53 protein-coding genes and 3 pseudogenes (2 of these 56 running past the window's edge) are annotated in these 57,671 nt (G+C 48.8%); 50 read left to right on the forward strand and 6 right to left on the reverse strand.

Translation table 11 applies throughout. The features are described 5' to 3' along the window. Positions 1–178: the 5' end (the start) of a nucleotidyltransferase domain-containing protein gene (locus SynMVIR181_RS00830; protein ID WP_186589652.1), read on the reverse strand. 194 nt of this gene lie to the left of the window's left edge; the window shows 178 of its 372 coding nt (coding positions 1–178); its start codon is at positions 176–178; the stop codon falls past the left edge of the window. A gap of 143 nt (positions 179–321) precedes the next feature. Here SynMVIR181_RS00830 and SynMVIR181_RS00835 point away from each other — a divergent pair, with 143 nt between their 5' ends. From SynMVIR181_RS00835 to SynMVIR181_RS00855, 5 genes are all read left to right on the forward strand, one after another. Continuing rightward, positions 322–447, forward strand: coding sequence for a hypothetical protein (locus tag SynMVIR181_RS00835; RefSeq protein WP_255444345.1), 126 nt, complete (start codon positions 322–324; stop codon positions 445–447). Between the two features lie 180 nt (positions 448–627). Further along, complete coding sequence (locus SynMVIR181_RS00840) at positions 628–1,041, forward strand: nucleotidyltransferase substrate binding protein (protein ID WP_186589653.1); 414 nt, start codon at positions 628–630, stop codon at positions 1,039–1,041. Continuing rightward, a complete protein-coding gene (locus SynMVIR181_RS00845) occupies positions 1,041–1,382 on the forward strand; it encodes a nucleotidyltransferase domain-containing protein (RefSeq protein ID WP_186589654.1) in 342 nt (113 codons plus the stop codon). The genes SynMVIR181_RS00840 and SynMVIR181_RS00845 overlap by 1 nt, the downstream gene beginning before the upstream one ends. Positions 1,383–1,598: 216 nt before the next feature. Beyond that, positions 1,599–1,838, forward strand: a complete 240-nt coding sequence (locus SynMVIR181_RS00850) for an AbrB/MazE/SpoVT family DNA-binding domain-containing protein (RefSeq protein WP_255444347.1) — start codon at positions 1,599–1,601, stop codon at positions 1,836–1,838. Next, positions 1,838–2,224 carry a PIN domain-containing protein gene (locus SynMVIR181_RS00855; RefSeq protein ID WP_186589655.1) on the forward strand — a complete coding sequence of 129 codons (387 nt, stop codon included), beginning with the start codon at positions 1,838–1,840 and terminating at the stop codon, positions 2,222–2,224. The genes SynMVIR181_RS00850 and SynMVIR181_RS00855 overlap by 1 nt, the downstream gene beginning before the upstream one ends. On the opposite strand, the gene SynMVIR181_RS00860 is transcribed toward SynMVIR181_RS00855, so the two are convergent. The 3 genes from SynMVIR181_RS00860 to SynMVIR181_RS00870 all read right to left on the reverse strand — a co-directional run bounded on the left by SynMVIR181_RS00860 (position 2,225) and on the right by SynMVIR181_RS00870 (position 3,519). After that, positions 2,225–2,668 (reverse strand): TA system VapC family ribonuclease toxin, encoded by a 444-nt coding sequence (locus SynMVIR181_RS00860; RefSeq protein WP_186589656.1) that lies wholly within the window; start codon positions 2,666–2,668, stop codon positions 2,225–2,227. After that, positions 2,665–2,907 (reverse strand): hypothetical protein, encoded by a 243-nt coding sequence (locus SynMVIR181_RS00865; RefSeq protein WP_186589657.1) that lies wholly within the window; start codon positions 2,905–2,907, stop codon positions 2,665–2,667. Before SynMVIR181_RS00865 ends, SynMVIR181_RS00860 begins: the two co-directional genes overlap by 4 nt. A gap of 174 nt (positions 2,908–3,081) precedes the next feature. Next, the gene (locus SynMVIR181_RS00870; protein WP_186589658.1) at positions 3,082–3,519 is read right to left on the reverse strand and encodes a hypothetical protein; all 438 of its coding nucleotides are present in this window, start codon (positions 3,517–3,519) and stop codon (positions 3,082–3,084) included. A 5-nt stretch (positions 3,520–3,524) separates the two neighbouring features. Here SynMVIR181_RS00870 and SynMVIR181_RS00875 point away from each other — a divergent pair, with 5 nt between their 5' ends. The 42 genes and pseudogenes from SynMVIR181_RS00875 to SynMVIR181_RS01070 form a co-directional block, all read left to right on the forward strand. Further along, complete coding sequence (locus SynMVIR181_RS00875; protein ID WP_186589659.1) at positions 3,525–3,923, forward strand: PIN domain-containing protein; 399 nt, start codon at positions 3,525–3,527, stop codon at positions 3,921–3,923. Positions 3,924–4,558: 635 nt separating this feature from the next. Then, positions 4,559–5,371: pseudogene (locus SynMVIR181_RS00880) on the forward strand (GDP-mannose 4,6-dehydratase); the annotation flags it as partial. Between the two features lie 264 nt (positions 5,372–5,635). Continuing rightward, entirely contained in the window at positions 5,636–6,658 is a 1,023-nt protein-coding gene (locus SynMVIR181_RS00885) for an NAD-dependent epimerase (RefSeq protein ID WP_186589660.1), read from the forward strand. 84 nt (positions 6,659–6,742) lie between these two features. Then, positions 6,743–8,140: a nucleotide sugar dehydrogenase gene (locus SynMVIR181_RS00890; RefSeq protein ID WP_186589661.1), complete on the forward strand. Its 1,398-nt coding sequence runs from the start codon at positions 6,743–6,745 to the stop codon at positions 8,138–8,140. Between the two features lie 42 nt (positions 8,141–8,182). Next, positions 8,183–8,791, forward strand: a complete 609-nt coding sequence (locus SynMVIR181_RS00895; RefSeq protein WP_186589662.1) for an acyltransferase — start codon at positions 8,183–8,185, stop codon at positions 8,789–8,791. Between the two features lie 3 nt (positions 8,792–8,794). Further along, positions 8,795–9,949 (forward strand): DegT/DnrJ/EryC1/StrS aminotransferase family protein, encoded by a 1,155-nt coding sequence (locus SynMVIR181_RS00900; protein ID WP_186589663.1) that lies wholly within the window; start codon positions 8,795–8,797, stop codon positions 9,947–9,949. Positions 9,950–10,117: 168 nt separating this feature from the next. Next, entirely contained in the window at positions 10,118–11,233 is a 1,116-nt protein-coding gene (locus SynMVIR181_RS00905; protein WP_186589664.1) for a Gfo/Idh/MocA family protein, read from the forward strand. A 5-nt stretch (positions 11,234–11,238) separates the two neighbouring features. Beyond that, on the forward strand, positions 11,239–12,468 hold the full coding sequence (gene lhgO / locus SynMVIR181_RS00910) for an L-2-hydroxyglutarate oxidase (protein ID WP_186589665.1): 1,230 nt from the start codon (positions 11,239–11,241) through the stop codon (positions 12,466–12,468). Beyond that, positions 12,469–13,470 carry an NAD-dependent epimerase/dehydratase family protein gene (locus SynMVIR181_RS00915; RefSeq protein WP_186589666.1) on the forward strand — a complete coding sequence of 334 codons (1,002 nt, stop codon included), beginning with the start codon at positions 12,469–12,471 and terminating at the stop codon, positions 13,468–13,470. Continuing rightward, the gene (locus tag SynMVIR181_RS00920; protein ID WP_222929417.1) at positions 13,467–14,672 is read left to right on the forward strand and encodes a DegT/DnrJ/EryC1/StrS aminotransferase family protein; all 1,206 of its coding nucleotides are present in this window, start codon (positions 13,467–13,469) and stop codon (positions 14,670–14,672) included. Before SynMVIR181_RS00915 ends, SynMVIR181_RS00920 begins: the two co-directional genes overlap by 4 nt. Next, on the forward strand, positions 14,672–16,549 hold the full coding sequence (gene asnB / locus SynMVIR181_RS00925; protein ID WP_186589667.1) for an asparagine synthase (glutamine-hydrolyzing): 1,878 nt from the start codon (positions 14,672–14,674) through the stop codon (positions 16,547–16,549). Before SynMVIR181_RS00920 ends, asnB (SynMVIR181_RS00925) begins: the two co-directional genes overlap by 1 nt. Before the next feature lie 8 nt (positions 16,550–16,557). Next, positions 16,558–17,241: a metallophosphoesterase gene (locus tag SynMVIR181_RS00930; RefSeq protein ID WP_222929418.1), complete on the forward strand. Its 684-nt coding sequence runs from the start codon at positions 16,558–16,560 to the stop codon at positions 17,239–17,241. After that, the gene (locus tag SynMVIR181_RS00935; protein ID WP_186589669.1) at positions 17,238–18,287 is read left to right on the forward strand and encodes an ATP-grasp domain-containing protein; all 1,050 of its coding nucleotides are present in this window, start codon (positions 17,238–17,240) and stop codon (positions 18,285–18,287) included. The genes SynMVIR181_RS00930 and SynMVIR181_RS00935 overlap by 4 nt, the downstream gene beginning before the upstream one ends. A 9-nt stretch (positions 18,288–18,296) precedes the next feature. Continuing rightward, positions 18,297–19,178: an NAD(P)-dependent oxidoreductase gene (locus SynMVIR181_RS00940; protein ID WP_186589670.1), complete on the forward strand. Its 882-nt coding sequence runs from the start codon at positions 18,297–18,299 to the stop codon at positions 19,176–19,178. Continuing rightward, a complete protein-coding gene (locus tag SynMVIR181_RS00945) occupies positions 19,178–20,296 on the forward strand; it encodes a bifunctional 2-polyprenyl-6-hydroxyphenol methylase/3-demethylubiquinol 3-O-methyltransferase UbiG (RefSeq protein WP_186589671.1) in 1,119 nt (372 codons plus the stop codon). The genes SynMVIR181_RS00940 and SynMVIR181_RS00945 overlap by 1 nt, the downstream gene beginning before the upstream one ends. An 80-nt stretch (positions 20,297–20,376) precedes the next feature. Then, a complete protein-coding gene (locus SynMVIR181_RS00950) occupies positions 20,377–21,042 on the forward strand; it encodes a hypothetical protein (protein WP_186589672.1) in 666 nt (221 codons plus the stop codon). Beyond that, positions 21,026–22,102, forward strand: a complete 1,077-nt coding sequence (locus SynMVIR181_RS00955) for a hypothetical protein (RefSeq protein ID WP_186589673.1) — start codon at positions 21,026–21,028, stop codon at positions 22,100–22,102. The genes SynMVIR181_RS00950 and SynMVIR181_RS00955 overlap by 17 nt, the downstream gene beginning before the upstream one ends. Next, positions 22,087–23,085, forward strand: coding sequence for a methionyl-tRNA formyltransferase (locus SynMVIR181_RS00960; RefSeq protein WP_186589674.1), 999 nt, complete (start codon positions 22,087–22,089; stop codon positions 23,083–23,085). Before SynMVIR181_RS00955 ends, SynMVIR181_RS00960 begins: the two co-directional genes overlap by 16 nt. Before the next feature lie 120 nt (positions 23,086–23,205). Further along, positions 23,206–24,414 carry an N-acetyl sugar amidotransferase gene (locus tag SynMVIR181_RS00965; protein ID WP_255444348.1) on the forward strand — a complete coding sequence of 403 codons (1,209 nt, stop codon included), beginning with the start codon at positions 23,206–23,208 and terminating at the stop codon, positions 24,412–24,414. Beyond that, the gene (hisH, locus tag SynMVIR181_RS00970; RefSeq protein ID WP_186589675.1) at positions 24,414–25,028 is read left to right on the forward strand and encodes an imidazole glycerol phosphate synthase subunit HisH; all 615 of its coding nucleotides are present in this window, start codon (positions 24,414–24,416) and stop codon (positions 25,026–25,028) included. The genes SynMVIR181_RS00965 and hisH overlap by 1 nt, the downstream gene beginning before the upstream one ends. Next, the gene (locus SynMVIR181_RS00975) at positions 25,022–25,783 is read left to right on the forward strand and encodes an AglZ/HisF2 family acetamidino modification protein (RefSeq protein ID WP_186589676.1); all 762 of its coding nucleotides are present in this window, start codon (positions 25,022–25,024) and stop codon (positions 25,781–25,783) included. Before hisH ends, SynMVIR181_RS00975 begins: the two co-directional genes overlap by 7 nt. A gap of 615 nt (positions 25,784–26,398) precedes the next feature. Next, a complete protein-coding gene (locus SynMVIR181_RS00980) occupies positions 26,399–27,712 on the forward strand; it encodes a glycosyltransferase (RefSeq protein WP_186589677.1) in 1,314 nt (437 codons plus the stop codon). A gap of 27 nt (positions 27,713–27,739) precedes the next feature. Further along, positions 27,740–29,239, forward strand: a complete 1,500-nt coding sequence (locus SynMVIR181_RS00985; protein ID WP_186589678.1) for a lipopolysaccharide biosynthesis protein — start codon at positions 27,740–27,742, stop codon at positions 29,237–29,239. Positions 29,240–29,771: 532 nt separating this feature from the next. Beyond that, positions 29,772–31,025: an O-antigen polymerase gene (locus SynMVIR181_RS00990; protein ID WP_186589679.1), complete on the forward strand. Its 1,254-nt coding sequence runs from the start codon at positions 29,772–29,774 to the stop codon at positions 31,023–31,025. A 268-nt stretch (positions 31,026–31,293) separates the two neighbouring features. Next, entirely contained in the window at positions 31,294–32,028 is a 735-nt protein-coding gene (locus tag SynMVIR181_RS00995; protein WP_186589680.1) for a hypothetical protein, read from the forward strand. A 160-nt stretch (positions 32,029–32,188) separates the two neighbouring features. Then, a complete protein-coding gene (locus tag SynMVIR181_RS01000; RefSeq protein ID WP_186589681.1) occupies positions 32,189–32,671 on the forward strand; it encodes a hypothetical protein in 483 nt (160 codons plus the stop codon). Between the two features lie 33 nt (positions 32,672–32,704). Further along, positions 32,705–33,817 (forward strand): glycosyltransferase, encoded by a 1,113-nt coding sequence (locus tag SynMVIR181_RS01005; protein WP_186589682.1) that lies wholly within the window; start codon positions 32,705–32,707, stop codon positions 33,815–33,817. 715 nt (positions 33,818–34,532) lie between these two features. Continuing rightward, positions 34,533–34,892 carry a hypothetical protein gene (locus tag SynMVIR181_RS01010; RefSeq protein ID WP_186589683.1) on the forward strand — a complete coding sequence of 120 codons (360 nt, stop codon included), beginning with the start codon at positions 34,533–34,535 and terminating at the stop codon, positions 34,890–34,892. Between the two features lie 57 nt (positions 34,893–34,949). Further along, the gene (locus SynMVIR181_RS01015) at positions 34,950–37,049 is read left to right on the forward strand and encodes a bi-domain-containing oxidoreductase (protein WP_186589684.1); all 2,100 of its coding nucleotides are present in this window, start codon (positions 34,950–34,952) and stop codon (positions 37,047–37,049) included. Beyond that, positions 37,046–37,318 (forward strand): annotated as a pseudogene (locus SynMVIR181_RS13410) (2-dehydropantoate 2-reductase N-terminal domain-containing protein); the annotation flags it as partial. The gene SynMVIR181_RS01015 and the pseudogene SynMVIR181_RS13410, both read left to right, overlap by 4 nt. Then, positions 37,314–38,018 carry a nucleotide sugar dehydrogenase gene (locus SynMVIR181_RS01020; protein WP_304623033.1) on the forward strand — a complete coding sequence of 235 codons (705 nt, stop codon included), beginning with the start codon at positions 37,314–37,316 and terminating at the stop codon, positions 38,016–38,018. The pseudogene SynMVIR181_RS13410 and the gene SynMVIR181_RS01020, both read left to right, overlap by 5 nt. 92 nt (positions 38,019–38,110) lie before the next feature. Then, positions 38,111–39,742, forward strand: a complete 1,632-nt coding sequence (gene asnB / locus SynMVIR181_RS01025; protein WP_186589685.1) for an asparagine synthase (glutamine-hydrolyzing) — start codon at positions 38,111–38,113, stop codon at positions 39,740–39,742. Positions 39,743–39,784: 42 nt separating this feature from the next. Next, on the forward strand, positions 39,785–40,888 hold the full coding sequence (locus SynMVIR181_RS01030) for a glycosyltransferase family 4 protein (RefSeq protein ID WP_186589686.1): 1,104 nt from the start codon (positions 39,785–39,787) through the stop codon (positions 40,886–40,888). 378 nt (positions 40,889–41,266) lie between these two features. Then, positions 41,267–41,452, forward strand: a complete 186-nt coding sequence (locus SynMVIR181_RS13145) for a hypothetical protein (RefSeq protein ID WP_222929420.1) — start codon at positions 41,267–41,269, stop codon at positions 41,450–41,452. Between the two features lie 198 nt (positions 41,453–41,650). Then, positions 41,651–43,237, forward strand: coding sequence for a bi-domain-containing oxidoreductase (locus tag SynMVIR181_RS01035; protein ID WP_222929421.1), 1,587 nt, complete (start codon positions 41,651–41,653; stop codon positions 43,235–43,237). Then, complete coding sequence (wecC, locus tag SynMVIR181_RS01040; protein ID WP_186589687.1) at positions 43,234–44,448, forward strand: UDP-N-acetyl-D-mannosamine dehydrogenase; 1,215 nt, start codon at positions 43,234–43,236, stop codon at positions 44,446–44,448. The genes SynMVIR181_RS01035 and wecC overlap by 4 nt, the downstream gene beginning before the upstream one ends. Beyond that, positions 44,445–46,406: an alginate lyase family protein gene (locus SynMVIR181_RS01045; protein ID WP_186589688.1), complete on the forward strand. Its 1,962-nt coding sequence runs from the start codon at positions 44,445–44,447 to the stop codon at positions 46,404–46,406. Before wecC ends, SynMVIR181_RS01045 begins: the two co-directional genes overlap by 4 nt. A 2-nt stretch (positions 46,407–46,408) precedes the next feature. Further along, positions 46,409–48,301 (forward strand): sugar transferase, encoded by a 1,893-nt coding sequence (locus SynMVIR181_RS13415; protein ID WP_222929422.1) that lies wholly within the window; start codon positions 46,409–46,411, stop codon positions 48,299–48,301. Then, positions 48,301–48,945: an acetyltransferase gene (locus tag SynMVIR181_RS01055; protein ID WP_186589689.1), complete on the forward strand. Its 645-nt coding sequence runs from the start codon at positions 48,301–48,303 to the stop codon at positions 48,943–48,945. The genes SynMVIR181_RS13415 and SynMVIR181_RS01055 overlap by 1 nt, the downstream gene beginning before the upstream one ends. 26 nt (positions 48,946–48,971) lie before the next feature. Then, positions 48,972–50,138, forward strand: coding sequence for a DegT/DnrJ/EryC1/StrS aminotransferase family protein (locus SynMVIR181_RS01060; protein ID WP_186589690.1), 1,167 nt, complete (start codon positions 48,972–48,974; stop codon positions 50,136–50,138). Continuing rightward, positions 50,135–52,054: a nucleoside-diphosphate sugar epimerase/dehydratase gene (locus tag SynMVIR181_RS01065; protein WP_186589691.1), complete on the forward strand. Its 1,920-nt coding sequence runs from the start codon at positions 50,135–50,137 to the stop codon at positions 52,052–52,054. The genes SynMVIR181_RS01060 and SynMVIR181_RS01065 overlap by 4 nt, the downstream gene beginning before the upstream one ends. Positions 52,055–52,142: 88 nt before the next feature. Next, positions 52,143–52,784 (forward strand): annotated as a pseudogene (locus tag SynMVIR181_RS01070) (SLC13 family permease); the annotation flags it as partial. A 151-nt stretch (positions 52,785–52,935) separates the two neighbouring features. Here the strand turns inward: SynMVIR181_RS01070 and SynMVIR181_RS01075 are convergent. Continuing rightward, positions 52,936–54,006 carry an acyltransferase gene (locus SynMVIR181_RS01075; RefSeq protein WP_186589692.1) on the reverse strand — a complete coding sequence of 357 codons (1,071 nt, stop codon included), beginning with the start codon at positions 54,004–54,006 and terminating at the stop codon, positions 52,936–52,938. Between the two features lie 151 nt (positions 54,007–54,157). On the opposite strand from SynMVIR181_RS01075, the gene SynMVIR181_RS13185 reads away from it, so the two are divergent. Together SynMVIR181_RS13185 and SynMVIR181_RS01085 are read left to right on the forward strand one after the other, a co-directional pair. Next, on the forward strand, positions 54,158–54,286 hold the full coding sequence (locus SynMVIR181_RS13185; RefSeq protein ID WP_255444350.1) for a hypothetical protein: 129 nt from the start codon (positions 54,158–54,160) through the stop codon (positions 54,284–54,286). Between the two features lie 1,025 nt (positions 54,287–55,311). Beyond that, positions 55,312–57,066 (forward strand): SLC13 family permease, encoded by a 1,755-nt coding sequence (locus SynMVIR181_RS01085; RefSeq protein WP_186589693.1) that lies wholly within the window; start codon positions 55,312–55,314, stop codon positions 57,064–57,066. On the opposite strand, the gene rimM is transcribed toward SynMVIR181_RS01085, so the two are convergent. Further along, on the reverse strand, positions 57,063–57,626 hold the full coding sequence (gene rimM / locus SynMVIR181_RS01090) for a ribosome maturation factor RimM (RefSeq protein ID WP_186589694.1): 564 nt from the start codon (positions 57,624–57,626) through the stop codon (positions 57,063–57,065). The two genes, SynMVIR181_RS01085 and rimM, sit on opposite strands and share 4 nt — an antisense overlap. A 36-nt stretch (positions 57,627–57,662) precedes the next feature. Between rimM and SynMVIR181_RS01095 the strand changes: the two genes are divergently transcribed. After that, positions 57,663–57,671, forward strand: the 5' portion of a protein-coding gene (locus tag SynMVIR181_RS01095; protein WP_186589695.1) for an NAD(P)H dehydrogenase subunit NdhS. The gene runs 174 nt beyond the window's last position; only the first 9 of its 183 coding nucleotides appear in the window; the start codon lies at positions 57,663–57,665; the stop codon falls past the right edge of the window.

Below are 57,671 nucleotides of genomic sequence, written 5' to 3' on the forward strand. Positions count from 1 at the left end.
CTGAAAGACCGTCCCAATCGCCACGAGCACGGGAGCCAAACAGATAGATCTGGTCTGGTCGTTCCAGATTGGACTCCACCAAGTCTTGTAGCGAAAGGCGTAGTGCGAGCAACCATTGGGCGTGACGTTGGGTGCGTAGGTCCGCCAGGCTGGTAGTGGTTGGTGATGGCCTGTTCACGTACTTTGGCGGGTCAACAAGGCTGGCTTGAACTCTCCTTCTCTTAAATCTAGCTAAGGAGTTTTGGCTCGATTCTTAAGCCATTGCTCATGAGCCGGGCCGTTTTGACCGATTGAAAGTGATGAGCAGATGCGTAATGCTTGATGCACACCACTCTCCAGCTCGATGGTGGCGCGCTGCGCTCCGGATTGCCGCAATTGCCCGTGAAGGCCTCTGGTGGCGTTGTTGATCTGGAGCTTGTGAATCAGCTGCGCGACGAAGAGGCTTGATGGAGAAATGGATGCCTTCATGCTAGCTGAGCCAGGCGGCCTCCGGATTTGCGTTCTCTCTGCTCTCCAGTTTTGAGCCCTGATACAGAGGATGCCTGCCGCCATCGCTTGCATGGCTTCCCATGCGTTGATGGTTTTCCGAAATGATCCCGATACTCTTAAGTCAGGCGCTCCAATGATTTGGCAGCTGATATCCGCTGGCAGCAGCGCTTTGCGAATTACACGCGAGCCTTGGAGCAGCTCGAGCGTTTTTTTGAGCCGCCTGCGCTGAATGAGCGGGAGCAGCAAGGTTTGATCAAGGCCTTTGAATACACCTTTGAATTGGCCTGGAACACGCTCCGTGATCTGTTGCGCAGTCAAGGCAACGAAAGCTTGCTCGGATCCCGCGACACCTTGCGAGAAGCCTTCCGCCTTGAATTACTTCAAGACGGTGAGTCTTGGATGCTGATGATTCAAGACCGCAATCTCACCAGCCACACCTACAACCGCGCAACCGCAGATGCGATTGCCGCCAATATTCAGCAGCACTACCTCAGTTGTTTTCAGAGCTTGCGCACTCGCCTGCAGATCCGCTTAGAGAAAGAGGCACGCTGATGGATTCCACGAGCAGTGAGATGGCCCAAACCGTCGTCATCCCAGGAATTTCCGGGCCTCAGCAACAGAGGTTGTTGGATGTATTGATCCAACAAGCCGATGTGGATGCCATCTGGTTGTTTGGTTCGCGGGCGATGGGCAGAGAAGGCCCTGGATCAGATATTGATTTGTGCGTCGATGCTGCTCGTCTAAGTCATCAGGAACGGCTGCGGCTCATGGCTGCTATTGATGATTTGTTGCTGCCCTGGACGGTGGATTTGGCGTTACGCCATGAGCTGCCCCCTGATCTTCTTTCCCACGTGCAGCGGGTGGGGCGCTGTCTCTGGACGAGGACGAAGTGATCACTCGTAGGGGGAGGCCAGTGGCACGTTTGGTCGGTAAAGGCGCAACGTCTCAGGCCGTTGGCAAAGCCCATTGGATGCAGCGCTTCCGATCTGGAGCGGCTTGGATTGCTTGAACGCTGCTCCCCAGACTTTGAGCAGGCCTGTGAGTGGGTGAAGGACAGCCGTTCGTCTTAGTCGTGAATTACATATAAGCTGATTTGGTAATTCACTGGTTTGTCTTTGAGAAGCACGATCACCTCGCGAGGCCAGACCGTGATCCCGGCTGCGATTCGCGAGCGGTTTGGCTTAGGCCCGTCGCAACGCTTGGAGTGGCTTGTGGAAGAAGACGGTTCGATTCGAGTGGTGCCTGTGGCGGCATCTCCTGTGCAGGCCTTTCGCGGACAGAGCCGCAAGGGTGGAGCAACAGCGAGGCTGTTGGCGGATCGGGAGCTCGATCGAAACGCTGAACGGTGATGCCCGCTTTTTGCCTCGACACCTCAGCAATCCTGACCTTGCGAGACGACGAACCCGGTGCCGAGCGCGTCGCCATGCTGCTGGATGGACCTGATCCCTGTTTCGCCTGTTTCATCACGGGAATGGAGGTTTTCTACCGGGTTTGGAAAGACGAAGGAGAGGGGAGTGGGCGTCTTGCCTATGAACAGTTGCAATCGCTGCCAATCGCATGGGTTGATCAGACAGAACCCTTATTGCTGGAAGCCTCCCGGATCAAGGCGTTGCATCGGCTTTCCGTTGCTGATGCCTGGATCGCCGCAGCGGCTCGTCTCAGCCGAGCAACATTGCTGCATAAGGATCCGGAATTTGAGGCCATCACTGAGTTGGATCAGAGTTGGTTGGCCTGATTACCCACCTGAGCGGAGTGAGAGTCGCTGCAGATCGCCGAAACGTTCGAAGTCGCGATCAAAGCTCACCAGGCGCCAACCGTTGCTGATGGCCAGCGCTGCAAGGTAGGCGTCGGTGCAAAGGCGGGCTGAGAGATCTCCCTCGCGCATCAGCTGGTGGAACACATCCCAGCCATCGCTGGCTGGGATCGCGAGGCTTACCCCTGGTTGTTGGCACAAGGATTGAAGGATTGCAGAAGCCTCATGCGTGGTTTTAACGTCTGGGCCCATCAGCTTGGGTTGGCTCAACAGGCGCACCAGGCCCAAGGCCGTGACCGTGCAGAAGTGCACTTGCTCAGCAGCCTGTTGCTCCCAGTAGTTCAGGGCTGGCTGATGATGAAAGTGATCCGGGGTTGCCAGTGCCAGCCACACATTGAGATCCGGAAGATCTGCGTTGCTGCTCATGGTTCGAGCAGGTCAAAGAGGTCTGCGTTGCTGGTGGTGCTGGAATCAAAAGCAAGGTGGCCTTCAACCTTTGGGAGCTGGCTAGCAGAGCGCGTTGTTGGTCTCGCGCTGTGCGTTGGTGCCATGAGCCCTTGTTCCACGTAGCTCTGCAAGAGCTGTTTGAGCGTGATCTGTTCACTGGCGGCCCTGGCTTTGAGCCGCGCAAAAAGAGGGTCCGGTAGCTCCAGGGTGGTCCGCATTGCCCTTTGAAGTCTTGATGCGCATATTAATGCGCATCAAGACGATTCGCGGCAGTCCTCATCCTGCGTGCCGGAAGCGTTAAAAGTCTTTTGGTGGCAAAGAAGTCATTAGTGTCTCTCCGCGAAGATCAGCATGCTTTTACCAAGGCGTTGGTGGCCGCTGGTCGCTTCCCATTAGGGAGTGCTGCCCTGCAGGTCTTGCTGCAGCAGCGCGCCAACGGGTCCTTTATCTCTGGCGATCAACTGCGAGCCAGATTGGCTGCGTAGCCCCGATGAGCGAGGCGTCGGTGGCGCTGGGGGAACGCCGCCCGACGAATCACTCTTGGTCGATATTGACTGGTCGCGAACAGGAGGTGAGGTCTGATGCGCGCCAAGTTGTTTCGCAATGGCCGCAGTCAGGCGGTGCGCTTGCCTGCTACCTGTCGTTTTGAAGGGACGGAAGTGGAGGTCAAGCGTGACCCTGAGACCGGCATTGTCAGCCTGCACCCCTTGCGGTCGAGTCCTCTTGAGTGGTTGCGCCAGCGTGCAGAATTGCTCGACAGTGACTCTGATGCCTCGGCCGGTTTTGGTGAGCTTTTCGAGGGGGGCGAGCAGGATGCTCCGGCTCAGCAAAGGGATTGGCCGAGAAGCAGCGCTTCATGCTCGACACCAATGCCGTTCGGGTGTTGTTGGAGCGTCGTTCGCCCCAGCTCGACCAATGGTTTGCCGAGGATCGCTGCAGTGTTTCGGCGATCGTGTCCGCTGAGATCCGCTTTGGTTTGGAGCGTCGTCGACTCCCTGAACAGCGAGCTGCGTTGGTACAAAACCTTCTCGAGGTTTTGCCGGTTGAAGCTTTTGATGCACCTGTCTCCAATGTCTATGGCACTTTGCGCTTTCGGTTGCAACAGATTGGGATCACCGTGGCAGCCATGGATCTATTGATTGCCTCCCACGCTTTGGCTTTGGAGCGCTCATTGATCAGTGATGACCAGGTGTTTGCTCAGCTGCCCGGCTTGCATCTCGTGCAGGCGAGTTGATCGCTGATCGCCGCCCGACGCTGATAAGACGCTCATCGTGCCGATTGCCTCGCCAGTGTTGCTGTTCTGTTGGTCATGTCATTAGCGCCCTAGCCCGGCAGGCCCTATCCAGGTCAGCAGACGGAGGGGCTCAGAACGTTTTGGAGCAACGCTCTGGATTGCCGCAATTGCCTGTGAAAGCTTCTGGTGGCGTTGTGTCATGAGCTGCCGCCTGATCTTCTTTCCCGCGTGCAGCGGGTAGGGAGCCGTCTCTGGACTAAGCTTAAGTGACCTTCTAGTCATCTAGGCATGCGCTCTGTCGGCCACTCGAGCGCTTACGCCTAAGGGTCGCGAACGCAGTCCTTGAATTGCTGGGCGAGGAAGTAGTTCAGCTAGTGGGAGATAACGATACGCAAACGTGTCTTTGCCGTAACGCAGGAGTTCCAATGCTGATGATACGCCCCCCTTTTTTTTGAGTATTTAGGTGGCTGCGGAGATGATTCGAATCGTGCATTGCCACCAAAAATGTCCAGCTTTGCAGCAACGCCGTGGCAAACTCCTATCCATCACCTCACAGACGAGATGGTTGAGCTCTGCTCCTGTCCGTTGTGATCGCAGGCAGAAATGTTATGCCTGCACGACGTTCTTAAGACTCAATGTCCTCCTCTATTACCTACACCAAAACCGCCCTGATTACGGGTATCACCGGCCAAGACGGCAGTTATTTGGCTGAGTTGTAACTGGAAAAGGGATATGAAGTGCATGGGATCAAAAGAAGAGCGAGCAGTTTCAATACGACACGAATTGATCATCTGTATCAGGATCACCATGAAGATGATAAGCGGCTGGTGCTGCACTACGGGGATTTAACGGATAGCAGCAATTTGATCCGGATTATTCAGCAGGTGCAGCCGGATGAGATTTATAACCTCGGAGCTCGGAGCAATCTGGCTGTTAGCTGCTGTTTTGCAGAAGCCTGTCGGCTACGCATCGCCTGAATACACCAGATATTCCGAAGCGTTTGGAACTCTGAAAATTATGGAGTCGGTACATATGCTGGGTCTCAAAATAAATACGTCACTGACGAAGCATTAATGATGGTTTATAGGGTTTGGTGGTGTTAAAATTGTTTTAAAAGCACTTTATCCCCCTTTTTATCCGCGCAGTCCCTAAGGCATAGCGGATCCCTACGCCTGCTGGATAATGATGAATTACTGCGAGGCCTATGGGATGTATGTCTGCAAGGGCATTCAGTTCAACTACGAGAGCCCGCGCTGCGGTGAAACCTTTGTAATCCTCAGTTTCCTAGCGCTCTTTCTCGGATCAACGTGTGCATTAAACAATGTATGTTCATAGAAATCTCGATTCGCTGTTGACTGGGGCGACGTCCGTTACTAGGTAGAAATGCAGTGGCGCACACAGCACCAGCAGTTTCTCTAGACGACTTTGTGATTTCCACGGGCTATCAATGCACGATCCATTGGGACCCCAGCAAACCCGACGGCATCTCGCAGAAGTAAGCTGGAATTGAAATGTCTGACCACCCTCGGCTGGCGTCCACATTCCCCTGACTGAATCCCTGGAGAGCCCGGTAAAACTTTTTCGGCACAATCTGGTGCAAGAGTTGCTTCAGTTGCCGTGAAAAAATCGATGTTTTACAAGCTGTCTTTGCGCTTCTAATAGTCCATTCAGAATGTTGTACCTTCCCTTCCTATAAAAGATTTTTTTATAAAGTGACTGTTCTCGTGACCGGCGCTGCCGGCTTTATCGGATTTCACCTGAGTCGCCGTTTGCTGGAGCAAGGAACCCCAGTAGTGGGGTTTGACAACGTCAACCCCTACTACGACCCCTCCTTGAAGCGAGCACGTATCGCTCAGCTGGAGGCCGTAGCTGCAGCAACGAGCAGCCCTTTCCAGCTGATCGAGGCTGACCTGGAAGATCGGGAAGCTGTGGAGGCCGCCTTCCAGCAGCACAACCCCCAGAAGGTGGTGAACTTGGCAGCCCAGGCGGGGGTGCGCTATTCGATCGAAAACCCAGCGGCCTACATCCAGAGCAACCTGGTGGGTTTTGGCCACATCCTTGAAGGTTGTCGCCACCACGGCGTAGAGCATCTGGTGTATGCGAGCAGCAGCTCTGTATATGGCGGTAACACGCGTATGCCCTTTTCGGAGCTCCACAGCGTGGATCACCCGGTGAGCCTCTATGCCGCTAGCAAGAAGGCAAATGAGCTAATGGCCCATACCTACAGCCATCTTTATGGCCTCGCGGCCACTGGCTTGCGCTTTTTCACTGTGTATGGCCCCTGGGGCCGGCCAGATATGGCGCTCTTTCTATTCACCAAGGCGATGCTGAGAGGTGAGCCGATTAATGTATTTAACAACGGCGAGATGGTGCGCGATTTCACTTATATCGACGACATTATCGAAAGCTTGGTTCGGTTACTCGAGAAGCCGGCGGCCCCAGATCTGGCCTTCGATCCTGCCAACCCCAACCCAGCCACCAGCTGGGCACCGAGCCGAGTATTCAACATCGGCAACAGCAACCCAACGCCGCTGATGGATTACATCGAAGCTGTGGAGAGTTCCCTAGGCATCAAAGCCGAGAAGCAATTCCTGCCAATGCAGCCGGGCGATGTGCCGGCAACTGCAGCTGACACCTCAGCGCTGGAGGCCTGGGTTGATTTCAAGCCCAATACTCAAGTAAAAGATGGCGTTTCCCGGTTTGTCTCTTGGTATCGGGAGTTCTATGGCGATTAAGTCAGTAGTCCCACCTCGCCCTTCACATTAAAAAGTGAAGTTTTCCAGCACACTTCCTAGCCCCCGTACCTCCGGTGGTTTTTTATGAGCAGCACCACCCAGTTCGTTCCAGACCCAATTGTTGCTCCTCTTCCATCCCTCGCTACCTGCACAGTGGCGATTATCGGCCTTGGCTATGTGGGGCTGCCACTTTCTGTTGCCTTCGCAACACCTGGTGCTTGCGTCCGTACCGGGACACCTCTAAGGCGCCGTGTAATCGGTTTCGACATCAATCAGCAGCGTCTGAGCGAGTTAAGCGCTGGTCATGACAGCACCCATGAGGTCAGCTCTGAGGAGCTGAAGGCAGCGACGATGCTCGAGTTCACATCTGATCCGGCCGAATTGGCCGTGGCAGATGTGTTTATCGTAACGGTGCCAACACCTATCGACACTGCCAAGAGGCCCGATCTCACCCCCTTGAAAAAGGCCAGTAATACTGTGGGCTTGGCCCTGAAGCAACGCTTCGAACAGCAGCAGAGCCGTGGCGAAATATCTTGTTTACCACTGGTGATCTACGAGAGCACTGTCTATCCCGGCGCTACAGAAGAGGTCTGTGTGCCAATTCTGGAGAGGTCATCGGGTCTTATTAACAACAACGATTTCTTTTGCGGCTACAGCCCCGAAAGGATCAACCCTGGCGACACCGAGCACAGGCTTACCACAATCACCAAGGTGACCAGCGGCAGCACCCCAGAGTCCGCATCCTGGGTGGATGGTTTCTACGGTTCAATTATCCAGGCCGGCACCCATCAGGGAGCAAGCATCAAAGTGGCGGAGGCTGCCAAAGTTATAGAAAATACTCAGCGTGATCTGAATATCGCCCTTGTAAATGAGCTGGCAATTATCTTTCGCGAGATGGGTATTGACACGCTCGATGTGCTGGAGGCAGCCGGCACAAAGTGGAATTTTTTGCCTTTTAGGCCCGGCTTGGTGGGCGGGCACTGTATCGGTGTGGATCCGTATTATTTGACTCACAAAGCTGAGCAGTTGGGTTACTACCCACAGGTGGTATTGGCGGGTCGGCGCATCAATGACGGCATGGGCCGTTGGCTGGTTGAACAACTGGTTCTCGAGATGGCCCGAAGCGGCCAAGTCATCGCTGGTGCCCAAGTCTTGGTCTTGGGGCTGAGTTTCAAAGAAAACTGCCCAGACTTGCGTAACACCAGAGTGGTTGATGTGATTGACGCTATCCGGCGCTATGGAATGGAGCCTTTGGTTGTGGATCCGTGGGTCGATCCGGCGGAGGCCGAGCGTGAGTATGGCCTGTCGGTGCTGGGCGAGATCCCCAGGGGTCGAAGCTGGAACTCCGTGGTTGCTGCGGTAGCCCACCGGGAATTTACTGCCCAGAGCGCCGAACAATGGAGCCGGTTGCTGGAGCCGAACGGTGTGCTTGTAGATCTGAAATCAATAGTGCCTCGGGAGCTCGGAGCGATACGGCTCTAAGCAGTCGATAATTTTTGACAACTTCTGATCTTGATTAGCTAAATGAATTCTGAGACATATCTTGTTCACCCAACGGCTACTATTCATAATACAGCTCTAGTTGATGAAGGAGCCAAGATTGGTGCCGGCAGCAGGGTCTGGCATTGGGTTCACATCAGTTCAGGAGCTGTGATTGGTGATCGCTGCTCTTTCGGGCAGAACGTGTTTGTGGGCAATCGCGTCAGGATAGGAAACAACGTCAAGATCCAGAACAATGTGTCGGTCTACGACAATGTGACCCTTGAAGACGATGTGTTCTGTGGGCCGAGCATGGTATTTACCAATGTGTACAATCCTCGTTCAGCTATAAGCAGGAAGGATGATTACCGCAACACGGTTGTAGATCGGGGTGCAACTCTGGGCGCAAATTGTACGATTGTTTGCGGAAATCGGATTGGGCACCATGCCTTTATTGGGGCTGGGTCCGTCGTGAACCGCGAAGTTAAGCCCTTTGCGCTGATGGTGGGGGTGCCGGCCACCCAAATTGGCTGGATGAGTGCCTACGGCGAGCGGGTCGATCTACCGCTTGAGGGCAGCGGGACCTGGACCTGCCCACATACCGGTGACACCTACCAACTTCTCGATCACCATCTCACCCAAACACCCGCTTGAGCGATGCATTTCATTAATTTAGCAGAGCAGCAACGCCAGCAACTGCCGGATGGGCGAACCATCCGTGAAGCTGTAGATGCGCGAATTGCTGGGGTGCTCAACCATGGCCGTTACATCCTCGGCCCAGAGGTGGAGGAGCTGGAGCACACCCTGGCTGCCTATGTGGGTGCGAGGCACTGTATTGCTGTGGCCAGCGGTACCGATGCATTGTTGATCGCCCTTATGGCGTTGGGTGTGAAGGCTGGAGACGAGGTGATCACCACACCATTTTCCTTCATCTCCACAGCAGAAACGATCGCCCTGTTGGGCGCCACACCGATATATGTGGATATCGATCCAGCCACTTACAACCTAGATTCCAACAAGCTGGAGCCCGCGATTAGCGAGCGCACCAAGGCGATCATTCCGGTGAGCTTGTATGGCCAGCCGGCTGATTTTGTTGCCATCAATGCGATTGCCGATCGGCATGGACTGCCGGTGATCGAAGACGGTGCACAGAGCTTTGGCAGCGAGCAGAACGGCCGGCGCAGTTGCGGGCTGAGCACCATCGGCACCACCAGCTTTTTCCCCTCCAAGCCTTTTGGTGGGTATGGCGATGGCGGTGCTTGCTTTACCAATGATGACGGCCTAGCTGATCGCATGAGGCGGGTGTCGCGCCACGGTCAAACAAAGCGTTATTTCCATACCGATATTGGCGTGAATGGCCGGATTGATACCCTCCAGGCTGCCATTTTGCTGGGCAAGTGGCCTAACTTTGCTCAAGAGGTTGAAGCGCGTGGCCGCATTGGCGCTTCATACAGCCAAAAGCTTCAGTCTGCCGGAATTGTCACTACTCCCCAGTTGAAAGCTGGCAATACGAGCGTCTACGCCCAATACACAGTGCAGGTGGATCAGCGTGCTGAAGTACAGGCTTCGCTCAAAGAAATGGGGATTCCTACTTCTGTGCACTATCCCACCCTCCTCAGCCAACAACCAGCTCTGCGTTGTGTGAATGGTCGTGCCACCAGTCAATGTTTGCAAACGCCCCTAGCTCAGGCAGCTAGTGAGCGAGTTTTAAGCCTGCCCATGCATCCCTGGCTTAGCGATGACGATCAAGGTCGTGTAGTGAATGCCCTGATGAATGCACTACAACAATCTTCTTTTGCTTCCGCTGCATGATGCAAATGTTTCCTAAGGACTCTTACTCTTTACAGACTCTTTTGCTAGAAAAATTGCACAGCCGCCAAGCCTCTATTGAATGCCTTCGAAAGATATGATAAATACTTCGTGATTTTTTGCTAATGATTTCAGCTTTAATCCACGCTATCTATTGTTTAGGAGTCGATTATGCTCCACTCTATTGCTCCAATTAATGGGCGTCGAATACGCATTGCTGTTGTCGGTTGTGGTCGTATTAGCCGCAATCACATCAAAGCCATCGCTATCCATCATGAGCGTGCAGAACTTGTGGCTATTTGTGATACTCAGCCAGAGCTTCTCAGCCACGCGCAACAGTACATAGATGAGGTTTCTGAAGAGAACTCTGGAACTCGATTTAATCCAGTTCAATTCACTAGTTATACCGACCTTCTTTCCGCAACCGGCGCATCCGGTACTACTCCTGTCGACTTGGTGGTGCTGGCTACTCCAAGCGGTCTGCATTCAGAGCAGGTGATTGCAGCAGCTAAGGCAGGGCTGCATGTGTGCACGGAAAAGCCAATGGCCACTCGCTGGGCTGATGGCGTTGCAATGGTGAAGGCTTGTGATGAAGCTGGAGTCCGCCTTTTTGTTGTGAAGCAGAACCGCTTTAACAGCACCTTGCAACTGGTTAAACGACAGCTTCAGGCTGGGCGCTTTGGGCAGATGGCGATGGTGGCGGTGAATGTGTTTTGGCAGCGGCCACAAAGTTATTACGATCAGGCTCGCTGGCGCGGTACATGGGAATTCGATGGCGGTGCACTTATGAATCAGGCCAGCCATTATGTGGATTTGCTTAATTGGTTGGTCGGGCCAGTAGAGAGTGTTAGCGCTTCTATGGCTACGTTAGGTCGCACCATTGAAGTGGAAGACACAGCAGCCTTGCAGCTGCGTTGGCGTAATGGTGCACTAGGAACGATGGCAGTGACCATGCTGACTTATCCCAAAAATCTGGAGGGCTCGATCACTTTGCTGGGTGAAAAAGGTACCGTGAAAATTGGTGGGCCGGCGGTAAACCAGATTGAGCATTGGGCCTTTGCCGATGAAAGTCCAGACGATGCTCTTATTGAGCAAGCCAGTTTTGAGACGACAAGCGTGTATGGCTTTGGCCATCCGCTTTACTATTCAAATGTGATTGGTGCGTTGCAGGGCAAAGAAATGGCCTTATGCGATGGTCGCGAGGGTTTACGTAGCCTTGAATTGCTAGTTGGTGCTTACCGATCGGCGAGGGACGGTCGCACGGTGCACTTGCCTTTGGAATACTGAACAATATGTCTGAGATCACCACAGACATCGTTGTCTTGGGCGGAGGCATGGTCGGTATGGCGTTGGCTTACCAGCTCAGCGAGCGTGATTCCGATCTCACAATCACAGTGATCGATAAGGAACCCGAGATCGGTCGGCATAGTTCTGGTCGGAACAGCGGTGTTTTGCACGCAGGCATTTACTACCCTCCTGGCACCCTCAAAGCAAAAGTATGTGTGCAGGGGGCTCGTCGTTTGCGTGCTTGGTGTGAAAATGAGGGACTGCCTCTACTAGCTTGTGGAAAAGTCATTGCGCCTCAGACTTCTGAGCTAGACGGGCAATTGGAGTTGCTTTTGGAGCGTGGCCGAGCCAATGGAGCCGAGGTGCGGCTTATTAATCATCAAGAGTTTAAGCAGCGAGTGCCGGATGGCCGCACGGCCAGTGGCCGTGCCCTTTGGAGCCCGGGTACCTGTGTGGTGAAGCCCAAGCTTGTGATGCAACGCCTTGAGCAACGCTTGCGGGAGCGTGGTGTGAGCTTCGCTTTGGGTGCCACCGTTTGTGGTGTGTCTCCTGACAAACGGCAACTCAATCTGAAGCATTCTGGAGAAAGCAGCACCCTGTCCTACGGACATTTGTTCAATGCCACGGGGTTGCAGGCCGATCGGATCGCCAAGGTGTTTGGACTGGGTCATGACTGCACCCTTCTGCCGTTCAAAGGCCTTTACTGGCAACTAGATCCAAGAGCTCCCTTCAACTTCACCACGAACTTGTATCCAGTGCCCGATCTCAATGTGCCGTTTCTTGGGGTGCATGTCACCCCAAGCCCTGACGGCAGCATCAGCCTTGGGCCAACAGCCATTCCTGCCTTGGGGCGTGAGAATTACAGAGGGTTTGATGGAATTGAACCATTGATGGCGCTTGAATTTTTGGGTGACCTGGCAAGCCAGTGGTGGCGCAATGCTGGTGGATTTCGCCAATACGCCAGAGAGCAGGCTCTGCATGGGCTCAAGCCCTTGTTTTTAAAGGCAGCTCAGGCATTGGTGCCAGGCCTACGCAGTGATCATCTCATCCCAAGCCAGAAGGTGGGAATCCGTGCCCAGCTCTACGATCGTAGATCAGGCACATTGGTTCAGGATTTCCGTCTGGAGCATGGACCCGCAAGCACCCATGTGCTCAACGCAATCTCTCCTGCGTTTACCGCCAGTTTTGCTCTGGCGGATCTGATCATCAAAGAATCCTCCCTCGCTTCTCACTAAATGGACATTCGCGGCAAAAAGCTTCTCATGATCGGTGGATCCGGTCTAATTGGATCACACACTGTTGATTCGCTTTTGCGCGAAGACGTGGGCGAGGTGATCGTCTACGACAACTTTGTACGTGGGCGCATGGAGAATCTGGCTGCAGTCCGTCAGGATCCTCGCTTCAAGGTTTATGACATCGGGGGCGACATTCTGCAGACCGACATTCTGGAAGCCGCAATGAAGGGTGTCGATGGTGTTTTCCATTTTGCAGCGCTCTGGCTATTGCAGTGCCACGATTATCCGCGTTCGGCCTTTGATGTGAACGTGCGCGGCACTTTCAATGTTATGGAAGCCTGCGTAAAAGCAGGAGTGAATCGGTTGGTCTATTCGTCATCGGCATCTGTTTATGGCGATGCTCTGAGTGAACCAATGACTGAAGACCATCCCTTTAATAATAAGAACTTCTACGGCGCTACCAAGATTTGCGGAGAAGCGATGTTGCGATCATTTCATCATCGTTATGGATTGGACTACGTGGGTCTGCGCTACATGAATGTGTATGGACCAAGACAGGATTACCAGGGGGCCTACATCGCTGTGATTATGAAGATGTTGGATGCCATTGATCGTGGCGAAAGTCCAACCATTCTTGGAGATGGTTCTGAAGCATTTGATTTTGTTGCTGTCGAAGATTGTGCTCAGGCCAATGTGTGCGCGATGAAAGCGAATGCAACAGATTCCTTTTACAATGTAGGAACTGGTATTCGAACTTCGCTTAAAGAATTAGCTGAAATACTTATTGAACTCACGGGTTCAAAAAATCCTATTAATTATGCACCGCGCAGTCAGGCAACTTTGGTGCGTAATCGCATTGGCTGCCCTGAGAAAGCCTCAAAAGAGATCAGCTACACCGCGGCCATTGAACTGCGTGAGGGTTTGCAACGTTTGATCGATTGGCGAGCTTCTCACAAAGCTGAAGTTGAAGCCCGACGTGACGCACAGCGGGTGGTGGTATGACGACCCATCCATCAATGAAAGTGCCTATAGCCCGTACAGGGCTTACAGAGGATGAAATCCAGAGTGTGCTGGTGCCACTGCGCAGCGGTTGGCTGGTTCAGGGCCCCAAGGTGCGTGAGTTTGAACAGGCTTGGAGTTCATTCACGGGTGCTGACCACAGTATTGCAGTGACGAGCTGCACATCAGCCCTGCATATGTCTCTGGCCGCTTTGGGTTTTGGGCCCGGTGATGAGGCGATTGTTCCCGCCTTCACATGGATCTCTACAGCCAATGTGGTGGAACATTTGGGCGGTCGAGTTGTATTTGCCGATATCGATTTATCGACTTTTAATATTGATCCTGCAGGGATTGAATCGTTGATTACACCGCGCACGAAAGCGATACTGCCAGTTCATCTGTTTGGATTATCTGCTGATATGCACGTAATTAACGAAATCGCTCAAAAAAATAATCTTTGGGTGGTTGAAGACGCTGCCTGTGGTTTTGGCTCAACTTTTCATGGTCGGCACGTTGGAACTCTTGGTAATACCGGTTGCTTCAGTTTTCACCCCCGAAAGGCGATAACGACTGGTGAAGGCGGGATGATTACCACTAATGATTCTCTGTTGGCTGAGAGTCTGCGTCGTCTTCGCGACCATGGTGCAGCTATGAGTGATCTGCAACGGCACTTGGGACCAAAGCCTTATCTACTGGCAGACCACCCTGACGCCGGCTATAACCAGCGAATGACCGATTTGCAGGCAGCATTGGGTGTTGCCCAGATGCACCGTGCTGACGCAATTGTGGCTGAGCGACGTCAACTTGCTGAACGCTACGATTTAGCTTTCTCCGAGTTGAACTGGCTACAGACTCCGAAGGTGTCATTAGGTTGCAGTCATGGCTACCAGAGCTACCCGTGTTTGTTCGAACCTGAACTACTGAGCACAGCATTGAAGACTTCTGATCAAGCTTTGCTGGGGCAAATCAAGGAAAGGCGTAATGCCTGGATGGAAACATTGCAGCAAAAAGGAATATCTACTAGGCCAGCTACTCATGCTGTGCATATGTTGAGCTTTTATCGCGACAAGTACCATTTGAATCCTGAACAATTTCCAGCGGCTCAAGCTGCAAACGATTGCAGTGTTTCATTGCCTCTTTTCCATGGCATGAGTAGTGAGGAGCAGACTTACGTAATTGATATTGTTCGAGGCAGTAAAGCCTGATGTGTGGCATCACTGGGCTGATCAATCTCAATGGAGATTCGGTTTCTCCGGTCATTCTCAAAAAGATGACCGATGCCATTGTTCATCGCGGCCCTGATGGGGAAGGCCATTGGATTGATGAAAGTGTTGGACTCGGTCACCGGCGCCTCGCCATCATCGACTTGAGCCCTGCAGGACATCAGCCGATGATCAGTTCTGATCATCGCTATGTGCTTAGTTATAATGGCGAGATTTACAACTATCGCGAACTTCGCGCTGAATTAGAAGCTGAGGGCTTTTGGTTTCGCAGTCAGACAGATAGTGAAGTCGTTCTGAATGCTTTGGCTCACTGGGGCCATGATGCATTGCTGAAGTTCAATGGTATGTTTGCTCTTGCACTGTGGGACCGAAAAGAAAGCAGTCTTCTACTGGCTCGAGATAGATACGGTGTAAAGCCTCTTTATTATTCTTTTCAATCTGGGGTATTTGCTTTTGCTTCAGAGCAGAAAGCGATTACTGCACATCCAGATTTTTCATCGAGACTAAATAAATCAGCGCTTTTAGAATATTTTACTTTTCAGAATATATTCACTGATCAAACATTTTTGAAGAATATATATATGCTGCCCGCAGGTCATCATCTTACCTTCAATATGGAGGGTCATACTGAACCCAAAATAGAAAGATATTGGGATTATCGATTTCGCGAGCCTCAAACAACTGCTACTCGTCAAGAATATATTGAAGAACTTGATCGCTTATTTAGGCAGGCCGTTAATCGTCAGCTTGTCAGCGATGTTGAACTCGGCGCTTATTTATCAGGCGGTATGGATTCTGGTTCAATTACGGCGATAGCAGCTCAAAGTTTTCCTAATCTCAAAACTTTCACTTGCGGTTTTGATTTGAGCTCTGCTTCTGGAATTGAGCTCGGTTTTGATGAACGCTCGAAAGCAGAGCTTATGTCAGCTAGGTTCAAAACTGAACACTACGAAATGGTATTAAAAGCAGGTGATATGGAGCGCTCTTTATCATTAGTATCAAAACATCTTGAGGAACCTAGGGTTGGTCAAAGCTATCCTAATTTTTATGCTGCAAAGTTAACGAGTAAATTTGTTAAAGTAGTCTTATCTGGTAGTGGAGGTGATGAACTTTTTGGTGGTTACCCTTGGCGCTATTATCGAGCTGCAAACGCACAAAGCTTTGAGGAGTACATTGATCAGTATTACTTTTATTGGCAAAGATTAGTTGATAATAATACACTGAAGAAAATGTTTTCGCCTATTTGGGGTGACGTAGGGCACATATGGACTCGAGATATCTTTCGCGATGTTTTCAAAACTCACGATAATCAATTAGATCGACCGGAAGATTATATTAACCATTCTCTTTATTTTGAGGCAAAAACATTTTTGCATGGTCTTCTTACTGTTGAAGACAAACTCTCAATGTCTCAAAGTTTGGAAAACAGAGTGCCATTTATGGATAATGATTTAGTTGAATTTGCTATGAACTGTCCTGTGAGCTTGAAGTTAAACAACTTGGCGGAAGTGATTAAAATCAATGAAAATGACCCAGGCGACAAGCAAAAGCAATTTTTTCAAAAAACCAATGATGGGAAGCAAATTCTGCGTGATATGATGAAAAAATACATACCCGATGATATAGCACGTGCTACTAAACAAGGATTTTCTTCTCCTGACGCAAGTTGGTTTAAGGGAGAAAGTATTGACTTCGTACAAAGGACTTTGCTCCATGGCAACGCTCGCATTTATGATGTTCTTGATAGATCCACTGTAAGAACTCTTGTTGAACAACATCTTGATGGGAAGCAAAATCGACGTTTACTAATATGGTCACTTTTAAATGTAGAAACTCTGTTGAGTGATATAAACTTGTGATAGGTATATTGTCAGATGCTCACGGAAATCAATCCGGCTTTAGAGCTGCTATTAAGCATCTACGCATTCTAGGCGCTAAAAAATATTATTTCTTAGGAGATGCCGTTGGCTATATTCCTTCCATATCAGTTGTTCAGGATTTGCTTCATATGGGGACGGATATAAAATGTATATTAGGTAATCATGAAATAATGCTACTTGAACATAATGTAAACTCTGAGAAAGAAAGGGTTTATCAGTTTCAAACTGTCCGTCAAAATATCACTAGTTGCCTATCAAAATTCGTAAGGTCATGGCCTACCCACAGGAGAGAAACAATAAATCGAACTTCAGTATTATTTGTTCATGGGAGCCCAAATGATTTTACAAATGAATATGTGTACCCAGATACAGATTTGATGCAATTTAATCCTGGAGATTCCATAGTTTTTATGGGTCACACCCATCATCCTTTTATAAGATCTAACAACGGTACAACATTTGTAAATGTTGGAAGCTGTGGCTTGCCTCGTGATGATGGACGTTATGGTGCAGCATGTCTTTACAATCCAATTTCTCAAGATCTTAAAATCATACGTTTTCCAATTTATGAGCAAACAAAAACTTTATTAACTGCGTACCCAACAGTCAATAAATCAGTATACAATCTTTTAGAAAGAAGAAGTCATTCAATTTTTGGAGATCTACTATGACCAACGTTTTAATCACAGCCATGGGTGGCGGAGGTCATGGCGAGCAGATTCTGAAAGCTCTCATGCTTTCAAGAAATCATTACAGAATTATTGGTGCAGATGCTAATGCTGATTGTCCTCAATTTAAATTGGTAGATAAAAGTGAAGTATTACCATTAGCCTCTTCGCCTGATTATATTGAAAACTTATTCCGACTTATTGAACGATATCAAATTAAAGCTCTTTTTCATGGGTGCGAACCTGAGTTAAAGCTTTTTGCAAAGTTTCGCGAAAAGATCGAGAGCTTTGGTGTTTTCTTGCCAATTAATCCAACATCTGTTATTGATCTGTGCATGGATAAGGAAAAGACTAACAAAAAGTTGTCAGAGCTAGGCTTTGAATCACCAAAATTCACTATTATTTCAAATAAGGATGATTTTGCTAATATTGACTGGTATCCCGTTGTTGTTAAGCCATCAGTTGGTGGCGGTGGTTCGGCTAATGTATACATAGCCCAAGATCGTAGTGAGCTTTATGGACTCGCTGAGTACTTAAATTTAGGTGAGCAAAAAACTAAATTTTTCGTACAGGAATACGTAGGAACTCCCGATAATGAGTTCACAGTAGGAGTACTACATGATATGGATGGAAACTATATTAATTCAATTGCCGTAAAGAGAGCACTTACTGGTCAACTCAATATTAGAATGTCTGTCAATAATCATACCGACAAACATGAACTTGGATCAAAGCTAGTCATTAGTTCAGGAGTGAGTCAAGGTAAAATTGGTCGTTATCCTGAGGTAACATCTCAATGTAGCGCAATTGCAAAATCCATTGGAGCACGAGGCCCTGTTAATATTCAGTGCCGATTAGTTGATGGAATCGTAAAAGTCTTTGAGATAAATCCACGCTTTTCTGGGACTACTTCTCTTCGCGCTATGGTTGGCTATAATGAGCCAGATATCTTAATTCAAAAGCACATATATGGAGCTGATATAAAAACAAATTTTTCATACGAAGAGGGCAATATTATTCGAAGTTTAGTCGAAACTAGACTGTCTTAACTTACACAAATGATTTTAATCACTGGGTCAGATGGGATTATTGGCAGACAGTTGTGTAACGAGTTGCTGTCTCAAAATATTCCATTTATGCCAATAACTCATCGCCGTAAGTGTCATACTTTGCATAACGCTTTGCAAGTCAATCTCGCAGATGATACTGGGCAACTTTTAAAGTATGCTTCAAATTTTTCTGCAATTGTCCATCTCGCAGCAGCTGTACCTCATAGTTTAAATTATCCGGACAATTCTTACTCTGCAGAGCTTACAAGAAGAATGGATCAACATATACTTAATATTCAATCACTTACCGGTGTCCCACTCATTTATGCTTCAACTTGCGGTCTCTATGATCGATTGCTTCAGGATATCAAATTCGAAAAAGATCCTTCTCAGTTAAAAATTGCATCTCCGTACTTTGAAGCAAAGTTTGATGGAGAAAAGCTTTTTTTGAAGGATGGCCTCTCTACAATCCTAAGACTTTCTGCTCCTATTGGTTCTGGATTAAAGTCTCGATTGGTATTAAGTCGATTTATTTGCAAAGCTCGCATAGGCGGTAAAATTGAAATTTGGGGCAGTGGCAATAGAGAGCAAGATTTTATAGATACTTCTGATATTGCCCAATTGATTATTAAAATTCTTCAGCAACCCAAATCAATGATTCTCAATGTTGCATCTGGCGTACCCATTACAATGGCATCACTTGCTGAAACAGTTGTCTCATCATTAGAATCTGGATCCATAGAACATACAGGTCAATCAGATCCTCGTGACGCTGAAACTGCACGTTATTCTATATCTCTTGCCAAACACCACTATAATTGGGAACCTCAATGTACACTTGATAAATCAGTCAAAAAGCTCATTCATGAAGATTTTGAGAGGAATTTCTAATGAACTCAAGCTCTTTGTTGATTCCTAATTTGCCATTCTGTATTGGAGCTTCTTTAACATCCAACAATCCTTCCGGATTGCCTAGCACATATCCTTTTCAATTAGAGTTAAATAGATCTCTTTGCAGATTAGAACAGTCTGTAAATAAAGAATTAGAATCTTTGCTAGAAAAGGCCTATCTTGTTGGAAATGAGATGGGAACGCCCTCGGATGATACTAATCTTGGTAGACCGTATGTTGACGATTTCATATCCTTTGTTAGCAAATTTTCCTCCCATTCTGGATCTTTACTTGAGATCGGTGCTGGTACTGGATTTTTAAGTAAACGATTAAGTGAAGAGGGTTGGACTGTAACTAGTATTGAGCCTGGAACGGGATATCAGCCCCAATGGATCTCTAATGATGTAGATGTTATTAATGACTTTTTTCCATCAGCGGAAATTTCAGGTCAATTTGATGTAATTGTGTTCTATACAGTTCTAGAACATATTAAAGATACAAAGTCATTTCTTACTGATGTAAAAAATTATTTGAAGCCTAATGGTTATATATTTCTTGCAGTACCAGATTGCACACTTGAAATTTCTAATTGTGATGCAAGTATTTTGTTGCATGAACATTTTCACTATTTCACCAAGCACTCATTGCTAAATACTTTAATTGAATCGGGTTTAACAGGAAAAGTCTATCCTTCTGAGTATGGCCGTTGTCTATATGCAGTTGCCCAAATTTCTTTAGAGGTGCAAATCCCACAAGTATCTAATATACATTTGGTCGAATACTCAGACTATATTAGTGGCATACTCAAAGCGCAATCTAAGCTTTCGAGTATGTTTAACAATTGGCTTAATAAAGGACAGCTAGGGATATTTTGCCCAAGTCGTTTGTTGAATTTAATGTCACCAGATAATGATTTCTTATTTTACGATGATTCTCCAGCCTTGCATGGCAAATTTTATCCACCATTCTCTTCACAAGTACGAAGTCGCGCAGATTTATTCATTGATAAACCTGATAAGATTTTAATCGCGTCAAGAACTTTTGGTTCTAAAATAAAAACGGATCTTTTGAATTCCGGCTTGAATTCAGATATTATTTTGATAAGTGATTTGTTGTGAACAAGCAAATATCAAAACATAATAATGTAACTCGATGGTCGACAATTTCTAGATGTCTTCCGCAATTTCATTTTGAAGATGTGTCTTCTTTAACCTTCGACATCGATTGGGCCTGTGATGAGATATTAGCTGACTGCATTAACTTGGTTGAAAGTTATAACATCCCTGCCACATGGTTTGTTACTCATGACACACCTTTATTGTCTAGGTTGCGTGATAATAATAATTTTGAACTTGGTATTCATCCAAATTTTAATAATTTGCTCAACGGTCCTTGTAATACACAATCTATCGACAAAATTATCGATGACCTTTTGAATCTTGTCCCTGAAGCGGTATCAGTACGCAGCCATTCTATGGTTCAAAGTTCCAGACTGCAGGATGTTTTTTCAAAGAAAGGACTTATATTTGATTGTAATCATTTTATTCCTGAGCAATCTAAAATTGTATTAAAGCCTTGGTCTCTCTGGAATGGCTTGATAAAAGTTCCCCATTTTTGGGAGGATGATGTTTTTTGTTTATATCCTAAGGGCACTGAGCCAGATCTTTTGTTATCGCGAGAAGGGCTTAAAGTATTTGATTTTCATCCAATTCATGTTTTTCTAAATACAGAATCTATCGAACGCTATGAAAATTCGAGGAATGTACATCATGATGCTTCCCAATTAATTGATTATCGTTTTCCGGGACACGGTGTTCGTAATCAGCTTTTAAACTTAATTAAAACCCATGACAATGATAAATAAGAATATTATATGCGACCTAATTTCTTCTTTTGACTTAAATCTTGATGGGTTGAGGATATATACTGAGGCCGCATCTGGGCCCTATATGTATGCCCCTATTCTTGCAGCTCTTGCCGGTGCAAAATCCGTTACTGCACAGGTTTCTGATAGTAGCTATGCCAATGCAACTGATATAATAACTCAGACTTATGATTTAGCCAAGGAGTTTAATGTTGCCGATTCTCTTACTTGTATTAATAAAAGAGACTACTCTAAACTAGCGTCTGCAGACATAGTTACAAACTCTGGACATGTAAGGCCAATAGATAGAAGCCTCATCGATAGTTTGAAGCCTACAGCGGTGATTCCTTTAATGTGGGAGACATGGGAGTTCCGAGAGACGGATTTCGATCTTAATCGATGTCACGATCGAGGGATCTTAGTCCTTGGAACTAATGAGCAGTCTTTGCAGTGCGATATGCGTCCTCATATTGCCCTTGCAGGCTTAAAGCTCTTACTTAGCCTTGGTTATGATGGAGGCCCTTTATTGATCTTGGGTAATTCACCAATACCTGGCAAATCACTTGTTGATTACCTCAAACGTTTAAATGTAGAAATTTATTGGGTTTCTGACAGTTCCGATGCAGATTTAGATTATTCCGATTTTTCCAACTATTTCGAATCATTTGGCAGTCGCTATACTCATATGTTGTTGGCTGAACATCATAATCCTGTACTTTTACTTGGTAGAGGCGGTTTGCTCGAATATTCCCAAGTATTTGAGCGTAATCCTTATCTAAAAATTGCAGTAATGGCTGGAAATATTGAAAAAGAGGGTCTCTTGGCTTCTGGTCTGATTTATGCTCCTTCTGAAATTGCTCCATTTGGGTTTATTAGTTATCAATTAGCTGAATTGGGTTGTCGACCTATTCTTACGTTGTATGCGGCTGGCTTAAAGGTGGGTGAATTGATGGCTAGACAACGGCTGTCTGGTCTACCTATTGATACAGTTGTTAAGTCGCTTATCTCTAATGACCTTGTTATGGATTTTCAAGGAGCAAAGTCATGGTTGAAAAACTGAGCATTATTCCAATCGGTGGGACATCTCGCGCGGTTAATACTTTGCGATCCCTTTTACTTAGAGATGACATCTATATTCCTCTAGTTATTATCATGGAAGGAAATCAAGACGATATATCTAGCTCTCAAATTCTTGCTAATATCTGTTCTGAAAGTCAGTTAAAGTATTGCGTCATAAATAAGGTTACACCTGCTTTAGAAGATGAAGTAAAGAAATTCAAATCTAAGGCATTGATAGGAATAGGAGTATGGCGCCCACTTTTGTCAACTTCTTTCTTAAATTCAACTGAATTTGGCTTTCTTGCAGTGCATGGGACCCCTTTACCCCGATATCGTGGTTGGGCAGGAATAAGTTGGCAGATTATTAATGGTGAAGATACTGTTTCGTTACAAGGATACCAGCTTTCTTCAGGTATTGATGATGGTCCTCTTATTTCAAGATCTGATGGATCTCTTCTTTGTGCTGAAATTCCATTAAGTTCACATATGCATTTGGAGGATGTTTTTGTTGAATATGAAAAGTGCCACATTGCACTTGTTAATAATATTATTAATCTTTTGCTAGATCGCGAATTATGTTTGGCTTCACAAGATGAATCAAAGGCTTCTTTTTCATGTCACCGAGGGCCATCAGACGGCGAAATTAACTGGAATCTTTCAGCAACTGAAGTTTTCAACTTCATCAGAGCCCAATCCCCTCCATATCCATGCGCCTTCACCTACTACAAAGGAAAAAAAGTTTATATATTGCATGCTAGTTTGCCTCCTTATGTCCGCTATGAAGGAATTATTGCTGGCAAGGTTATATCTCGCTGTGTTGATTCTGGTTCTGTAACTATATTGTGTAATGACGGTTTACTTGATGTTCATAAAATTTCTGTTGATGGCGCAGTATGCAGCCCTAGAGATTTTTTCATTAGCATTCGAGATCGTTGTAAATCACGCCTCGAGGCTTTTATTGATTGCTACTATCCTGATTTTTAATGATTTCACTAATTCTCTAATTTTTACTCATTCACATCTGCCACTATATCGATTGACCATTATACCTCGCTTCACTGGCACGTGCTACACTGAAATGTAATTATAAGGTTTTTGTTTTAAGTGAGTTCGATCTCTTCCCAGGGTTTACATATTGATAGTAAGTCTTGCCGAACCCCTGACGCCAAAATTACTTGCACTAGATGTGTTTATGATAATGTGAATATCCCTAAGATTACTTTTGATTCAGAAGGTGTTTGTAATTACTGCCGTCAGATTGACGAGATGAAGTTAAAGTATAAAACTGGAACTCCTGAGGGTGAAAAGCAGTTTGATGAAATAGTAAAAAAAATAAAAAAAGATGGAAAGGGTAAGCCTTACGACTGTGTTATGGGAGTTAGCGGAGGAACTGACTCTTCATATATGGCTTACTTAGCAGTAAGAAAATATGGCTTGAGACCTCTTGCTGTTCACCTTGATAATACTTTCAATAACGATATCGCCACCCAGAATATTTATAAGGTTTTATCGGCATTAGATATTGATCTTGTTACGCATGTAGTGGCAAAAAAAGAGGCAGAAGATATTTATCGATCTTTTTTTAAAGCCAGTGTAGTAGATTTTGATGTATTTGCTGATATTGGTGTTCCTCAATTGCTTTATTCAACAGCAGCAAAGTATGGCGTCAAATATCAATTAGAAGGTCACTCATATATTGCCGAGGGTATTTCACCGCTGGGTACTATGTATGCAGATGGTAAATACATGAAGAGTGTTCAAAAGATATTTGGGAGTTTGCCCCTTGACACCTTTCCTAATATGTCTTTTCTTGATTTTATCAAGTGGATAACAGTTTATCGTATTGAAAAAATTAGACCTCTATGGTTTGTTCAATACAGTAAGGAGGAAGCCAGGGAATTGCTGGCTCGAGAATTTGGCTGGATTTATTATGACGGGCATCATTTAGAAAATAGAACAGGTGCATTCCAGCATAGTGTTTTAGGACCTCAAAAGTTTTCGCTAGATTCAAGAGCAAATTCACTTTCAGCCTCTGTACGTTCAGGTAAAATTGATCGTGCAGATGCTTTATCTGAACTCGATTCTCCCCCTATCGTTGAGGATGGTTTAGTAGAATATATGAAAAAACGGATGCAATTGTCTGATTCTGAGTACGAAGAGATTATGAACCTTCCAAGAAAGACTTGGCAGGATTATCCGACCTATAAAAAACGTTTTGAAAAGTTTCGCCCTTTCTTTTATATTTTGCTTAAATCTAATTTGATACCTGAAAGTTTTTATCTAAAGTATTGTTTCCCTTATAACGCTAACTGATGATAACTATTGTTGATTATGGCATGGGTAATATTGGTTCGATGGTCAATATGTTTAAGAAAATTGGTGTCAATGCTGTTGTTGAATCTTCTGCTAGCAAAATAAGTTTAGCCGAGAAGCTCGTTCTACCAGGTGTAGGGGCTTTCGATGCAGCGATGGATCGCATAAATAGTATTTCTGGTTTGCGTGATGCTCTTGATCGAAAAGCTTTAGTAGATCAAATCCCTATTTTGGGAGTTTGCTTGGGAATGCAGTTATTTACTGATTCAAGCGAAGAGGGCGCTTTGTCAGGTTTAGGATGGATACCTGGCTCAACACATAGATTTCCGAGTAAACCATTGCTTAAAGTTCCTCATATGGGATGGAATCTTACCAAAATTAACTCCTCAACACCACTTACTTACAATATTGTTGAGAAATCTCGTTATTATTTTGTTCATTCCTATTTTGTTTTAGCGGCTAATCCGGATAATTGTTTAATGAAAACTGAATATGGTGTTGAGTTTCACTCTGCTATCCATCGTGATAATATTTTCGGCGTACAGTTTCATCCTGAAAAAAGTCATCGTTTTGGTATGCAGCTTTTGAAAAATTTTGCGGAGATAGCATGTTAAGAACTAGAGTTATTCCTGCATTGCTTGTTTTAGATGGAAGTCTTGTTAAAACTGTAAACTTCAAAAATCCTAATTACATTGGTGATCCTTGTAACACTGTTCGGATTTTTAATGATCTAGAAGTTGATGAACTTATGGTTCTTGATATATCCTCCGATAGGCATGTTCGTGGTCCGGACTTAGATCTCATTCGTCAGCTTTCTGACGAGTGTTTCATGCCCCTTTCCTATGGTGGTGGTGTTCGTTCTTTTTCAGATGCACAATCATTATTCTCCTTAGGTATTGAAAAAGTCGTCCTCAACACATCTGCCCTTAAAGATCCTTCTATTATTACCTCAATATCATCTATATATGGAAGTCAAGCTGTAATTGTATCCATTGATGTTAAACAGGGTTTCTGGGGCTCAGAGACCGTGCGAAGTTGCAACGGCAAACATAGAACTGGTATCGACCCAATTTCATGGGCAAAGAAAGTGGTCGAATATGGTGCTGGCGAAATTTTGCTTACTTCAATAGCTCGTGAAGGCACATGGTCTGGCTTTGACATAGATCTTCTTCACAACGTCTCAAGTGCAGTGGAGGTTCCTGTTATTGCGCATGGTGGAGCTGGAAATTTACAAGATATAGGATATGCAGTTTCTTTAGGTGGTGCCTCTGCTGTTGCGCTTGGCAGCATGGTTGTGTTCCAAAAGCGTGGCATGGGTGTTCTTGTTAACTTTCCTGCTCAGTCTGATCTCTTGAACGTTTTAAACTGAACCTTTTATTTTTCCTTCTTTCGTTTATTAACCCTCCCTTTTACAGCATGTTACTTTAGTCCCATTTGGCTCTTTCTTAATTTGTTTGGCTTGTCAGTACTATGTTTTCGCAAATAAACTCTTATTTTAATTCATGTTTAACCCGTTGCTATTATTGCCCACATTCTTTTTTCATCTTATATCAATAAAACGCCCGCGCTTCAATATTTATCCATCGGACTATGTGCTAACATATTGCAAATAATTTTTAGCTATTAGCACTTCTGCTCACGTTTAGAGGTCTTTTGATTTTCTGTTTCTTATGAAAATTGGAATTATAGGCAATATGAATAATAACAACTTGGAATCAATGGATACCTGGCCGCGTCATCACCGTGGGTTGGCACAATATCAACCCCTACGCAGCTATAATAACAATAATATGTCTTTACTCTCCTTAGAAAGGATGATCCATCTTGTGTATGGAGCTCAGCAATTTTGCCGTTGATAAAGAAAGTTTTCCCTCGAAGATTTCTTGATTACTGCCGTCCATTCGATCTGGTATATTTTTGTAAACTAATGGATTAGCGATATTTTTTGACCTACACTAAATAAATTATTTTGCAATCATCTGCAATGAAGATTGGACTTATCGGAAACATGAACAATAATAATTTCTCACTGATGCGTTATTTCCGTGATCTGGGTGCGGACGCGCATTTGTTATTATATTCGAATGATGGTTTATCTTCTCTAAGTCATTTCACTCCAGAGGCAGATACCTGGGATTTAAAATGTTGGGCTCCATTCATCCACCAGACCGAGATTCCTAATGCACCAATATCTGCTTTCGATTTTCCTTTATCATTTATCTTAGGGATTCGTGCAAGGTTCAGATCCAAGACTACCGACCAAGATTTCTTTCCTGGTCCTGTTAGTCGAGAGGAAATAAGAAACACGTATGGCGATTATGATTTATTGATTGCATCAGGTTCATCCCCTGCGGCATTGATAAGAATTGACCGAGGTTTAGATCTTTTCTATCCATATTCCATGGGCGTCGAGTTTCTTGGTTCATACGTTTTTACCGCGAGTTCAAGAGGAAGTTGGATTCGACGTATGTTCGGGTTTGCAATTCGACGTCAGCAGCTTAAGGGTCTTTTACGCTCTAAATCCGTTATTGTTCTTGATAATGAAGTTACCGGTTTGTTATGTTCTAAGCTGGGAATTCCAAACTTACTTCTCTCAACGCCAATGGTTTACAACAAGGAGAATCTACCTTTAAAACCAATTACCTCTACTCAATTTGTTGCTGAAAAGGCTATTACTAATGCAGACTTCACTGTTCTCCATCATGCAAGACTAATGTGGACGCATAATGAATCTTATTCAGAAGAAGAAAACTTTTTGGCAACTAAAAATTCGGATTGGTTAATCCATGCTTTCTCCAAGTTGTTGTCTCGTCTACCCTCACTTCGTGCCTGCCTTCTTATTGTAGAGTATGGACCTGATGTGGCGGCAACTAAGGAACTTGTAAGAAAATTGGGAATTCATGAAAATGTTACTTGGCTACCAGTTATGTCGCGTAGAGAGATCATGTGGATTCTTAGTCGTATATCGGTGGGTGTTGGAGAGTTTATGAACCCTTCGCGTATGATCTGGGGTGGAACAGGGTGGGAAACATTAGCGGCTGGTAAGCCGCTATTGCAAAGAAATCTGTTTAATGATGGTGAGTTTGCAACTATGTTTGGTTACCCACCTCCACCAATGCTCTCAGTAAGAACCGAATCTGATGTTTTTGAACAGCTGTTGTACGCGGCTGAATGTCCAGAAGAAGTGGCTAAGATTGGCCAAGCGGCTTGTGAATGGTTCGATACATATAATGGTATTGCTATGGCAAAGAGGTGGCTTGATGTTGTCTGTTCCGAATCTTCTACAGCCAATCATTGATTAACTATTAATTGAAAGGAATCAATTTTGCCATCGAACATTGATCAACTAAGGACTTTAACCTCGAATGATCGTTTAAAGTTTCTACTTCGCGATTCTATTCTATATGGTGGATCAGCTGCCATAAGCAAGGCTTTAGCGTTGCTGACTTTTCCTGTTCTCTCGCGTCATTTTAGTGTTGCTGAGTATGGCATTCTTGACTTTTTCCTGGGTATTGGCGGACTTCTTGCAACTTTGTTTATTTTTGGCCAAGATTCTGCAGTTTCAAGATATTTCTATGAGTACACTGCCTTTGATGCCCGACAGAAATTAATTTCTCAATCACTTTTTTTTCAAATAGGCCTCATTATCGTTGCTGCTCCAATATTGTGGATTTTCGCCGATCAGATAATCTCTGTAGTGTTTCCTATGAAAAACAATCTATATGCAACAGAACTTTTTCGCTTAATTTTGCTCCAGTTCCCATTTCTTTTGCTGATAAATTTTTCACGAAACATTCTGAAGTGGACATTTGATAGAAAGCGTTTTTTAACTATGACACTTGGGATGTCCGCGTTACAAGCGTCTGGTATTTTGATAGCTGTATTTCGCTTTGACGCAACTATACGTACAGTATTAATTGTATTTTTGATAACTAACTTTATTTTCGGCTTGCTTGGTTTGTTGTTTGTACGAAGATGGATCGTAAGGCCATATAATATCTTTTATTTGCGTGAAATGCTGAATTATGCATTTCCGATGGGTCTTATCTGTGTTACAGCTGCCTTTTTACCAACTCTAGAAAGAATGCTTACGGAGAGATTACTAGGCTCCACTGACTTAGGTTTGTTTGCTGCTGGATCTAAAATCGCAATGTTGATTGGTTTAGTAATTGGTGCTTTTCAGACGGCCTGGGGGCCTTTCTCCTTATCTGTTTACAAAGAAGAGGATGCTTCTCATACTTATAATTTAGTGCTTCGCCTATTTTCTTTTGGGGTATGTTTACTAGTTCTATTGCTCACACTCTTTACTGGCTTAATAATATCAATTCTAGCTTCTAATGACTACAGTGGTGCATCTGTTGTGGTTTTTCCTCTCTGTTTAGGTTTGGCCATTCAGGCTACAAGCTGGATCAGTGAGGTGGGCATTGGAATATCAAAGCGTAGCCATTTAAATATATACCCGTACCTAGCTTCCCTTATTATTTCACTATCTTTTATTTATTTTTTTGTACCCTATTTTGGGCTACTGGGGATTGGTCTGGGTGTTCTGTCAGGACACATTGCTAAGGCTTTATCTGCATCTTGGCTCGCTCAAAGAGCATATCCATTACCTTGGTCATACAAACCAATATTATTATTGTTTCTTGTGACAACCTTTATAGGGTTTGTAGCCGGTTGGCTGGGTCAAGTAGTTTCTCCTATTATTGAGTCCACCTTCATTATTTTCGGGTTGGTGATTACTTCTGTTCTGGGCTTCTCACTTCTTTTCAGCAGAGAAGAACGCCGGAATTTGTTAAAATTTATATTTAAGTATATACCGAGTTGATCTGTCTAGTCCTTGAAAGCATACAGTTTACTTTTACCCCCCCCCCCCATTAGCGACATACTATTAAGTTAATATCGGTAAAAGCATTGTTGAAAATTGCTTCTTTTACTGGTGTTCGATTTTGATTTTGTCGGTTTTTTAGTTGTAGGGCGTGCTTGTTAGCACGAACATACTCTGTTGTGATAATTTTCAAAGTTATCCTAGATTTTAATAAATTTGTTCTGTTATTGATTGATAATGTCTTTATTATTCGCTGTAATTCCTTTTGCTTCTCTCTAGATTCTCTTTCCCTGGGTTGTATTACAATATTATTGTCTATCTTTGTTCTGCTTTTTGTCTCTTTTTTGGCTTTAATGTTTAGCACATTTCTTGTCTTTAAAATGCTTTCTTAATGAACCACGCCTAGTTTTCTGTTGTCTTCGTCGCTGTTATTTGCTTCTTTATGATTTTCTTATTTGTGCTTATAGCGCTGTTCATTGTTTTCATACTTGAATATTCTAGGCGTACATATTTTGTTATTGATTCTTTCAGATTGGCGGTTTTATCATATTGTTTGCTTTATTTTGTAGCTCCGATGCTTATCCCCTTTGTCTCCGAATGTGAGCCTTATTGTAGTGGTATTGACATTACCGTTTTTATTATATCTGTTTTCGGTCTTTTGTTCCTCTATCTTGGATTTAAGTTTTCACTCTTGCTGCCATTGTTTCGTATTAGCAAGAAATATATGCCGCAACCTCGTGATTTTTATATTTTTGTATTTTTATTGATCGCATTCTCTGGTGGTTTCCTTTTGATTTATCTCGACTCTTATGGTGGCTTGTTGAATGCCATCTCTTTCGGCGCACTTTCTCGCTTTACCGGAACTGCGCCTATCGAGGTTTCTTCTGGAGCTGTCGCGTTATATTTTATCGGCACTGCTTTTATAGCTCAATTTATATCTCAGTGGGAAATTCAATCAAAGGTCTCATTTAGCAAAAAATGGGTTTTTGTTTTCATCGTAAGTGTCCTTATTTCTATTCTTTTCGGACTTGTTAATGCTAGTAGAGGTACTTTGATGACGGTAATTATCGCATCTTTATTTGTATACCTTAATTTCTATAGTATTTCATTTTTTTCACTCCGAAATTCTACCTTCAGGCTTTATTTACTTCTAGCTGTAGTATTCTTATTCGGTTTATTCTTTATACTGAATGGTAAAGCTTTGATTGGCACGGTTGCTTTATTCTTTCGTGAAGATAATTTAGATTATTCTTCTTTTGAGGGCTTACGATTAAGTAAGTTATACGACAGAGTGATCTTGGAAATTGCTTTTCCGTTCAAGTCTTTATCAAATGTTTTAAAATTAAATCTTGAAATTAATTGGTTTTATCATTTCATTGTATCACCTCTCCACCTTATACCTACAAGACTTTTAGGTTTTATTGTTGATAAGCCCTTTAGAATTACTGAAGTCAATTCGTTCCTTTTGACTGGCGATCCTTCTAGAGGCATACCTCCCGGAATTCTTGCTTCTTTTTGGTACGGGGGTAATTTTTTGGGTGTGATCCTTGGGATGTTTCTCTACGGTTTATTATTAGGTTTTATACAAAAGCAAGGCTATTTCCTTATTGAATTAAGCCACAGGTATACGCCTATTGTCTTATATATTTTCTTTTCTATTCCTGGTTTCGTGCAGAGCGGTGATCCTTCTGTCTTTCTCAAAAGCATATTTTCTATTTTCTTCCTAATCTTTTTTCTGCTATTCTTTTCGTTTTTCCGCCGATTCAAGTTTTATCTTTCTTCTTAATTCTTTTGTTTTAAACACTTATTTGTTTTTACTTTGTTTTTCATTGATTGCTTTTAGTATCAACTTTTCTTTATTTCTTTTGATTATTTGAAAATATTGTGGTCTTTTGCTGATACTATTTTGCCTTGCTTCGCTTTTGGGCGCTCTTGATTGCCTTGTTTTGACGTGCGATGCATAGTAATACTATAAGCACAAATGGTTCTGATTTGTTTCAGGGGGCTTTGCCGACTCTTGTGTTAAAGTCAATTTGCTGCCTTAATTCTTCATTGTGGATCAATTCTTGATAGCTCAACGACTTTGTGATCTAGGTCTTTATTCTTCTCCTGAAAACCTTATACAGCATTGTGACTATATATTTTCAGGTTGTAATTTTGAAGGTTTAAATATTCTCGATGTTGGCGGCGGAAGCGGACTCCTATCAATGTGGACCCTATTGAATGGGGCTTCTTCTGTTACTTTGTTAGAGCCAGAGTTTTCTGGTAGTACTCAAGGTATTACTTCTAAAATTTCATCATTAGCGCATGAATTAGGAGTTTATGATAGATTGATATTCTATCCACTTACTATCCAGGATTATCTAGCTTCAGACAAGGTCAATCATCATTTTGATCATGTTGTTTTTGCTAATTCTATTAATCATGTCAATGAACCCGCTGTAGAGAGTTACTATAAATCGAATTTTGGTTCATCTGCCTATATTGATCTTTTCAGTTCAATCAGAAAAATCTGTAGGTCTAATTCAAATATTTTTATCTCTGATTGTTCTAGAAGCAACGTTTTTAAGTATTTGCCTTTTGCTAATCCCTTGATGCCTTCCATTGAATGGAACAAACATCTTAATCCTTCTGAGTGGTCAAACCTTCTTTTGAGGAGTGGATATTATGCCGTTAACGTCAAATGGTTTTCTCCAAACTCATACCCCGCACTACGTCCAATATTAGGCAATCAAATTCTAAATTACTTTACTTTTTCGCATTTTTCTCTTCAGGCTAAGATTAATTAGTTTTGTTTTATATTCAATATTTGCGTATTCTTGGTGGTTTTGCCTATTCATGATTGCGAAAAACTTGCTTTGATGAAATTAAAACCATGCTAAGATTATAGTTATTTGTAAATATTTATTCCCACATTGTTATGAAAATTCTTCTCTTTATTGACTCTTCATGCAATTGGTTTCGCCTGAACTGCGCACTCATCTTATTTCTTGGTCCTTACTTCCTTTCCATAACATTATAAATCAAACCGAAGATAGTACGATAAGCGCTATTGCTGAAATGTGGAGACTGCCGAATCAATTTAACGATTTCTTTTTCGGCAACGGCATCTTTGTGCCGGCAAATGAATTTGATCATTATGGTGATCCAGGCTATTTGTGTTACTTCATTTATTTTGGAATAGTTGGATGTCTTTTGCATCACGGACTATTTCTTTGGATGGGATATACTACGATTAAAAAAATTCAGCCTATTAAGTTGAAACTAGCAATATTAATAATATATATTCTCATGTTTGTCACTGAATCCAAGGAACCATTTTTCAACAAAGCAAATGTCATTTTATTTATCATGTTTTTCCTTTCTGTCTGGACATCATCAAATCAGAAGCATCATAGATTTTCGCCCGAACTTTCTGAGTATTTCTGGTAATTCACTTTATCTAGGATTTTTCCTGAGTCATATATGAAGTATCTTCTTGTCATAGATTCGCTAGGTTCTGGTGGCGCTCAGCGTCAATTAGTTAATCTCGCTTGTGGCCTCAAGTACAAAGGGCATAGTGTTTACGTTTTTACTTATTACCCAAAATTTGACTTTTACCGCAATCTTCTAGTTGAAGCTGGAGTCGTAATTCTATCGCTCGAGCATGTATCTGGCTTCTCACTACGCATACCCTTGCGTATTGCATATATTATTAGATACTATAGGATAGACGTGCTTATCAGTTACCTAGATTCTCCTAATATTTACTCTATAATTGCAAATATTTTTTGTCTATGCAGGGCTAAGTTATTTGTTTCTGAGCGTTCAAGTTATACTGCAAATCCAGGCTTTCGTTGGAGAAGTTTTATTTTATATCTTCTCTATATTATGTCTGATGGAATTGTGGCTAATTCCTATCATCAGTCTCATTATCTGCGTTCTTTCCCATTGCTCTGTCGTAAAACGACAACTATCTATAATGGCTATTCTTTTACAAGTGCTATTCCCTCCTCAACTCCTCAGGGGGCGATTACATTTGCAGTAGTGGGAAGAATCGGTGCGCGTGCCAAGAATTCACTCCGGCTTGTTAAGGCTCTGTCTAGGTTTGAAGCAAGAAATGGATTTGTTCCCACTATCCTTTGGGCTGGAAGACGAGAGACCGATTGTTTCTCCTCTCATGAGCTTGTATCCATCGATAAGATTGTTAATGCAAGCGCGGCACTCAGTTCATCTATCAAGTGGCTAGGCGAGTCTGATGATATCGCTGCTATTCTCAATATTTCTCATGCATTGCTACATGTAAGTCTCTATGAAGGGCTTCCAAATGTCATATGCGAAGCTTTTATTGCAGGTCGTCCAGTCATTGCCTCTTCTATTTCTGATCATCCTCGTTTGGTTGATCATGGAGTCCGTGGACTTCTCTGCGACCCTCTTTCTGATGAATCGATTTGTCAAGTAATTGAAGATTTCTTTGCTATTAATCCAGAAGAGCGTGTTGTGATGGGTTTGAATGCTCGCAAATATGCCGAAAAGTATTTAACACTTGATCGAATGGTAAATGATTACGAATCTTTATCCATTAATGCCTTTTTATAGCCATCGGGTGTTCTTGCGCTTGAGTATGTTTTCATTGGTTTGCATCACGATTTTAATGCATACTTCTCCTGTTTATTTGCTGATTGTTTGACTTTACTTCTATGCCTCTCGCTCTTCCCGCTAAGCGGTTGCTCTTAATCGGAAAGCTACCTCCTCCTATCGGCGGTGTCACAATTCATGTTGAGATGCTCAAGTCTCTACTTGATGGAAGACTAGAAGTAACCCACTTAGAGCTAAAACCTAAAGTTTTGCCTCGTTTGCTGTTTGCAATTTTTTTCGTAAATATCAAACACTGCATCTTTACACTTCAAATACGCTCCTTCGATTTGTATTTTCCTTCCTCGCTAAGTTTACTAATTCTAATTCAGTAATTACTTATCATGGTAATCTTGGGCGGTATCATTCCCTTTCTAATTGGTTAGACTTCCTTTCAATCTTTTTAGTTGATATACCTCTTGTTCTGAATTCTCACAGTCTAATCCTAGCCAAGCGTTTAAACAAAAGATCTCGTATTGTCTCTGCTTTTATTCCACCTTTTAAGGCTGAGTTTCTTCCTTGCAGTGTAGGTCAAAGTGTCGTACAGGCTCGTACCAGCTTCAAGTTTATTGTATGCACTAATGCTTATAATGTTTCCTTTGACCGATCAGGCCAAGAGATATATGGGATAAATGCCCTAATAGAGCTTTTCCAACTTTTTCCAGAGTTTTGCCTCTTGGTGAGCGATCCAAGTGGTCGCTATGCTCAGTTTTCTGCCTCTAAGTTTCCATTCATCCCCCGTAATGTAGTCTTCCTGTCGAAGCCTCATCCTTTTATTGAGATTCTTCGATCTTCAGATTTATTTATTCGAAATACTTCTACCGACGGTGATAGCATCTCGATATGGGAGGCTCTATCATTAATTGTTAATGTATTTGCCACTGATGTAGTGAGCCGGCCTCCTGGTGTTACCCTTTACTCATCTATTGAAGAATTAACAGACCTTCTTGGTGATTTCAACCCTAAGTGCAATGCTTACGCTAATTCAAATGTTCCATCTCTTGATGAATTAGCTGATTTTTATTTAGAGATTTACTAAATTTTACCAGCTTGCTATTTTATTCTACCAAGCTTTTTAATTTGTTTTGTCGCTTGCATGAAACAACTTTTCCAATCCCTTTCCACCGGTTCTAGCGACCTTCCGGAGCTTCCAGCTCCTGTCGTTGGCCGTGGTCAGCTGTTGATCCGCACATCTTGCTCTCTGGTGTCGGCCGGGACTGAGCGGATGCTTGTTGATTTCGGCAAGGCCAGCTGGATTGATAAAGCCCGTCAGCAGCCAGATAAGGTTCAGCAGGTGTTGGATAAGGCCCGCACCGATGGTGCTTTCACCACCCTTGATGCGGTACGCAGCAAGCTCGATCAGCCGCTGCCCCTCGGTTACTGCAATGTAGGCATTGTTGTGGCGGTCGGCTCCGGTGTCGTCGGTTTTCAGGTGGGTGATCGGGTCGCTTCCACTGGCCCCCATGCAGAACTGGTGGCCGTGCCCCAGCACCTCAGTGCCCTTATCCCATCAACGTTGAACGATGAGGCCGCCGCTTTCACTGTGCTGGCTTCTATTGGTTTGCAGGGCATTCGCCTGGCCAATCCCACCCTCGGCGAAACCTTTGTTGTTAGTGGTCTGGGCCTGATTGGCCTGCTTACCGGTCAGCTTCTCGCCGCTCAGGGTTGTAATGTGCTCGGTCTTGATCCCGATCCCTCCAAATGCGCCCTCGCGCAATCCCTTGGTATTACGTCCCTCCATCTCGCCAACGGAGTGGATCCGGTGGCCTGGTGTCTGGGCCATACGGCAGGCATCGGCGTGGATGGCGTGTTGATCACTGCTGCCACCTCCTCCAGTGAGCCGGTCCATGTAGCAGCCCAGGCCTGCAGGCAGCGCGGTCGCATCGTGCTGGTGGGGGTGACTGGCCTCGAACTCCGCCGCGATCTCTTTTACAAAAAAGAGCTCACTTTCCAGGTGAGCTGTTCCTATGGCCCAGGACGTTACGACCCGGCCTATGAGCAGCAGGGCCACGACTACCCCATAGGCTTTGTGCGCTGGACCGAGCAGCGCAACTTCCAAGCTGTGCTTCACGCTCTGGCCAGCGGTTCCCTTCGTACTGAGCCGCTGATCTCCCATCGCTTCTCGTTCGAGCAGGCCTCTGAGGCCTACGAGCTGCTCAGCAGCTCTGAGCCTTCACTCGGAATTTTGCTGCGCTACACCGAAACTGCTGATCCCGCTATGCGTGTGATTCAGCTGCCGGCAGCCACCGAATCGGTGGCCCCCAGTCAGCCTCTTCTGAGCGTGATTGGTGCGGGTAACTACGCCAGCCGCATGTTGATCCCGGCTTTCGCCAAGGCTGACGCACGCTTCCACACCCTGGCGGCATCCTCAGGCATCGGCCCGGTGCATGTGGGTCGCAAATTCGGCTTCCGTCACGCCAGTACTGACATCTCCGCTTTGCTGGCGGATTCCAGTGCCAACAGCGTTGTAATCGCCACCCGCCACGACAGTCATGCCTCCCTGGTGCAGCAGGCTCTGGATGCTGGCAAGCACGTGTTCGTGGAGAAGCCTCTTTGTCTCAACGCTAATGAGCTCTCTGCTATCGAGGCTGCCCATACGGGCCAGACCCTGCTAATGGTTGGCTTCAATCGTCGCTTTGCGCCGCTTCTCCTGGATCTTCAGCACCAGCTATCCCGCCAGCAAGGGCCGAAGGCCTTCGTTTACACCTGCAACGCCGGTGCCATTCCCGCTGACCACTGGACCCAGGATCCAGAAGCTGGCGGCGGACGGTTACTCGGAGAGGCATGCCACTTTATTGACCTCCTGCGACACCTGGCCGCCAGTCCCATTGAAGACCTGCAGCTGCTCAACGCTGTCGATCGCAAACCCTGCCCCGACACTTTCTCGCTCCAGTTGCGCTTCGCCGATGGATCGATTGGTACCGTGCATTACTTCGCCAACGGCAGCAAGGCCTTCCCAAAAGAGCGTCTGGAGGTTTTTGCCGATGGCAAGGTTCTCCGTCTCGATAATTATCGAAAGCTCAAGGCCTGGGGCATTACTGGCTTCCGCACCCGCCGGCTTCTGTCGCAAGACAAAGGCCAGGAGGCTTGCTGTGCAGCTTTCCTTAAAGCGATTGAATCGGGAGGGTCACCTCCGATACCTGTCGCCGAGATCTTTGAAGTGCAGCGATGGCTCCTGCAGGCGGTGAGCCAATGACGACTTGCTGCATTCTTGGCCTCGGCTACATCGGCCTGCCTACTGCTGCCGTGCTCGCCCGCGCCGGCCATCGAGTGATCGGCGTGGATGTCAACGCCCAAGTGGTCGCCACCGTGAACCAGGGGCAGATCCATATCGTGGAGCCCGATCTTGATCAAGCGGTGGCGGATGCGGTGGCCTCCGGTGCCCTTAGTGCCCAGCTCACACCGTTGCCAGCCGATGTGTTCCTGATCGCTGTGCCACCGCCGTTCCGTAGCGGGTCCGATGGCATCCCACAACCCAACATCGACTACGTACTGGCTGCAGCCCGCGCGATCGCGCGGGCTGCAGCCCGGCAATCTCGTACTGCTCGAATACACCTCACCGATAGGCACCACCGAGCAGGTGGCCCAGGTGATCGCAGAGCTTTCTGGTCTAAACGCCGACCAGCTGCATATCGCCTACTGCCCCGAGCGGGTGCTGCCCGGCCGCATCCTGCAGGAACTGGTTAGCAACGATCGCGTAATAGGTGGACTCACTCCTGAGGCGGCAGAAGCAGGAACGGCCTTCTATGCCACCTTCTGCAATGGCGAATTGCTCACCACCACCTCCCGCACCGCCGAGCTCGTGAAGCTCACCGAAAACAGCTTCCGCGATGTGAACATCGCCTTCTCCAATGAGCTCTCACTGGTGTGCGATCACCTCAGCATCAACGTGCGCGAGCTTATCCGCCTCGCCAATCATCATCCGCGTGTGAATGTGCTGCAACCAGGCTGCGGTGTGGGCGGCCATTGCATCGCCGTGGATCCTTGGTTCATTGCCGCAGAAGCTCCCGATTGCACCCCCCTGATCCAAACGGCCCGCCGCGTGAACGACGGCAAAAGCCGCTGGGTGATCGAGCAGGTTCAGGCTCGTGCTGCGGCCCTGGAAGACCAACTCGGACGCCCGGCCCGTATCGGCTGCTTAGGTCTGGCCTTTAAGCCGAACTAAGCATCATTGATCCAACTTCTTCTGGGGCTCAACCAATGCGCCTTGGAAGTTATGGGCCTCTAATCTCTTACAATGGTTAAGTTTATAATTTCATGGATTTACGCCATGAATTAATTAGTCTTGGATATAATCATTGGAGAGGTCAGTCTGATACTGAAGTCATTCTAAATGCCTATGCTCAGTGGGGTCTTGAGGGGTTAAAAAAACTTGAAGGTATCTTTTCTCTTGCACTTTGGGATTCTGCTCAACAGCGATTAATCCTTATGCGCGACCGTCTCGGGATAAAGCCTCTTTTCTATGGAAAATGTAAATATGGCCTTGCTTTTGGTTCCGAAATAAAAGCAGTACTTGCTTCTGGTGGTGTTGACACTAGCCTTGATGAGCAAGCCTTCTCAGAGTACCTGTGGTACGGAAACTCTTATGGTGAGCGTACTTTTTATAAGGGTGTCCATGCTTTAAAGCCTGGTCATTGGTTAATATTTGAAAATGGCTCTCAATTCATAGATAAATGGTGGTCCGTAGAGGATTGGCTTGAAGATCATCCGTTTTCATGCGATGCATCTGAAGCTGCTTTACTTACACGAGATGCCGTTGATGCTGCCGTTAATCGTCAGTTAGTTGCTGATGTTCCTATTGGGCTGTTCTTGAGCGGCGGTGTTGATTCATCAACTATTGCTGCTTCCGCTATTCACAGCGGGAGTGTTCCTCTCCAAAGTTTTGCAGCTGGCTTTGATTATGAATATGGTGTCAATGAGTTACCGAAGGCAGCACAGGTTGCGTCTTATCTCGGTCTTAACCATCAAGAACTAGTTATTAGTGGTACCGACTTGCGGTCTGTTCTATATAGGCTTGCTGACGCGCATGATGAGCCCTTTGCTGATGCGGCCAATATTCCTCTTTTTCTGATGTGTGATCAGCTGCAATCCAAGGTGAAGGTAGTTTTGCAAGGTGACGGAGGCGATGAACTTTTTGCAGGCTATAGACGTTATAGTCTTCTCCGCAATTCAAAGTTTTGGCGTCTTTTCCCAAAAATTCTTGCAAAATCTTTTCGTTCATTTTCTTCTTCTGGTAGGCGCCTCGCACGGATAGCGGAAACTGTAGGTCACCATGACCCTTCATATAGGATGGCTTTTTTATTGACTGTTGAAACGCAGTACTCTCCACCCGATCGTTTATTTTGTTCCGATTTTCAACAACATCTTTGTGAAAATACCAATCCTTTCCAAGAATACCAGAACGCGGCCAAACGCTTTGCACATTTTGATCCTGTTAGTCAGATGATGTTAACTGATCTTGTGCTTCAACTCCCATCTCAGTTTCTTACTAAGGTTGATCGAGCGTTTATGGCAGCTTCCGTTGAGGCTCGCGTCCCACTTTTGGATGAGGGTGTGTTGCGTCTAGCGTTAAATCTTCCATCTCACTTAAAAGTATCTAGATTTGGGAAAAAGTTACCGCTCAGAGGCTCTCAGAGAAATCGTTTGCCATCCCAAATCTTAGATGGTCCTAAAACTGGGTTCGGAGTTCCATATTCTCAATGGCTTCGGACTTCTCTTTTCGATTTCTGTTGTGAACATATTTTAGATCCATCTTTCACATCACGTTTTTCTTTGGATGAATCTCTCGTTGAGGATCTTTTGCAAGACCATAAACGTGCTCCTGGTGGAAATGGCTTTTTGTTATGGAAACTATTGCAGCTCTCTTTATGGTCATCCTTAAAAAGATAGCTTATCGTTTTATAGTCGACTCCTCTTTACTATTTACCAGGCGTGAAATTGAAATATTTACTTGTCGGAGCCTTCCCTCCGCTTTCGTCTGACGTTATTGGTGGTCAAGTTACTGCTTGCATGAACTTATTTCCACCTACGCTTTATCCTTCTAGCAACACTGTTAGGTTTGATTCTACCCAGATTTCTAATCCTCCGCCTCATTTTCTCGTACGTCTTGCCCTTTCCTTCTTGAAGGTATTTAGATTTACTTTTTTGATTTATAAATGCAGGCCTCAATATGTGTGCATTCTTTTTACCTCAGGTTCCTCTCTCCTGGAAAAAACATTATTTGTACTTGTTGCCCGACTTTTCTCCTCAAATTCGAGAATAATTTTATTCCCTCGTTCGGATGTTGTCCTTTCTCAGCTTTCTTGTAACTTCTTCCTGCGCTATTCTTTTGCACTCCTTTTGCGCATTGCAAATGGATGGGTCTTGCAATCTCCTAGTTTTATCAATAAATTTCCTGTATTAGACGCGCCTAGTACATTCATTTCTCCTAATTCAATAGATTCCGGTCTTTACCCTTACTCTCTCTCCTCTCTTGTTTTGGCAAAGCAAAAATCTCTCGGTTTTTCTATTTTATTCGTAGGTTGGCTTGAGCCCGTAAAGCAAGTCGATTTAATTTTTTATGGTATTAGGCATTTTATGAATAAGCATGCTAATTGTGATATCGAATTTAACATTATTGGTGATGGCTCATGTCGCCATGATCTCGAACATTTAGCCACCAAGCTCTGTATAAATACAATCTTTCATGGATGGGTTTCTGATAAAAATCTGCTATCGAGGATTTATTCAGAATCATCTTGCTTCTGCCTCGCTTCAAGGCAGGAAGGTTTCCCTAATGTTGTCCTTGAAGCTTTAATTCATAACCTGCCTGTTTTATCAACACAAGTAGGAGCATTGCCTTACTTCTTTGATGACAATAGGCATATAATTTTCTTTCATTCAAGTCCTGACAGTCTTTCTAGGTCTATTGAAAAGATCTACTTTGACAGTGATTTCTATAAATTATTGCAGGTCAATTCGCGACGGCTTATTTCGGATTTTAGTCCAACAGTCACCTCCTCTAAGGTTAAGGGTTTTATTGACTCTATTAGTTGAATAATTTTTGCTTTTTATTATTAGTTTGGTTTTATTGGCATTTTTAATTTTCGCCTCTTGTTATCCAAGTCTTGGCGTATTTTCTGTATCGCTTTTGTAGTCGCTGATCACTTGTGTTTGTCTTTTATGCGCTTTTGATTTACATTGACTAAAAAATACGTCTTGGCAATCGATTAGCCTTTGATGTCCACTTATTAAGATTTTGCGGTCGGAACCCAGGAGCATGACACAGCTCCCTTTCTCTTTTTTATGAAACAACTTTTGCACTCACTCGCGACAGGGGCCATCGAGCTAACTGATCTACCTGCTCCTGTTGTTCCGCATGGACATCTACTGGTCCGAACAGCCTCCTCTTTGCTTTCAGTTGGCACCGAGCGAATGCTGGTTGATTTCGGCAAAGCTAATTGGCTTGACAAGGCACGCCAGCAGCCTGACAAAGTTCAGGAGGTGATAGAAAAGGCTCGCGCCGATGGCCTATTTGCAACTCTTGATGCTGTAAAAAGCAAACTAGATCAGCCTATTGCTCTTGGTTACTGCAATGTCGGCACTGTATTGGCAGTTTGAGAAGGTGTTTCTGGCTTCCATGTAGGTGATCGTGTTGCATCTAATGCTTCTCATGCTGAGCTTGTAGTAGTCCCTAAGCATCTCTCCGCCCGGATCCCTGCTCATGTCAGCGATGAGGCTGCTTCTTTCACGGTTCTTGCATCTATTGGACTTCAGGGCACCCGTCTGGCTCAGCCCACTCTTGGCGAAACTTTTCTGGTGAGTGGTCTTGGGTTGATCGGGCTTCTTACAGCTCAGTTGTTACAGGCTCAAGGTTGTCGAGTACTGGGCTTGGATCCAGATTCGTCTAAGTGTGACCTTGCAGAAGGCCTTGGTGTAAAGGCCCTCAACTTACGCTCTGGTACCGACCCGGTTGCTTGGTGCCTGGAGCACACTGACGGTATTGGTGTGGATGGCGTGTTGATTACCGCTGCCACTTCCTCCAGTGAGCCGATGCATCTTGCTGCCCAGTCCTGCCGCCAGCGAGGCCGAATCGTTTTGGTTGGCGTAACGGGCCTCGAACTTCGCCGCGATCTTTTTTACAAAAAGGAGCTCTCCTTCCAGGTGAGCTGCTCCTACGGACCCGGTCGTTATGACCCGGCCTATGAGCAGCAGGGCCATGACTACCCAATCGGATTTGTGCGCTGGACCGAGCAGCGCAACTTCCAGGCTGTGCTTCACGCCCTTGCCACCGGCGCTTTGCGAACTGAGCAGTTGATCTCCCATCGCTTCCCGATCGAGCAGGCCTCTGATGCCTATCAGCTGCTCAGTAGCCCTGAGCCTTCCCGCGGGATACTGCTGCACTACACAGAAACAGCAAATCCTAAGCAGCGTGTTGTTGATTTGCCAGCTGCTTCAGAATCGTTGGCCCCAAGCCAGCCGCTACTGAGCGTGATCGGTGCCGGTAATTACTCCAGCCGCATGCTGATACCCGCTTTCGCAAAAGTTGGCGCACATTTCCACACCCTGGCCGCCTCTTCGGGCATTGGACCAGTGCAAGTGGGGCGAAAGTTCGGCTTCCGTCACGCCAGTACTGATATCCCCGCCTTGCTGGCGGATTCCAGAACTAACAGCGTGGTAATTGTCACCCGCCACGACAGTCACGCCGCCCTGGTGCAGCAGGCTCTGGACGCTGGCAAGCACGTTTTCGTGGAGAAGCCGCTCTGCCTTACTATTGAAGAACTCGCTGCTATCGAAGCCGCCCACACGGGCCATTCGCTGCTGATGGTGGGTTTCAATCGTCGCTTTTCGCCGTTGCTTCTGGATCTGCAGCAGCAGCTCTCTCGGCTGCAAGGACCTAAGGCTTTCGTGTACACCTGTAATTCCGGTGCAATCCCCGCCGACCACTGGATCCAGAATCCAGCCGCCGGTGGCGGCCGACTGCTCGGTGAGGCCTGCCACTTTGTAGATCTGCTTCGCCACCTGGCCGGCAGCCCCATACAAGAACTGCAGTTGATCAACGCCGCCGACTGCAAACTCTGCCCTGATACTTTTTCGCTGCAGCTGCGCTTCGGCGATGGTTCGATCGGCACCGTGCACTATTTCGCTAACGGCAGCAAGGCATTCCCTAAAGAGCGCCTCGACGTATTCTGCGACGGTAAAGTGCTGCAGTTAGATAATTTCCGCAAACTAAAGGCTTGGGGAATTCCTGGCTTTCGTACTCGCCGTCTCGTGTCGCAAGACAAAGGCCAAGAAGCCTGTTGTGCTGCTTTTCTTAAAGCGATTGAAATCGGCGGGTCACCCCCGATTCCAACTGGCGAGCTCTTTGAGGTGCAGCGTTGGCTGCTGCAGGCGGTAAACCAATGACAACGTGCTGCATCCTTGGCCTCGGCTATATAGGCTTGCCTACTGCTGCTGTGCTCGCACGTTCTGGCCATCGGGTGGTCGGGGTGGATGTGAACTCCGAGGTTGTGGCCACTGTGAATCAGGGCCAGATCCACATTGTGGAGCCCGATCTCGATCGTGCTGTAGCTGATGCCGTTGCCTCCGCTGCCCTCAGCGCTCAGTCCACACCGGTGCCAGCCGATGTCTTCCTGATCGCCGTGCCAACCCCGTTCAGCAGCCGGGCTGATGGTATCCCCCAGCCCAACATCGACTACGTGCTTGCTGCAGCTCGTGCAATCGCGCCTGTTCTTCGTCCGGGCAATCTCGTACTTCTGGAATCCACCTCACCGGTGGGCACCACTGAGAAGGTGGTGGAAGAGATGAGTAAAATTGCTAATTTAGACTTCGATCATATCCACGTTGCCTACTGCCCTGAGCGGGTGCTGCCAGGCCGGATCTTGCAGGAACTGATCAGCAACGACCGTGTGATCGGAGGCTTCACTTCAGCAGCAGCAGAAGCAGGCAAGGCTTTTTATGCCACCTTCTGCCAAGGCGAATTACTCACCACTAGCGCCCGCACCGCCGAGCTGGTAAAGCTCACTGAGAACAGCTTCCGCGATGTGAACATCGCCTTCGCCAATGAGCTCTCGCTGGTGTGCAATCACCTCGAGATCAATGTGCGTGAGCTGATCCGCCTAGCCAACCACCATCCTCGAGTGAATGTGCTGCAGCCCGGCTGCGGTGTTGGAGGCCACTGCATCGCCGTGGATCCCTGGTTTATTGCCGCCGCAGCCCCCCATTGCACACCTCTGATTCAAACTTCACGCCACGTGAATGACGGCAAGGGCCGATGGGTGATCGAGCAGGTTCAGGCCCGCGCTGCAGCCCTGGAGGATAAACTTGGTCGTACTGCTCGTGTCGGCTGTCTGGGCTTGTCTTTTAAGCCGGATGTGGACGATTTGCGTGAATCTCCCGCTCTGCACATCACCACTGAGCTGCTCGTTGCTGGCCTCGACGTCCTCGCCTGCGAGCCCAACCTCCACGACCACCCCACCATCAAGCTCCACAGCCTCCAACAGGTGCTCGCCAAGGCTGATCTGCTGGTGTTCCTCGTGGCCCACACCCCTTTCCGCAATCTTGATCTCGGCGGCCGCACTGTGTTTGACCTCTGCGGTGTGACCGAGCAAGCGTGAGGGTTCTTTCTCAGCTTCGCACCAGTAAGCAGCTGGGTTGGCGCAATTGTGCGGCTGTTTTCGCCCACCGAGTGGCGCTGCGTGCTGGCCTCTACGAGCACCAGTTGCCGCTAATGCCTTGTCCCATCCCTGAGCTGCTCAACGGCCAGCCCCAACCGGCTCCGTTATCCTCCGATTTCTGGCCGGTGACATCCCGCAAACAATGTCTCGCTGTGGCCGATGCCCTGCTGTCGGGCACGGCCACCTGGTTCAGCCATGAGAGCTATGCCGTTGGCTCCCCTCCCGATTGGTTCCTTGACCCCGCCTCTAGCCAGCGCTTTCAGGATGGCGCGCAGCACTGGAGCCGTTGCCGTCCATTCTTCGGCGCCGATATCAAGCGCTGTTGGGAGCTCTCCCGCTGGGGCTGGGCTCCACTCCTGATCCGTGCCTGGCGCTTAAGTGGCGACCAGCGCTACCGCGATGGCTTCAACAGCTGGTGCCAGAGCTGGTGCCAGGTCAACCCCGTGAATGGCGGAAGCAACTGGCTCTGCGGCCAGGAAGCGTCCATTCGCCTGCTCCATGCCCTACAGGCCTGGCAGCTCGCGGATGCCCCAGCCCAGCTGCCTGATTCCAGCTCCCAGCGTGCTGCATTTGCGGCGGCGCATCTACAGCGCATCGCTGCCACCGAGCGCTATGCCCAGGCGCAGGACAACAACCATTGGACTTCAGAATCTGCCGCCTTGTTCATCGGCGGCAGCTGGCTGGCCGCTTCCGCTGGCCCCCATGCTGCCGCCGGCCGTCGCTGGGCCGCTGAAGGACGCCGAGCTCTAGAACGCAGCGTGGCGCGACTGCTAATGGCCGATGGCTCTTTTGCGCAGCACTCGCTCACTTATCACCGCCTGCTGCTCGATACCCTTGCCCAGGTGGAGCTCTGGCGCCGCTGGCTGAATCTGCCGCCCTTCTCGAAGCGCTTTCAGGAGTGCTGCCTTGCGGCGTCTCATTGGTTTGCTGCGCTGGTCGATCCCTGCAGTGGTGATGGTCCCAATCTGGGCAGCAACGACGGGGCCTGTGTCTATCAGCTGCACAGTCAGCCCTACCGCGATTTCCGGCCCACTTTGCAACTTTCCTCGCTGTTGTTTTCAGGTCAGCCAGCCCTGGCGCCGGGCCCTTGGGATGAGCCGCTCCATTGGCTTGCACTGATCAGTTCGTCAGCAGAAGGTTTTGGTGCTTTATCACCGCAAGCAACGGCGGCTTCTTTGCTAGTGCCTCAGCCGCCACAAGCAATTGAGCTCTTTGCCCATGGCGGCTATGGGCTGCTGAGGCCAACCAGCACCAGCTGGGCTTTGCTGCGGCTGCCCGTCTACCGTTTCCGGCCGGCCCATTCTGATCCGCTGCACCTCGATCTCTGGCATCAGGGCGTGAACCTGCTGCGCGATGGCGGCAGCTACGCCTACAACGCCGAAGCCGCTGATCTGGCCTACTTCCCCGGCATAGCTAGCCACAATTCTGTGCAGTTCGATGGCACCGAGCCCATGCCCCGCCTCGGTCGCTTCCTATGGGGCGACTGGCTGCAGCTGGAAGTACCTCCGCAGAAGGAGTCGGGCAAGGCCGCCCCGTCGATCACCGCGGCCTACCGCTGCCCCCATGGCCGCCATCAGCGCAGGGTGCAGGTCGATTCCAGTGGACTGCGCTGGACGATCACCGACCACTGCTCCGCGTTCCGCGATCGCCTAGTGCTGCGCTGGCGTCTCTGCCCCTCTAATTGGCAGCTATCGACTAAAGATGCGTCAGCTGAGCTCTGCAGCCTCCATGCCAAGATCAGGATGGAGTGCAACCAGCCGTTCCAGCGCTTGGAGCTGGTGGAAGGGTGGGAATCTTTGTTCTATGCCCACAAAATATCGCTACCGGTGTTGGAGCTTGAAGTAGCCGCAGTCCCATCACCTGTTTTGATCACAACCCACATCGCCCTGCCGGCATAGCCGTGAAGGTTCTCTACTACCACCAGTACTTCTCAACCCCCGCAGGTCCGGCCGGTACCCGCTCCTATGCCCTGGCCCATTCCCTTGTGGAAGCTGGCCATCAGGTGCAGATGGTCTGCTTGCAGGACGCCCGCACCCACACCGGCCTATCCGGGCCCTTCACCGCAGGGTGCCGGTCTGGTCTGGTGGATGGCATTGAGGTGATCGAGTTCGATCTGCCCTACTCCAACCACGCCGGCTTGCTGGATCGCGCGCTGGTCTTTTTGCGTTACAGCTGGCAGAGCCTGCGGCTCGCTCTGCGCTCCGATGCAGATCTGATCTTCGCCACCACCACTCCGCTCACAGCTGGCATTCCTGGAATCGCCGCCCGCTGGCTGCGCGGGATTCCCTTCGTGTTTGAGGTGCGTGACCTCTGGCCCGAGCTGCCCCGCGCCATGGGTGTGGTGCGCAATCCTCTGGTGCTGCGAGCTCTCTCCGTTCTGGAGTGGTGCAGTTATCACTCGGCAGATGCCTGCATCGGTCTGGCCCCCGGCATCTGTGAGGGCATTGCTGATCGTGGCGTTGCTCCCAGCCTGATCACTTCCATTCCCAATGCCTGCGATTTGGTTCTGTTTCACCCTCCGTCGCCTGCCCAGCACAAGCGGCCCGAGTTGATCCCAGGGGTAGCGGCACGTTCGTTTGTGGCGGCCTTCACCGGGGCCCATGGCCAGGCCAATGGCTTGGATGCTGTGCTCGATCTCGCTGCTGAATTGCGCCGTCGGGGTCGCAACGACATCAAGTTATTGTTAATTGGCGATGGCCGCTGCAAGCCAGCCCTGAAGCAGCGCGTGGCTGCCGAGAATCTGCAGAACTGCCATTTCCTGCCACTTGTCCCCAAGCCCCACCTGGCTCATTTGCTGCGCCAGTCAGTGCATGTGGGCTTGATGGTGCTTGCGGATGTGCCGGCCTTCTATCGCGGCACCTCCCCCAACAAGTTCTTCGACTACCTGGCTTGCGGTTTGCCTGTGGTGAACAACTACCCCGGCTGGCTGGCTGATCTGATTCGCAGCCATCAGCTGGGTGTGCCTGTCCCCCCCCGCGACCCCAAGGCCTTTGCCGATGCCCTGATTGCTCTTGCGGATGATCCGGTGCAGCGCCAGACCATGGGGGAGAACGCCCGCGCTCTGGCGGAATCCAAGTTTTCCCGTGTTCTACTGGCGGCCCAGTGGCGCAAGGTGCTGGAAAGTACGGCTAAGCGCTATGGCCGTCGCCGTATTGGCTTTGTGCGCCGTACCGCCTATCGGTTGCTCAAAGGTGCCGCTGATCGCCTGGCCGCTCTGCTCGCCCTGCTACTGCTTTCTCCGTTGTTGCTGGTGGTAGCTGTTTTGGTGCGCTGGCGTTTGGGAGCACCGGTGCTGTTCCGCCAGCAGCGCCCTGGCTATGTCGAGCGGCCCTTTGAGCTGCTCAAGTTCCGCACGATGACCAACGCCCGCGATGCCTCCGGCGCCCTGCTAACCGATGCCGAGCGGCTCACGCCCTTTGGCCGTTGGTTGCGTGCCACCTCCATTGATGAATTGCCAGAGCTGATCAACATCCTGCGCGGCGAGATGAGCTTTGTTGGGCCGCGTCCGCTGCTGATGCAATACCTGCCCCTTTACTCCCCCGTGCAGGCCCGCCGCCATGATGTGAAGCCTGGTTTCAGTGGCTGGGCTCAGATCAATGGCCGCAATGCCCTCCCGTGGGAGGAAAAGTTCCGCCTGGATGTCTGGTATGTGGATCACCAGAGCTTCTGGCTGGATCTGCGCATTTTCCTCATCACCCTTTGGAAAGTGATACGCCGTGATGGCATCAGCGCTGCTGGTGAAGCCACCATGGCGCCGTTCACAGGATCGGCGCCTGCTTCTGAGGCGCGCTGATGGCGTCTTTGCTGCTATTGGGTGCAGGTGGTCACGCCCGGGTCGTGGCTGAAACCGCTCTCTCCACCGGACGCTTCAGCAGCATCGCCTTCCTTGATGATCGCTGCAGCGGCCCCGCTCAGCTACCTGATCAACTCGGCTGGCCGGTGATCGGCCCCTTTTCGGCAGCCCACGATCGCCAGATCTGTCAGCAATTCCAAGCAGCGCTGGTGGCCATCGGCAATGCCACCGTGCGTCTGCAGTGGTTGCCACGTCTTGCCGCTGCTGGCTACGAGCTCCCCGTTGTGATTCATCCCACTGCCTGGCTGTCGCCTTCCGCTCAGCTTGGTGCCGGTTCGGTGGTGTTCGCCCAGGCCGCCATCCAGGCCCAGGCCATGATCGGTAGCGGCGCCATCCTCAATACGGGGTGCTCGGTGGATCACGACGCCCAGCTTGGCGATGGCGTGCACATCTGCCCCGGTGCCCGTCTCGCGGGCGAAGTGCAGGTGGGTGATCGCAGTTGGATCGGCATCGGCGCGTCAATGATTCAGCAGATCTGTATCGGCGCTGATGTCACCGTGGGTGCCGGTGCCTCCGTGGTGCGTGATCTGCCCGATGGCGTCACCGCCGTCGGCGTGCCGGCGAGGGTGTTGCCCACCGCCTAACTCATTAGCTTTCACCTCTTCCTCGCGTGACTCTCGCCCCCTGGCCCCAGTTCGACGCCGATCAGATCGACGCCGCCACCCGCGTGCTCGCTTCCGGCAAGGTGAACACCTGGACCGGCCAGGAAACCACCGCCTTTGAGCAGGAGTTTGCTCAGTGGTGCGGCACTGCCCATGCCATCGCCATGGCCAATGGCTCCCTGGCCCTCTCGGCCGCCTACCTGGCCATTGGCCTCGGGCCCGGCGATGAGCTGATCACCACGCCGCGCACCTTCATCGCCACCGCCTCCAGCGCCGTGCTGCTCGGCGCCAAGCCGTTGTTCGCCGATGTGGATGCCGAATCCGGCGCCATCACCGCCGCCACGATTGCACCGCTGATCACCCCCCGCACTAAGGCCATCTCCGTGGTGCACCTCGGTGGCTGGCCCGCAGACATGCCCGCGATTCTCGAATTGGCCCGCGCCCACGGCATTGCAGTGATCGAAGACTGCGCCCAGGCCCATGGCGCCCGCATCCACGGCCAGTCCGTGGGCAGCTTCGGCGATGTATCTGCCTGGAGTTTTTGCCAGGAGAAAATTATTTCCACTGGCGGTGAGGGCGGCATCGTGACCACTAGCCGAGCTGATCTCTGGGATCTGATTTGGGCCTTTAAAGACCATGGCAAAACCCATGAGTCGGTCTTCAGCCGCGAGCATCCGCCCGGCTTCCGTTGGCTGCACGAGCGCTTTGGCTCTAATTTCCGCCTCACGGAATTGCAGAGCGCCATTGGCCGAATCCAGCTGCAGCGTCTACCAGAGTGGACCGCCGCCCGTACCCGCAATGCCTTGTTCCTTGCCGAAGCCCTGGCCGATTGCTCCGCGGTGCGTGTGCCCCTGCCGCCCGAGGGAATCACCCATGCCTGGTACAAGTTCTATGCCTTCGTAAAGCCCGATGCGCTTGCCGATGGCTGGAGCCGCGATCGGATCCTTGCCGAGATCGCATCCCTCGGCTACCCCGCCCTTTCTGGCAGCTGCAGCGAGATCTACCTAGAGCGCTGCTTCAAGGAAGCTGGTCTGGCTCCCGCTGAGCGCTTGCATGTGGCCCGTGAGTTGGGCGAAACCAGCTTGATGTTCTTGGTGCATCCCACAATTACTTCTGAGCAGATGGCGGCCTATGCCGATGCTTTGCGTTCGGTGGTGAAGCAAGCGTGTCGATGAAGCTTTTTTCGTTGCGCCAGTTCGCTCGGCTCTCTCCCCTTGCCCGCCGCCTGTTGCTGATCGGTATCGACGCTTTGCTGCTGCCCCTGGCGATATGGTTAAGTTTCTGGCTGCGGCTGGCTCAGCCGTTCCATGCCAGTTTTATGGCTGCCGGTCTGTGGTTGCTGCCAGCGGTGTTGCTGGTTGGCCTTCCGCTGTATGCCTTCACCGGGCAATACAAAGGCCTCACGCGCTACGTCGGTAGTCGTGCCCTTTACCGCCTTGCCGGCCGCAATGGATTGTTTGTGCTGCTTTTGGCGGCTACCGGCATGATGCTGCGTTTGCCGATGCCTCCCCGCAGCAGCTGGATCCTGCTCTGGTTGCTGCTCACCGGCTTCACCGGAGCGGTGCGCTTTGCCCTGCGCGATCTGCTCCTGTCACTGCGCTCGGTTGCGCACAAGCGGCAAATGGTGCGTGTTGCCATCTATGGCTCCGGTGAGGCCGGTGCTCAGCTCGCTGCTGCCCTGCGCCTAGCGGGAAACCATCAGATCGTCACTTTTCTGGATGATGCACCAGTGCTCTGGCAGCGCACGATCAACGACATTCCGATCCAGCCTCCCCAAGTGCTGAGTGAGATGCAGGATCAGCTCGATCAGGTGTTGCTGGCAATCCCCTCATTGCCCCGCAGTGAACGCCGCCGCATCGTGGCTGAGTTGCAACGCCAGTCGATCCCGGTGTTGCAGATCCCCTCGGTTGATGACCTCACCTCCGGACGGGCCCAAATCGATGCGCTCCGCCCCGTAGCTATTGAAGATCTGCTCGGCCGTGATCCTGTTCCGCCCGTGCCGGAGCTGCTTGGCCCTGGCCTGCGTGATGCGGTGGTGTGCGTCACCGGCGCCGGTGGTTCGATCGGTTCTGAGCTCTGTCGCCAGATCCTGCAGTTAGCCCCCAGGGTTTTGCTCCTGCTCGAAAGCAGTGAACCGTCGCTTTACGCCCTGGAGCAGGAGCTCCGCCAGCAGTTGCCTGCTTCGGTGACCCTGCTTCCTGTGCTTGGCAGCGCCGCCAATCCTGCTCTGGTGCAGCGGCTTTTTGCAGACCATGGCGTGCAGACCGTGTTCCACGCCGCCGCTTACAAACATGTGCCTTTAGTAGAGGCCAACCCGTTGGCGGGCTTGGCCAACAATGTGGGCTCCACGCGGGTGGTCTGTCAGGCCGCCGTTGCCGTGGGCGTCAACGAGCTAGTCCTGATCTCCACAGACAAAGCGGTGCGTCCCACCAATGTGATGGGCGCTAGCAAGCGCCTGGCGGAGCTGGTGGTTCAGGCCTCAGCTCTTGAGGCGTTGCAGGGTGCCCATGCAGCTGGCCAGCCCTGCACCCGTTTGTCGATGGTGCGCTTCGGCAATGTGCTGGGCTCGTCGGGATCGGTGGTGCCTTTGTTTCGTAAACAGATTGCCGCTGGGGGACCGATCACACTCACCCACCCCGAAATCATCCGCTACTTCATGACGATCCCAGAGGCAGCAGAACTGGTGCTTCAGGCCTCCACCCTGGCCAAGGGCGGTGATGTTTTCTTGCTCGATATGGGCGAACCTGTGCGCATTAAATCCCTGGCCGAGCAGATGGTTCGCCTCAGCGGCCTCTCACTTCGCGATGCTCAAAACCCCAACGGAGAGATCGCCATCTCCTGCACGGGCCTGCGCCCCGGCGAAAAGCTCTACGAAGAACTGCTGATCGATGCCGAATCCGAACCCACCAAGCACCCCCTGATCTTCCGCGCTCAGGAGCGATCCTTGCCACCGGAGCTGCTCTGGCCTCGCTTGGATGCGCTCGATGCCGCGATCGCGGCGCAGGATGTTGAGGGAGCGCTGGCGTTGCTGGCGGAGCTGGTGCCCGAGTGGCAGCGAGGCGATCGTGTGAATGAAGCTGTTAGGGCCTAGAGGCGCTCCCTGATTTTTCTTTGGCTGCCTTTAGCGCGATGTCCGATGCTGAGGACGTCTTTGTATTGCCGATCCCTGTGAGGCCGTCTTGAGCGCCTTGGTTACCTTGCTGCTGTTGGCGCTAGCGATCGCCTGTTTCATCGGCGGTTGGCTCGCGCCTGAGCTGGTGGCCTTATTGGCTGCAGGCCTGCTCATGGCCACAGGGGTGCTCACACCCAATGAGGCCTTGGCTGGTTTTGGCAGCCCTGCCCTGATCACCCTGGTGGGCTTGTTTGTGCTCTCCAACGGCCTGCTGCACAGCGGCGCCTTGGATCGTTTGCGCGAACTGCTGGCATCACCGCGGATCCGCAACCCCAGCCAGTTGATGCTGGTGTTTGGCTTTGTGGTGGCGCCGATTTCGGGGTTCATCCCCAACACCCCGATCGTGGCGATCTTGCTGCCGGTGGTGCAGGGCTGGTGTCAGCGCCGCGGGATCAGCCCGTCGCGGGTGTTGATGCCGCTGTCCTTCGCAACCTTGATCGGTGGCACGATCACCTTGATTGGCACCTCTACCAGTTTGCTCGCTAGTGATCTGGTTGCGCGCCTCGGCTATGGCACCTTTGAGCTGTTTTCTTTCACAGCGATTGGCATTCCGGTATGGCTGATCGGGGCCTGCTACCTCGTGATTGCAGGCCGTTTTCTGCCCGATCGCGGCGACCAAAGCGACGACAATCTGCAGGCCTTAAGCCGGGTTCGGTCTTCAACCTGAGACTTCACTCTATGTGACTGCGTCCTGAGCTCCCTGTTGGTTTACAGATAGCGGTGTATCTTCACTGTCCTCACCAATGTAGATAATGTTTGTTTTATCGGGAAAGTTAAATTCCAAGACAGTAACAATCGAATCAAGAAGCCAGCTTTGGGACAAGGGTCTTCCTAAGTTCTAGACAAGGCTTTTCGAGAAAGATCCAAGAACAAATAGAAATCAAAGTAGTGAAAAGCAAAAACAGGAAAAACAAATAATTTTTACCTACTCCAGCGAAAGCAACAAGTGACAAATTTATTACTGGCATGTGATAAAGATACAACCCGTAGGAAATGTCTCCAGGCAGCTGAAAGCGTGAACTTACCAAGCCCAAACCAACAAAGAATGCTCCCAATGACAGGTTTGACATCAAAACGCTAGGAATGCCACCTAAGCCAACCAGTCTTACGAGTATCCCTAAAAATAGACCGGAAAATATCAATAAACGGCTACATTTAGCCTGCCCCAATCGTGTCAATAATCTAACGAATGAAGCGCCCAGGAGGAATTGACCTATATAAGGCAAGACGGAAACACTCATAAGCTTTAGATAGAGTGATGCGTTGCGAGGGGAAGTACCATCTCCCGCCAGAATAGACCCAGTTAAATAATGCTGCAAAGAGAAACTAGCCCAAACAACTCCAACGGCGATAGTAATAGCAGTTAAGCGGTTGCGGCGGAAGATCCAAGCCAAGGAGGAGGTGAATAGCGGAACGAGTATGTAGAACTCAATCTCAACAGGGATAGTCCAGAGAGATCCATTCATTACTCCAACCCCGAAATCTCTCAGCTGATCTGGATTAAAGAAGGTCACAAAAGAACCCTGACCCAGAAGCCAAGCAAATCCAAGAGGAGAGAGTGCAAAAGAAGCTTTACCAAATAAAAGGCATATCAACCATCCAAAAATTGCAGCACACCAGAGCGCAGGAAAAATCCTCAGAGAGCGAGACACTGCATAAGATTTCCAACCCTCATGAGATGTGGAGTTATTAATCCATGAGATAGAGACTAAGAAGCCAGAAAGCGCAAAGAAGATTGGAACCCCAGGAAATGAAAACAAAGCCCCAACAAGATCGGGCAATGGGTAGTCAAGGTGTGATGCGCCATGGTGCAGAAGAACCTGCAATGCTGCATACAGCCTTACTAAATCAAATAAATTATTACGATCCAACCGAATCATTTCACCATCCTATGATGTCAACTAATCCAATGTTACACGGAGAGGATCCCGCACTTGCTTGGGAGGACAAATTCTGCCTTGATAACTGGTACGTAGATCATCAGAGTTTTTTCTAGATCTGCGTATTTTCCTGATCACGATCTTGAAAGTAATCCGTCGTGAGGGGATCAGCGCGGATGGTGAAGCCACCGTACCAACCAACCTTCACTGGTGGTGGCCTACGCCGATGAAAGAATTGTTCTCTGCAATGTGGTTTGGCATGCCGAGCTAATAGCTGAAATGGTCATCGATACTTGGATTCCATCGAAAACTTTTACCTTGATTTCTTCTGCTTCGAGATTGTTCTGGGCTGACCTAACTCTGTTAATACGCGGCTAGGATTCCAAGTAAAAATTATTTTCAAAATGTTTACTTGTTGTTTTATTGCATGCACAATATTGCTCTCTTAAAGCTTGCCGGCTCATGGGGCAGGCTATTGTGGCCTCCTTGGCTAAGCATCTTTGACAACATAGGAGGCTTCCAGCGCCTAACGCGCTGATTTCTTCAAGTTCATTCTATTTGGCTGTTGGTCGCTCACCTTTATTGTTAGCTGAGCTTTTGGAACATAGGAATACCTTGAGCGGTATCGTTAGGACTATCGCCGTCAGTCCTCCGCCGATTCAATACCTAAATCTCTATTCTCCGCGCCAATTCTGTTGTCACGACTTAGCCTTTTAGTGTAATAGCTGAATCAATACTCATAGCTCTGCCAAACTGATTAAGATTAGCCTTGATGTTTGCTTGTTCGGTAATCATTTTTTTTTGAATTTACTTGTTGGTATATCGTAGATTGTTGATTCAAAAGTCTTTCCACTCAGTCAATAGTCTTTCAAGAAAACTGGGGAAGTAGTTTTCCGAGTTTTTAAGGACTTTGATCGCTATTAAAATTTACGTCACATTGTATTTTTGATTTTGTTTGCAAGTCGGCTTGAATCTGCCATTTCGGCCAATTACATATGTTTTGACGTCGCTACTCGCCGGAAGCCCTGTTGACAGAGAGCGGTACTCTATATATCTACAGTGATTACCTTTGCTATGGGTAAAATCTTATCAATTTCCAGCCATCTTCCTGAAGATGTTTTGACAAATAGCGAGCTGTCTTCTCTGTTTCCTGAATGGAGTGCTGACAAGATCTTCGATAAAACTGGCATTAGGCAGCGGTATATTGCAAAGGAAGGTGATGCTTAAATTACTTTATGCTTTCATGCAGTTAAAAAATTAACAGGTGTATAAGTTGCCGATCCCTGTGAGGCCGTCTTGAGCGCCTTGGTTACCTTGCTGCTGTTGGCGCTAGCGATCGCCTGTTTCATCGGCGGTTGGCTCGCGCCTGAGCTGGTGGCCTTATTGGCTGCAGGCCTGCTCATGGCCACAGGGGTGCTCACACCCAATGAGGCCTTGGCTGGTTTTGGCAGCCCTGCCCTGATCACCCTGGTGGGCTTGTTTGTGCTCTCCAACGGCCTGCTGCACAGCGGCGCCTTGGATCGTTTGCGCGAACTGCTGGCATCACCGCGGATCCGCAACCCCAGCCAGTTGATGCTGGTGTTTGGCTTTGTGGTGGCGCCGATTTCGGGGTTCATCCCCAACACCCCGATCGTGGCGATCTTGCTGCCGGTGGTGCAGGGCTGGTGTCAGCGCCGCGGGATCAGCCCGTCGCGGGTGTTGATGCCGCTGTCCTTCGCAACCTTGATCGGTGGCACGATCACCTTGATTGGCACCTCTACCAGTTTGCTCGCTAGTGATCTGGTTGCGCGCCTCGGCTATGGCACCTTTGAGCTGTTTTCTTTCACAGCGATTGGCATTCCGGTATGGCTGATCGGGGCCTGCTACCTCGTGATTGCAGGCCGTTTTCTGCCCGATCGCGGCGACCAAAGCGACGACAACCTCCAAGCGCTAAGCCGGGATGGCTATCTCACGGAGGTGGTGATTCCGCAGCGCTCTCCGCTTTGTGAGGTCACCTTGCATGAGAGCCGCTTGCAGCGCCGTTTTGATGTGGATGTGCTCGATGTCCACCGCGATGGCCAACGCTTGCAGCCGCCCCTGGCCCAATTGCGTTTGCAGGCTTCTGATCGCTTGCTGTTGCGCTGCAGCCGCCAGGAGCTGTTGCGCTTGCAGCAAGACCGGATGGTGGATTTAGCCGGCACCTTGCTCGCAGAAGAGTTGCCCCACATCCGCCATGCCGAAGTGTTGGTGCCTGCCGGCTCTTTGCTCGCCGGTGCCACCCTGCGTGAGCTGCGTTTTCGCCAGCGTTTCAATGCCACGGTTCTGGCAGTGAACCGTGCCAACAGCACCCTGCGCGATCGCTTGGGACGGGTGGTGCTTAGAGAAGGAGACATGCTCTTGCTGCAGGCTCCACTTGATGCCTTGCGCGGTCTGCAGCAATCCAGCGATCTTGTGGTGCTCGATCAGCTCGACGACGATCTGCCCTCCACCCACCGCAAGGGCCTGGCCATCAGCGTGATGCTTGCCGTGCTGCTGCTGGCAGGTTTGAAGGTGATGCCATTGGTGGCAGCGGTGCTGGTGGGCGTGGGGGTGTTGGTGATCGGCAAATGCCTCGATGCCGGCACGGCCTTGCGTTCGATTCGCTGGGATCTCTATCTGCTGCTTGGTGGTCTCTACAGCTTCAGTGTGGCCTTGCAGAAAACGGGGTTGGCTGATCAGGCGGCCTCAAGCTTGCTCACGCTGTTGCAGCACAGTTCCGCCTACACGTCTTTGTTGGTGATCTATGCGATCACCCTGGTGGCCACCGAACTGCTCAGCAATGCGGCTGCCGTGGCCCTGGTTTTACCGATTGCTGCTGCAGTGGCCACGGGCTTAGGGCAGCCGCCAATGTTGTTTGCCACGGCCGTGGTGTTTGCAGCCAGCCAGAGCTTCCTCTCGCCGATTGGCTATCAAACCAACTTGATGGTCTATGCCCCTGGTCGCTATCGCTTCCTTGATTTTTTCCGATTTGGTTGGCCGTTGTCGCTGGCCTACACCCTGATGGTGCCTTTGCTGTTGCTTTGGTTCGCTTAGAGCTCCAGGAGTCCTGGCGGCGGGGTGAGCAGCAACCAGCCCTCCTCCAGCTGCACCTCGGGCACGATCGCTTCAACAAACGGAACCAAGACCGTTTTGCCGCTGTGGAGCTTGATCTCCAGCAGGTCATTGCCGCCGCTGATCAGGTTGCTCACCGTGCCGATCGCAGCATCACTTCCGGCCAAGCGTGCCTCCAGGCCCACCAGATCGAGCAGATGGAATTCGCCTTCAGCCAGTTCGGGCCGGTCCTCGGCGGGCACCAGCACGGTGCAACCCACGAGCGCTTCGGCGCTGGCGCGGCTGTTCACGCCCTTGAGGCGCACCACATAGATGCTTTTGCCTGGCAGTTGCCGGCCTTCGAGCAGCTCCACTTCTTTCGGTTCTGATCCCTTTGTTTGCAACCAACGAGGCCCCGGTTCCGTGAAGCGCTCTGGAAAGTCACTGGCGGGGTTGAGGCGTAGCTCGCCCCTTAAACCCTGAGCGCCCACGAGCTTCCCCACAGGCATCCATTCGTCTGCGCTGTTCGGATCAGCTGAGCTGGGAGACGGAGTGGAAGTCATCGTTCGATAATGGATCCACGACTGCCCATTTCTCGTATGGCCTCC

The sequence above is a fragment of the Synechococcus sp. MVIR-18-1 genome (genome assembly GCF_014279835.1).
In the GTDB taxonomy this organism is placed as follows: Bacteria; Cyanobacteriota; Cyanobacteriia; order PCC-6307; family Cyanobiaceae; genus Synechococcus_C.

Excerpts from the sequence above, each read along its gene's own strand:
- SynMVIR181_RS00955 (WP_186589673.1), top strand. The coding sequence starts at position 21,026 with ATGACAATGATAAATAAGAATATTATATGCGACCTAATTTCTTCTTTT.
- SynMVIR181_RS00860 (WP_186589656.1), bottom strand. The coding sequence starts at position 2,668 with ATGAGCAGCAACGCAGATCTTCCGGATCTCAATGTGTGGCTGGCACTG.
- SynMVIR181_RS01020 (WP_304623033.1), top strand. The coding sequence starts at position 37,314 with ATGGCATCCCACAACCCAACATCGACTACGTACTGGCTGCAGCCCGCG.
- SynMVIR181_RS00900 (WP_186589663.1), top strand. The coding sequence starts at position 8,795 with ATGCATTTCATTAATTTAGCAGAGCAGCAACGCCAGCAACTGCCGGAT.
- SynMVIR181_RS00855 (WP_186589655.1), top strand. The coding sequence starts at position 1,838 with ATGCCCGCTTTTTGCCTCGACACCTCAGCAATCCTGACCTTGCGAGAC.
- SynMVIR181_RS00945 (WP_186589671.1), top strand. The coding sequence starts at position 19,178 with ATGAACTCAAGCTCTTTGTTGATTCCTAATTTGCCATTCTGTATTGGA.
- SynMVIR181_RS00940 (WP_186589670.1), top strand. The coding sequence starts at position 18,297 with ATGATTTTAATCACTGGGTCAGATGGGATTATTGGCAGACAGTTGTGT.
- SynMVIR181_RS01000 (WP_186589681.1), top strand. The coding sequence starts at position 32,189 with ATGCAATTGGTTTCGCCTGAACTGCGCACTCATCTTATTTCTTGGTCC.
- SynMVIR181_RS00845 (WP_186589654.1), top strand. The coding sequence starts at position 1,041 with ATGGATTCCACGAGCAGTGAGATGGCCCAAACCGTCGTCATCCCAGGA.
- SynMVIR181_RS01015 (WP_186589684.1), top strand. The coding sequence starts at position 34,950 with ATGAAACAACTTTTCCAATCCCTTTCCACCGGTTCTAGCGACCTTCCG.
- asnB (WP_186589667.1), top strand. The coding sequence starts at position 14,672 with ATGTGTGGCATCACTGGGCTGATCAATCTCAATGGAGATTCGGTTTCT.
- wecC (WP_186589687.1), top strand. The coding sequence starts at position 43,234 with ATGACAACGTGCTGCATCCTTGGCCTCGGCTATATAGGCTTGCCTACT.
- SynMVIR181_RS00890 (WP_186589661.1), top strand. The coding sequence starts at position 6,743 with ATGAGCAGCACCACCCAGTTCGTTCCAGACCCAATTGTTGCTCCTCTT.
- SynMVIR181_RS00915 (WP_186589666.1), top strand. The coding sequence starts at position 12,469 with ATGGACATTCGCGGCAAAAAGCTTCTCATGATCGGTGGATCCGGTCTA.
- rimM (WP_186589694.1), bottom strand. The coding sequence starts at position 57,626 with ATGACTTCCACTCCGTCTCCCAGCTCAGCTGATCCGAACAGCGCAGAC.
- SynMVIR181_RS01065 (WP_186589691.1), top strand. The coding sequence starts at position 50,135 with ATGAAGCTTTTTTCGTTGCGCCAGTTCGCTCGGCTCTCTCCCCTTGCC.
- SynMVIR181_RS01005 (WP_186589682.1), top strand. The coding sequence starts at position 32,705 with ATGAAGTATCTTCTTGTCATAGATTCGCTAGGTTCTGGTGGCGCTCAG.
- SynMVIR181_RS00865 (WP_186589657.1), bottom strand. The coding sequence starts at position 2,907 with ATGCGGACCACCCTGGAGCTACCGGACCCTCTTTTTGCGCGGCTCAAA.
- SynMVIR181_RS00975 (WP_186589676.1), top strand. The coding sequence starts at position 25,022 with ATGTTAAGAACTAGAGTTATTCCTGCATTGCTTGTTTTAGATGGAAGT.
- hisH (WP_186589675.1), top strand. The coding sequence starts at position 24,414 with ATGATAACTATTGTTGATTATGGCATGGGTAATATTGGTTCGATGGTC.
- asnB (WP_186589685.1), top strand. The coding sequence starts at position 38,111 with ATGGATTTACGCCATGAATTAATTAGTCTTGGATATAATCATTGGAGA.
- SynMVIR181_RS13145 (WP_222929420.1), top strand. The coding sequence starts at position 41,267 with ATGCTGGTTGATTTCGGCAAAGCTAATTGGCTTGACAAGGCACGCCAG.
- SynMVIR181_RS00920 (WP_222929417.1), top strand. The coding sequence starts at position 13,467 with ATGACGACCCATCCATCAATGAAAGTGCCTATAGCCCGTACAGGGCTT.
- SynMVIR181_RS00980 (WP_186589677.1), top strand. The coding sequence starts at position 26,399 with ATGAAGATTGGACTTATCGGAAACATGAACAATAATAATTTCTCACTG.
- lhgO (WP_186589665.1), top strand. The coding sequence starts at position 11,239 with ATGTCTGAGATCACCACAGACATCGTTGTCTTGGGCGGAGGCATGGTC.
- SynMVIR181_RS01055 (WP_186589689.1), top strand. The coding sequence starts at position 48,301 with ATGGCGTCTTTGCTGCTATTGGGTGCAGGTGGTCACGCCCGGGTCGTG.
- SynMVIR181_RS00895 (WP_186589662.1), top strand. The coding sequence starts at position 8,183 with ATGAATTCTGAGACATATCTTGTTCACCCAACGGCTACTATTCATAAT.
- SynMVIR181_RS00960 (WP_186589674.1), top strand. The coding sequence starts at position 22,087 with ATGGTTGAAAAACTGAGCATTATTCCAATCGGTGGGACATCTCGCGCG.
- SynMVIR181_RS00935 (WP_186589669.1), top strand. The coding sequence starts at position 17,238 with ATGACCAACGTTTTAATCACAGCCATGGGTGGCGGAGGTCATGGCGAG.
- SynMVIR181_RS00835 (WP_255444345.1), top strand. The coding sequence starts at position 322 with ATGCACACCACTCTCCAGCTCGATGGTGGCGCGCTGCGCTCCGGATTG.
- SynMVIR181_RS00905 (WP_186589664.1), top strand. The coding sequence starts at position 10,118 with ATGCTCCACTCTATTGCTCCAATTAATGGGCGTCGAATACGCATTGCT.